Annotated in this window: 60 protein-coding genes and 1 tRNA gene (2 of these 61 cut by a window edge); 34 read left to right on the plus strand and 27 right to left on the minus strand. The window is 66.6% G+C overall.

What is annotated here, in order from left to right; genetic code table 11:
* The 12 genes from ACT6SE_RS16270 to ACT6SE_RS16325 form a co-directional block, all read left to right on the plus strand.
* Positions 1-191, plus strand: the final stretch of a protein-coding gene (locus ACT6SE_RS16270; protein ID WP_049419446.1) for a hypothetical protein. It extends 1657 nt beyond the left edge of the window; 191 of the gene's 1848 nt are visible here — the last part of the coding sequence; its start codon lies off the left edge, out of view; the stop codon is at positions 189-191.
* 1 nt (position 192) lies between these two features.
* Entirely contained in the window at positions 193-843 is a 651-nt protein-coding gene (locus ACT6SE_RS16275) for a hypothetical protein (RefSeq protein ID WP_053091715.1), read from the plus strand.
* A gap of 74 nt (positions 844-917) precedes the next feature.
* Positions 918-1484 (plus strand): phage baseplate assembly protein V, encoded by a 567-nt coding sequence (locus ACT6SE_RS16280; RefSeq protein WP_049419445.1) that lies wholly within the window; start codon positions 918-920, stop codon positions 1482-1484.
* Complete coding sequence (locus ACT6SE_RS16285) at positions 1481-1840, plus strand: GPW/gp25 family protein (protein ID WP_049405126.1); 360 nt, start codon at positions 1481-1483, stop codon at positions 1838-1840. Before ACT6SE_RS16280 ends, ACT6SE_RS16285 begins: the two co-directional genes overlap by 4 nt.
* A gap of 16 nt (positions 1841-1856) precedes the next feature.
* The gene (locus ACT6SE_RS16290; protein ID WP_049420453.1) at positions 1857-3026 is read left to right on the plus strand and encodes a phage tail sheath protein; all 1170 of its coding nucleotides are present in this window, start codon (positions 1857-1859) and stop codon (positions 3024-3026) included.
* Positions 3027-3049: 23 nt separating this feature from the next.
* On the plus strand, positions 3050-3559 hold the full coding sequence (locus tag ACT6SE_RS16295) for a phage major tail tube protein (protein ID WP_049419443.1): 510 nt from the start codon (positions 3050-3052) through the stop codon (positions 3557-3559).
* Positions 3560-3618: 59 nt separating this feature from the next.
* A complete protein-coding gene (locus ACT6SE_RS16300) occupies positions 3619-3945 on the plus strand; it encodes a phage tail assembly protein (protein ID WP_049419442.1) in 327 nt (108 codons plus the stop codon).
* Between the two features lie 8 nt (positions 3946-3953).
* Positions 3954-4070: a GpE family phage tail protein gene (locus ACT6SE_RS16305; protein ID WP_014648142.1), complete on the plus strand. Its 117-nt coding sequence runs from the start codon at positions 3954-3956 to the stop codon at positions 4068-4070.
* Positions 4071-4082: 12 nt separating this feature from the next.
* A complete protein-coding gene (locus tag ACT6SE_RS16310) occupies positions 4083-4220 on the plus strand; it encodes a hypothetical protein (protein ID WP_176746371.1) in 138 nt (45 codons plus the stop codon).
* Between the two features lie 22 nt (positions 4221-4242).
* A complete protein-coding gene (locus ACT6SE_RS16315; protein WP_444811029.1) occupies positions 4243-7107 on the plus strand; it encodes a phage tail tape measure protein in 2865 nt (954 codons plus the stop codon).
* Positions 7108-7118: 11 nt separating this feature from the next.
* Positions 7119-7517 (plus strand): phage tail protein, encoded by a 399-nt coding sequence (locus tag ACT6SE_RS16320; RefSeq protein ID WP_130767817.1) that lies wholly within the window; start codon positions 7119-7121, stop codon positions 7515-7517.
* Positions 7514-8533 (plus strand): phage late control D family protein, encoded by a 1020-nt coding sequence (locus tag ACT6SE_RS16325; RefSeq protein ID WP_130767816.1) that lies wholly within the window; start codon positions 7514-7516, stop codon positions 8531-8533. Before ACT6SE_RS16320 ends, ACT6SE_RS16325 begins: the two co-directional genes overlap by 4 nt.
* A gap of 396 nt (positions 8534-8929) precedes the next feature.
* Here ACT6SE_RS16325 and ACT6SE_RS16330 read toward each other — a convergent pair whose 3' ends face one another.
* Positions 8930-9361, minus strand: coding sequence for a helix-turn-helix domain-containing protein (locus ACT6SE_RS16330; protein WP_239510497.1), 432 nt, complete (start codon positions 9359-9361; stop codon positions 8930-8932).
* A 70-nt stretch (positions 9362-9431) separates the two neighbouring features.
* Between ACT6SE_RS16330 and ACT6SE_RS16335 the strand changes: the two genes are divergently transcribed.
* The 12 genes from ACT6SE_RS16335 to ACT6SE_RS16390 all read left to right on the plus strand — a co-directional run bounded on the left by ACT6SE_RS16335 (position 9432) and on the right by ACT6SE_RS16390 (position 16863).
* Positions 9432-9764 (plus strand): DNA-binding protein, encoded by a 333-nt coding sequence (locus tag ACT6SE_RS16335; RefSeq protein ID WP_130767815.1) that lies wholly within the window; start codon positions 9432-9434, stop codon positions 9762-9764.
* Positions 9761-10105, plus strand: a complete 345-nt coding sequence (locus ACT6SE_RS16340; protein WP_069116365.1) for an ogr/Delta-like zinc finger family protein — start codon at positions 9761-9763, stop codon at positions 10103-10105. Before ACT6SE_RS16335 ends, ACT6SE_RS16340 begins: the two co-directional genes overlap by 4 nt.
* Positions 10106-10176: 71 nt before the next feature.
* Positions 10177-10380, plus strand: a complete 204-nt coding sequence (locus tag ACT6SE_RS16345) for a hypothetical protein (RefSeq protein ID WP_245003214.1) — start codon at positions 10177-10179, stop codon at positions 10378-10380.
* A 320-nt stretch (positions 10381-10700) separates the two neighbouring features.
* Positions 10701-10943 carry a hypothetical protein gene (locus ACT6SE_RS16350; RefSeq protein ID WP_130767813.1) on the plus strand — a complete coding sequence of 81 codons (243 nt, stop codon included), beginning with the start codon at positions 10701-10703 and terminating at the stop codon, positions 10941-10943.
* Positions 10943-11251 carry a hypothetical protein gene (locus ACT6SE_RS16355; RefSeq protein ID WP_130767812.1) on the plus strand — a complete coding sequence of 103 codons (309 nt, stop codon included), beginning with the start codon at positions 10943-10945 and terminating at the stop codon, positions 11249-11251. The genes ACT6SE_RS16350 and ACT6SE_RS16355 overlap by 1 nt, the downstream gene beginning before the upstream one ends.
* Positions 11251-11511 (plus strand): hypothetical protein, encoded by a 261-nt coding sequence (locus tag ACT6SE_RS16360; RefSeq protein ID WP_444811030.1) that lies wholly within the window; start codon positions 11251-11253, stop codon positions 11509-11511. Before ACT6SE_RS16355 ends, ACT6SE_RS16360 begins: the two co-directional genes overlap by 1 nt.
* Before the next feature lie 109 nt (positions 11512-11620).
* Entirely contained in the window at positions 11621-14311 is a 2691-nt protein-coding gene (locus ACT6SE_RS16365) for a toprim domain-containing protein (RefSeq protein ID WP_444811031.1), read from the plus strand.
* Positions 14312-14395: 84 nt separating this feature from the next.
* Positions 14396-14821, plus strand: a complete 426-nt coding sequence (locus ACT6SE_RS16370) for a hypothetical protein (protein ID WP_130767809.1) — start codon at positions 14396-14398, stop codon at positions 14819-14821.
* Complete coding sequence (locus ACT6SE_RS16375; protein WP_130767808.1) at positions 14814-14999, plus strand: hypothetical protein; 186 nt, start codon at positions 14814-14816, stop codon at positions 14997-14999. The genes ACT6SE_RS16370 and ACT6SE_RS16375 overlap by 8 nt, the downstream gene beginning before the upstream one ends.
* A complete protein-coding gene (locus ACT6SE_RS16380) occupies positions 14992-15177 on the plus strand; it encodes a hypothetical protein (RefSeq protein WP_130767807.1) in 186 nt (61 codons plus the stop codon). Before ACT6SE_RS16375 ends, ACT6SE_RS16380 begins: the two co-directional genes overlap by 8 nt.
* 271 nt (positions 15178-15448) lie before the next feature.
* Positions 15449-15667 (plus strand): hypothetical protein, encoded by a 219-nt coding sequence (locus ACT6SE_RS16385; RefSeq protein ID WP_130767805.1) that lies wholly within the window; start codon positions 15449-15451, stop codon positions 15665-15667.
* Positions 15667-16863, plus strand: a complete 1197-nt coding sequence (locus tag ACT6SE_RS16390) for a site-specific integrase (RefSeq protein ID WP_130767804.1) — start codon at positions 15667-15669, stop codon at positions 16861-16863. Before ACT6SE_RS16385 ends, ACT6SE_RS16390 begins: the two co-directional genes overlap by 1 nt.
* Positions 16864-16930: 67 nt before the next feature.
* Here the strand turns inward: ACT6SE_RS16390 and ACT6SE_RS16395 are convergent.
* Positions 16931-17006: transfer RNA gene (locus tag ACT6SE_RS16395), tRNA-Lys, on the minus strand.
* A gap of 177 nt (positions 17007-17183) precedes the next feature.
* Between ACT6SE_RS16395 and ACT6SE_RS16400 the strand changes: the two genes are divergently transcribed.
* The gene (locus tag ACT6SE_RS16400) at positions 17184-18140 is read left to right on the plus strand and encodes a DUF2268 domain-containing putative Zn-dependent protease (protein ID WP_046432155.1); all 957 of its coding nucleotides are present in this window, start codon (positions 17184-17186) and stop codon (positions 18138-18140) included.
* 142 nt (positions 18141-18282) lie between these two features.
* Here ACT6SE_RS16400 and queC read toward each other — a convergent pair whose 3' ends face one another.
* The 18 genes from queC to aspS form a co-directional block, all read right to left on the minus strand.
* Positions 18283-18948 (minus strand): 7-cyano-7-deazaguanine synthase QueC, encoded by a 666-nt coding sequence (gene queC, locus ACT6SE_RS16405; protein ID WP_032958954.1) that lies wholly within the window; start codon positions 18946-18948, stop codon positions 18283-18285.
* 78 nt (positions 18949-19026) lie between these two features.
* Complete coding sequence (queE, locus tag ACT6SE_RS16410; RefSeq protein ID WP_046432157.1) at positions 19027-19728, minus strand: 7-carboxy-7-deazaguanine synthase QueE; 702 nt, start codon at positions 19726-19728, stop codon at positions 19027-19029.
* A 206-nt stretch (positions 19729-19934) separates the two neighbouring features.
* The gene (ybgF, locus tag ACT6SE_RS16415) at positions 19935-20753 is read right to left on the minus strand and encodes a tol-pal system protein YbgF (protein ID WP_014648157.1); all 819 of its coding nucleotides are present in this window, start codon (positions 20751-20753) and stop codon (positions 19935-19937) included.
* A 3-nt stretch (positions 20754-20756) separates the two neighbouring features.
* Entirely contained in the window at positions 20757-21275 is a 519-nt protein-coding gene (gene pal / locus ACT6SE_RS16420; protein WP_014648158.1) for a peptidoglycan-associated lipoprotein Pal, read from the minus strand.
* Positions 21276-21339: 64 nt separating this feature from the next.
* A complete protein-coding gene (gene tolB, locus ACT6SE_RS16425) occupies positions 21340-22659 on the minus strand; it encodes a Tol-Pal system beta propeller repeat protein TolB (protein ID WP_014038220.1) in 1320 nt (439 codons plus the stop codon).
* Positions 22660-22944: 285 nt separating this feature from the next.
* The gene (gene tolA / locus ACT6SE_RS16430) at positions 22945-24000 is read right to left on the minus strand and encodes a cell envelope integrity protein TolA (protein WP_046432159.1); all 1056 of its coding nucleotides are present in this window, start codon (positions 23998-24000) and stop codon (positions 22945-22947) included.
* Positions 23990-24418, minus strand: a complete 429-nt coding sequence (gene tolR / locus ACT6SE_RS16435) for a protein TolR (RefSeq protein ID WP_006438804.1) — start codon at positions 24416-24418, stop codon at positions 23990-23992. Before tolR ends, tolA begins: the two co-directional genes overlap by 11 nt.
* Before the next feature lie 24 nt (positions 24419-24442).
* Positions 24443-25222 (minus strand): protein TolQ, encoded by a 780-nt coding sequence (gene tolQ, locus ACT6SE_RS16440; protein ID WP_005410752.1) that lies wholly within the window; start codon positions 25220-25222, stop codon positions 24443-24445.
* A gap of 10 nt (positions 25223-25232) precedes the next feature.
* Positions 25233-25664 carry a tol-pal system-associated acyl-CoA thioesterase gene (gene ybgC, locus ACT6SE_RS16445; protein WP_014648160.1) on the minus strand — a complete coding sequence of 144 codons (432 nt, stop codon included), beginning with the start codon at positions 25662-25664 and terminating at the stop codon, positions 25233-25235.
* The gene (gene ruvB, locus ACT6SE_RS16450) at positions 25654-26694 is read right to left on the minus strand and encodes a Holliday junction branch migration DNA helicase RuvB (RefSeq protein ID WP_014648161.1); all 1041 of its coding nucleotides are present in this window, start codon (positions 26692-26694) and stop codon (positions 25654-25656) included. The genes ybgC and ruvB overlap by 11 nt, the downstream gene beginning before the upstream one ends.
* Before the next feature lie 136 nt (positions 26695-26830).
* Positions 26831-28750 (minus strand): potassium transporter Kup, encoded by a 1920-nt coding sequence (locus ACT6SE_RS16455; RefSeq protein WP_014648162.1) that lies wholly within the window; start codon positions 28748-28750, stop codon positions 26831-26833.
* A 49-nt stretch (positions 28751-28799) separates the two neighbouring features.
* The gene (gene ruvA / locus ACT6SE_RS16460; RefSeq protein WP_014648163.1) at positions 28800-29393 is read right to left on the minus strand and encodes a Holliday junction branch migration protein RuvA; all 594 of its coding nucleotides are present in this window, start codon (positions 29391-29393) and stop codon (positions 28800-28802) included.
* A gap of 13 nt (positions 29394-29406) precedes the next feature.
* Positions 29407-29928 (minus strand): crossover junction endodeoxyribonuclease RuvC, encoded by a 522-nt coding sequence (gene ruvC, locus ACT6SE_RS16465; protein ID WP_014648164.1) that lies wholly within the window; start codon positions 29926-29928, stop codon positions 29407-29409.
* Positions 29929-30033: 105 nt separating this feature from the next.
* Positions 30034-30765: a YebC/PmpR family DNA-binding transcriptional regulator gene (locus ACT6SE_RS16470; RefSeq protein ID WP_014648165.1), complete on the minus strand. Its 732-nt coding sequence runs from the start codon at positions 30763-30765 to the stop codon at positions 30034-30036.
* Between the two features lie 176 nt (positions 30766-30941).
* Positions 30942-31574 (minus strand): esterase/lipase family protein, encoded by a 633-nt coding sequence (locus ACT6SE_RS16475; protein ID WP_032958946.1) that lies wholly within the window; start codon positions 31572-31574, stop codon positions 30942-30944.
* 75 nt (positions 31575-31649) lie between these two features.
* Positions 31650-32171 carry a GNAT family N-acetyltransferase gene (locus ACT6SE_RS16480; RefSeq protein WP_014648167.1) on the minus strand — a complete coding sequence of 174 codons (522 nt, stop codon included), beginning with the start codon at positions 32169-32171 and terminating at the stop codon, positions 31650-31652.
* A gap of 31 nt (positions 32172-32202) precedes the next feature.
* The gene (locus ACT6SE_RS16485; RefSeq protein WP_014648168.1) at positions 32203-32526 is read right to left on the minus strand and encodes a hypothetical protein; all 324 of its coding nucleotides are present in this window, start codon (positions 32524-32526) and stop codon (positions 32203-32205) included.
* A 16-nt stretch (positions 32527-32542) separates the two neighbouring features.
* Entirely contained in the window at positions 32543-34294 is a 1752-nt protein-coding gene (gene aspS, locus ACT6SE_RS16490; RefSeq protein ID WP_046432163.1) for an aspartate--tRNA ligase, read from the minus strand.
* 157 nt (positions 34295-34451) lie between these two features.
* Between aspS and ACT6SE_RS16495 the strand changes: the two genes are divergently transcribed.
* Entirely contained in the window at positions 34452-35186 is a 735-nt protein-coding gene (locus ACT6SE_RS16495; protein ID WP_032958942.1) for a DUF3011 domain-containing protein, read from the plus strand.
* Positions 35187-35285: 99 nt separating this feature from the next.
* Here ACT6SE_RS16495 and ACT6SE_RS16500 read toward each other — a convergent pair whose 3' ends face one another.
* The 3 genes from ACT6SE_RS16500 to blaL2 form a co-directional block, all read right to left on the minus strand.
* Positions 35286-35927 carry a hypothetical protein gene (locus ACT6SE_RS16500; RefSeq protein WP_014648171.1) on the minus strand — a complete coding sequence of 214 codons (642 nt, stop codon included), beginning with the start codon at positions 35925-35927 and terminating at the stop codon, positions 35286-35288.
* A gap of 53 nt (positions 35928-35980) precedes the next feature.
* Positions 35981-37195 carry a cation:proton antiporter gene (locus ACT6SE_RS16505; protein ID WP_032958940.1) on the minus strand — a complete coding sequence of 405 codons (1215 nt, stop codon included), beginning with the start codon at positions 37193-37195 and terminating at the stop codon, positions 35981-35983.
* 85 nt (positions 37196-37280) lie between these two features.
* The gene (blaL2, locus tag ACT6SE_RS16510; protein ID WP_046432165.1) at positions 37281-38195 is read right to left on the minus strand and encodes a L2 family extended-spectrum class A beta-lactamase; all 915 of its coding nucleotides are present in this window, start codon (positions 38193-38195) and stop codon (positions 37281-37283) included.
* Between the two features lie 175 nt (positions 38196-38370).
* Here blaL2 and ampR point away from each other — a divergent pair, with 175 nt between their 5' ends.
* Positions 38371-39237 carry a LysR family transcriptional regulator AmpR gene (gene ampR, locus ACT6SE_RS16515; protein ID WP_046432167.1) on the plus strand — a complete coding sequence of 289 codons (867 nt, stop codon included), beginning with the start codon at positions 38371-38373 and terminating at the stop codon, positions 39235-39237.
* A 79-nt stretch (positions 39238-39316) separates the two neighbouring features.
* On the opposite strand, the gene ACT6SE_RS16520 is transcribed toward ampR, so the two are convergent.
* Positions 39317-41182: an ABC-F family ATP-binding cassette domain-containing protein gene (locus ACT6SE_RS16520; protein WP_014648175.1), complete on the minus strand. Its 1866-nt coding sequence runs from the start codon at positions 41180-41182 to the stop codon at positions 39317-39319.
* A 334-nt stretch (positions 41183-41516) separates the two neighbouring features.
* Here ACT6SE_RS16520 and ACT6SE_RS16525 point away from each other — a divergent pair, with 334 nt between their 5' ends.
* The 4 genes from ACT6SE_RS16525 to ybaL all read left to right on the plus strand — a co-directional run bounded on the left by ACT6SE_RS16525 (position 41517) and on the right by ybaL (position 47274).
* On the plus strand, positions 41517-43904 hold the full coding sequence (locus ACT6SE_RS16525; protein WP_046432169.1) for a TonB-dependent receptor plug domain-containing protein: 2388 nt from the start codon (positions 41517-41519) through the stop codon (positions 43902-43904).
* A 279-nt stretch (positions 43905-44183) separates the two neighbouring features.
* Entirely contained in the window at positions 44184-44492 is a 309-nt protein-coding gene (locus tag ACT6SE_RS16530; RefSeq protein ID WP_005418535.1) for a hypothetical protein, read from the plus strand.
* 9 nt (positions 44493-44501) lie between these two features.
* Positions 44502-45383 carry an XVIPCD domain-containing protein gene (locus ACT6SE_RS16535; protein WP_052728166.1) on the plus strand — a complete coding sequence of 294 codons (882 nt, stop codon included), beginning with the start codon at positions 44502-44504 and terminating at the stop codon, positions 45381-45383.
* A 193-nt stretch (positions 45384-45576) separates the two neighbouring features.
* On the plus strand, positions 45577-47274 hold the full coding sequence (gene ybaL, locus ACT6SE_RS16540; RefSeq protein WP_041863753.1) for a YbaL family putative K(+) efflux transporter: 1698 nt from the start codon (positions 45577-45579) through the stop codon (positions 47272-47274).
* Between the two features lie 425 nt (positions 47275-47699).
* Here ybaL and ACT6SE_RS16545 read toward each other — a convergent pair whose 3' ends face one another.
* Entirely contained in the window at positions 47700-48986 is a 1287-nt protein-coding gene (locus tag ACT6SE_RS16545) for an O-acetylhomoserine aminocarboxypropyltransferase/cysteine synthase family protein (RefSeq protein WP_046432171.1), read from the minus strand.
* 179 nt (positions 48987-49165) lie between these two features.
* Here ACT6SE_RS16545 and ACT6SE_RS16550 point away from each other — a divergent pair, with 179 nt between their 5' ends.
* The 3 genes from ACT6SE_RS16550 to ACT6SE_RS16560 all read left to right on the plus strand — a co-directional run bounded on the left by ACT6SE_RS16550 (position 49166) and on the right by ACT6SE_RS16560 (position 52130).
* Complete coding sequence (locus ACT6SE_RS16550; protein ID WP_014648178.1) at positions 49166-49903, plus strand: response regulator transcription factor; 738 nt, start codon at positions 49166-49168, stop codon at positions 49901-49903.
* Positions 49900-51189 (plus strand): ATP-binding protein, encoded by a 1290-nt coding sequence (locus ACT6SE_RS16555; protein WP_046432173.1) that lies wholly within the window; start codon positions 49900-49902, stop codon positions 51187-51189. The genes ACT6SE_RS16550 and ACT6SE_RS16555 overlap by 4 nt, the downstream gene beginning before the upstream one ends.
* A gap of 140 nt (positions 51190-51329) precedes the next feature.
* The gene (locus ACT6SE_RS16560; protein ID WP_046432175.1) at positions 51330-52130 is read left to right on the plus strand and encodes a MipA/OmpV family protein; all 801 of its coding nucleotides are present in this window, start codon (positions 51330-51332) and stop codon (positions 52128-52130) included.
* Between the two features lie 39 nt (positions 52131-52169).
* On the opposite strand, the gene ACT6SE_RS16565 is transcribed toward ACT6SE_RS16560, so the two are convergent.
* Positions 52170-52715, minus strand: coding sequence for a hypothetical protein (locus ACT6SE_RS16565; protein ID WP_230548451.1), 546 nt, complete (start codon positions 52713-52715; stop codon positions 52170-52172).
* A gap of 93 nt (positions 52716-52808) precedes the next feature.
* Positions 52809-54034: the end of an ATP-dependent chaperone ClpB gene (clpB, locus tag ACT6SE_RS16570; protein ID WP_012481080.1), read on the minus strand. 1360 nt of this gene lie beyond the right edge of the window; only the last 1226 of its 2586 coding nucleotides appear in the window; its start codon lies beyond the right edge, outside the window; its stop codon occupies positions 52809-52811.

Raw genomic sequence — 54034 nt, forward strand, 5'->3', positions numbered from 1 at the left:
TCGACGCAGAGCAGTTCGCCACCGTCATGCCGGAAGCTGTTGATGCTGAGAGCATCGAGTTCGGTGGCGAGCGAGTTGCATCCATGAAGCTGGATCAGGTGATGCCACCGGCATACCGAGCCATTGCTCAACTCGCCGACCTGGTGGACGAACTGCTCGCAGAAGTCGCCGCTCTCAAGGAGCGCTGCTGACATGGCGAGCGGATATCGAAGCGGCGGCGTGGACTTCGACGACCTGTTCGACGCCGATGTGATGGGCGATGGCCCGACTGCCAGCGGATACCGGCAGAGCGGGCAGCCTTTGCGCTATGCCCACATCCAGTACGGGCAGAAGCGCGGCGATGTGGGCTATCGCTCCGGCGGCGTCGACGTATCGAACCTGTGGGCTGCAAAGGGCACAGCAACCTACGTGCTGCCGTTTCACGGCAAGGGCTTCTCCGCGCACAACCAGTCCGACACCAACGCGCAGGGCAACAGCTCGGCGCAGGTGGAGCTGCGCATCAACGCCGATGGCGCCTACGAGGTCTGGGTGTCGACCAACGGCGGCGGCAATAACTCCAGCCGTGTGGCTGAGCGCGGGATGTGGCTGCGCAACGGCGGCGCTGGCGAGTACGACGTGCGCTTCGAGTTCGCAAACGCCGGCGCGGCGAACGTTGGCAGTACGGCGCCGGACTGGCGCAATGCCAGCGCTTCGCAGTCGTGCTCGGCCCAGGTCAGCGTGCCCAGCGCTTCGGGCCAGAATGTGCGCGCGGACGTGGAGTTCCACTGCCTCATGCGAAGGGCCGGCGGGAACGTCAGCCGTTCCATCATGGTGGCCAGCGTAGGCGCGGCCGGCTGGTGGTAACCGCAGCTTTGTAGCGCGTCGATCTACGCGTGCCATTACGTGCGCGCGCGAGAGGCACGGCACAACATGGGCGCATGGATAGCGCCCAGCCCCAACAGATCAACAACCTGCTGCGCCATGGCGTGGTGACGACGGTCGATCATGCGCGTGCGCTGTGTCGTGTCCGCACGGGCGAGGCCCATACCGACTACATCCCATGGCTGGCATCCGCCGCCGGCACGCTCGCGGTGTGGGCACCGCCGAGCGTCGGCGAGCAGGTGACGCTGGTGTGCAGCGACGGCGACCTGGCCAATGCGGTCGCCCTGCGCGGCCTGTACTGCGATCACTACCCCGCCCCGTCCGACAATGCGGATCTTGTCATGGTCAAGTTCAGTGATGGCGCTGTCATCAGCTACGACAGCGCGTCACATGCGCTCGCAGCCATCCTGCCCAGCGGTGGCATTGCCACGATCACCGCAGATGGTGGCGTGACGATCAACGGGCCGGTCACCATCAACGGCGATACCAGCATCACCGGCCAGGTCACCATCAACGGCAAGGCTGAGGCTTCCGAGGACGTTGTGGGCGGCGGCATCAGCCTCAAGCAGCATAAGCACGGCGCGGTGCAGCCGGGCAGCGGCACGTCGGGACCGCCGGCATGATCGGCATGGACGGTCAGGCAGGCAGTTTCAAGGACGACACCGCGCATCTGCGGCAGTCCATTGCCGACATTCTCACTACTCCCATCGGCTCGCGCATCCAGCGCCGCGACTACGGCTCGCTGCTGCCGGAGCTGATCGACCAGCCGTTCAACGAAGCCACGCGGTTGCGCCTGTATGGCGCTACTGCAACGGCGCTGATGCGTTGGGAGCCGCGCCTGCGCCTCAGCCGCATCACCCTCTCGCGTGGTCAGGAGCCAGGCACGTTCGTGCTGGATCTGGATGGCCAGCGCACGGTGCCCGCCGGCGCCTCCAGCACCACCCGTCTCTCTGTCCCGCTTCGCTTCCGCACCCCATAACCGCAGGAGTTCCCTCATGGCCACCGACTACCACCACGGCGTACGCGTCATCGAAATCAATGGCGGCGTGCGTCCGATTCGCACTGTTGCCACCGCTGTTGTCGGCGTCGTCTGCACCGCGCAGGACGCCGACGCCGCGCTGTTCCCCCTCGACCGACCGGTGCTGCTGACCGACGTGCTGGGCGCCGTCGGCAAGGCCGGCACCAGCGGCACGCTGCGCGCCACGCTGCAGGCCATTGCCGACCAGGCCAACGCCATTACCGTGGTGGTGCGCGTCGCCGAAGGTTCCGACGACAGCGCCACCACCGCCAACGTGATCGGCAAGAAGGACGGCGCCACCTTCACCGGCATGCAGGCGCTGCTGGTGGCTGAGGCGCAGGTAGGCGTGCGTCCGCGCATCCTGGGCGCACCCGGTCTGGACACCCAGCCGGTTTCGGCCGCGCTGGCGGTCATCGCCAAGAAGCTGCGCGCGATGGCCTACGTGAGCTGTGCCGCCAGTGCCTCGGTCAGCGAAGCCATCGCCTATCGCGAGCAGTTCAGCCAGCGCGAGCTGATGCTGATCTATCCCGACTTCGTCGCGTTCAACACTGCCGACGCCACCACCAGCATGGCGTTCGCGACCGCCCGCGCCCTGGGCCTGCGCGCGATGATCGATGAGCAGCAGGGTTGGCACAAATCGATCTCCAATGTGGCCGTCGCCGGCGTGACCGGCATCAGCCGCGACGTGCACTGGGATCTGCAAGATCCGGCGACCGACGCTGGCCTGCTGAACGCCGCCGACATCACCACCCTCATCAACTCCAACGGCTACAAGTTCTGGGGTTCGCGAACCTGCAGCGACGACCCGCTGTTCGCCTTCGAGACGGCCACGCGCACCGCGCAGATCCTGGCCGACACCATTGCAGAGGCGCAGATGGTCTACATCGACAAGCCCGAGCATCCGTCGCTCATCCGCGACATGCTGGAGAGCATCAATGCCAAATTCCGCGAGCTGGTGAACGCGGGCTACGTGCTGGGTGCATCGGCCTGGTACGACGAAGCCGCCAACGAGCCCAGCCAGCTGAAGGCCGGCCGGGTGACCATCGATTACGACTACACGCCGGTACCGCCGCTGGAGAACCTGGTACTGAACCAGCGCATCACCGACCGCTACTTCGCCGACTTCCCGGCCCGTATCAACGGCTGATGCCGTACTGAGGAACCATTCCCATGTCCATGCCCAGCAAGCTCAAGAATCTCAACCTGTTCAATGACGGCCTCAGCTACCTGGGCCAGGTCACCGAGGTCAAGCTGCCGACCTTGACCCGCAAGATGGAGGAATACCGCGCCGGCGGCATGCTCGGCCCCATCGATATCGACCTCGGCCAGGAAAAGATCGAACTGGAATGGAAGTGCGGCGGACTGATGCGCGACGTGCTGCGCCAGTACGGCGCCATCGCTCACAACGCCGTGCAGCTGCGCTTCGCTGGCGCATACCAGCGCGAAGATAGCGCCGACGTGGACGCGTTGGAGATCGTCGTCCGCGGCCGCCACAGCGAGATCGACCCCGGCACCGGCAAGGTCGGTGACGACACCGAGTTCAGCGTGAAGACCACCGCCAGCTACTACAAGCTGAGCATCAACGGCCGTACCGAGATCGAAATCGACATGGTCGGCATGGTGTTCATCGTCAACGGCGTGGACCAGCTGGCCGGCCAGCGACGCGCCATCGGCGCCTGACCCACATAACCGGGCTGCCTCAGCGGCCCGGCCCACCTCTGCCCTGAGAGACCCACGACATGACTGACAAAGCCACCCCCACCGCCGGCGCCGAAGCCATCGACGCCAACACGGTCACCCTCGACTACCCAATCCAGCGCGGCGAGCAGGTCATCGCCACCATCAAGCTGCGCAAGCCCAACGCCGGGGAGCTGCGCGGCATCAAGCTGGTGGACCTGCTGCAGATCGACGTGAGCGCGGTGGCCGCGCTGCTGCCGCGCATCACCGAGCCGACGCTGACCGCTGCCGACGTGAACAAGCTGGACCCTGCCGACCTGGTCGCCATCGGCACCCTCGCCGCTGGTTTTTTTGTGCCGAAGGCGCAGCGGGAATTCCTCAGCGCGTAGAGGATTTCATGGCCGATATCGCGGTGATTTTCCCATTCACCCTCACCGAGCTATCGGCCCTCTCGCTGTTTGAACTGATCGAATGGCGCGAGCGCGCCCGTGTAAGAAGTGGAGCCGAGCCGTGATACCTTTCGCCCATGGCCACCTTGATCGCCATCGCTGTTGCGCTGCTCCTGCTGGCTTCGGTCGGCGGGTTGTTGGTCTGGGCATTAAGCGCGCTCTGCCGCCTGCTGGCGGCGCTGGTGTCCTCACCGACCGACACGCCCTCGGCGTAGCCGGCGCAGCGGTTGTCGTCGCATGAGCGGCGGCAACCTTCGCCTGCAGGTGGTGCTGCAGGCTCTCGATCAGGCCACCGCTCCCTTCCGCAAAGTCATGGCCGGCAGCAAGGGGCTGGCTTCGGCCCTACAGGCGCAGCAAGCCACCCTCCGGCGCCTGAACAGCGCCCAGCGCGATGTGAGCGCCTACCGCCAGCAGCAGCAGGCGCTGCGCGGTACCGAGCAGAGCTACCAACAGGCGCAGGCGCGCGTGGCGGCGCTTGCCCGCCAGATGAGGGAGGCTGGCACCCCCACCCGCAAGCTGAGCCGCGAGTTCAGCCAGGCCAAGACGGCCGCCGCCCAGCTGAGCGCCCAGCAGAAACAGCAGCAGGTTGAGCTGCAGCGGCTGCGCTCGGGACTGGATCGGGCCGGCATCAGCACGCGCCAGCTCGGTGCGCATGAGCGCAGGCTGCGCACGGATATCGCCGCCGCCTCGCAGCAGATGGAGCAGCAGCGCGCTCGCCTGGCTGCGCTTGACGCAGCAAAGGCCCGTAGCCAGAAGATCCACAGCGCCGGCATGAATGCAGCAGCCCACGGTGCGGGTGTCGCACTGGCCGCGTTCGGCGCGCTGCGCGCCCAGGTCCTGCCCATCGCTCAGGCCATTGACTTCGAGTCGGCTATGGCCGACGTGAAGAAGGTAGTGGACTTCGACACGCCGGACGGCTTCGAGAAGATGGGCAACGATATTCAGGAGCTGTCGCGGCGCCTGCCAATGGTGCCCACCGACATCGCCAAGATCGTCGCCGCCGCCGGCCAGGCCGGCATCGCCAGCAACGAGCTGACCCGTTTCGCCGAGGACGCGGCGAAGATGGGTGTGGCGTTCGATACCACGGCCGAAGACGCCGGCCAGACGATGGCTACTTGGCGCACCGCGTTCCGCATGGGCCAGGATGACGTTGTCGTGCTGGCCGACAAGATCAACTACCTGGGCAACACCGGCCCGGCCAGCGTGCAGAAGATCAGCGAGGTGGTGAACCGTATCGGTGCCCTTGGCGAGGTCGCCGGCCTGGGTAGCGGCCCGCTGGCGGCGCTGGGCGCCACCGTCGCCGGCATGGGCATCGAGTCGGAGGTGTCTGCCACCGGCATCAAGAACATGCTGCTCACCCTGTCCTCGGGCGATGCTGCAACGAAGCGGCAGGTGGAGTCGTTCAAAAAGCTGGGCCTCAGCTCTGGCGATCTGGCCCAAGCCATGCAGAAGGACGCCGGCGGCGCCATTCTGGATGTATTGGAGAAGCTCAAGAAGCTGCCCAAGGCCGAGCAGGCCGCGACCATGACGCAGCTGTTTGGTCGCGAGTCCATCGGCGCGATCGCGCCGCTGCTGACCAACCTCGATTTGCTGAAGGAGAACTTTGGCAAGGTCGCCGATGAGCAGAAGTACGGCGGATCGATGAACGCCGAGTACGCCGCCCGTGTCGGCACGGCCGAGAATGGCCTGATCCTGCTCAAGAACAGCGCCATCGTGCTGTCCCAGCGCATCGGCAAGACCCTGTTGCCCACGGTGAAGGAACTGGCTGCGCGCGTGGCCAAGGTCGCCGACCGCATGGCCGAGTGGGTCAAGAACAACCCGCAGCTGGTGGCCACCATCGCCAAGCTGGCCATCGGCGGCACCGCGCTGGCTGCTGCGCTCGGCGGCTTGGTTGTCGCAGGTGGTGTCGGCGCGATGGCGCTGACGCAGATCCACAAGGCCGTGATGCTGCTCAGCGGCGGCGGTGGCCTGGGCAAGCTGGTGGGCCAGGTGCTTTCGCTCGGCGGGCGCGCGTTCCCGATGCTGTTCAACGTCGGCCGCATGCTGCTGCCACTGCTCGGCGGCATCAGCCTGCCGGTGCTGGCCATCGGCGCCGCCATCGGCGTGGTGGCAGCGCTGGTGTGGAAATACTGGGAGCCGATCAAGGCGTTCATGATCGGCACGTGGCAGGGCATCCTCGACGTGGTCAATCCGATCATGGCCGAGCTGGCCACCGCGCTGGAACCACTCGGCCCGGTGTGGGACATGGTCTCCTCGGCGATGAGCCAGGCGTGGGGCTGGGTGATGAAGCTGTTCGCCCCGTTCGAGGCCACCAGCGAGCAGCTGCAGGGCGCCACCGATGCCGGGCGCGGGTTCGGCCAGATCGTGGGCACCGTGCTGACCGTGAACCTGCGCATGGCGGTGAAGGCCATTGGCTGGCTGGTCAGCGCCTTTACCACCATCCTGCCGGTGGTCCAGAACGCTGTTGGCGGTGCGTGGACGTACCTGCAGGGCGCGTGGAATCTGATCGTGGGCCTGTTCACCGGCAACGGCGACAAGATCCGCTCGGGCCTGAGCGCGATGTGGGCAGGCGTGAATCAGATCCTGCTCGGCTGGCCGGCGCAGATGATGCAGGCCGGCATCGACATGGTGCAGGGCTTGGTCAACGGCATCGTGTCCAAAGGCAGCGCGGCCATGGATGCCGTCGCCGGCGTCGCCTCGGGCGTGGTGGGCAAGTTCAAGGGCATGCTCGGCATCCACAGCCCATCGCGGGTGTTCGCGCAGTTCGGTGACTTCACCATGCAGGGCCTGGCCGGGGGCCTCGACCGCAGCCAGGGCGAGCCGCTGTCGCAGGTGGCTACCCTGGGCGACCGGATGAAGCAGGCAGGCGCAGGAATCGCCCTGGGCGCCGCTGCGCTGCCCGTCATGGCCAGCGCCGGCCCGGTAGTGGCGCCGGGTGCCGCGCAGGCCGCCACGGGCGCCGCAGGCGGCAACAGCTACACGATCCAGATCACAGCGGCACCGGGCAGCGACGGCCAGGCCATCGCCGACCTGGTCCGCCAGACCATTGAAACCATCGAGCGCGAGCGGGCCAGCCGCCGTGGCTCCCGTCTGAGCGATTGAGGCCCACCGCCATGATGATGACCTACGGCACGTTTGTGTTTTCCCTGTCTACAGCGGCCTATGAGCAGCTGCAGCGGCAGATGACGTGGCGCCATGCCAGCAGCGACCGGCTGGGTGCACGCCCGGCTCGCCAGTACGTCGGCCCAGGCGACGACACCATCACCCTGCAGGGCACCATCGCCGCCGAGCTGGTGGACGATCTGCAGGTGCTCGACACACTGCGAGAGCTGGGCGACCAGGGCAAGCCACAGGCGCTGGTAGAGGGCAGTGGGCGCGTATATGGCGCCTATCTGCTGGTCAGCCTGAGCGAGACGCGAAAGGAGTTCTTTCCCGACGGCACGCCGCGCCTGATCGAGTTTCAGATGCAGTTGGAGCGCCAGGACGACGGCGCCACCGAGGCGGTCGCATGAGGGCGGCACCGTACCCGATCCCTGCATGGCGCGTGGTGCTGGACGGGCAGGATTTGACCGACCGTCTCGCGCCGCGACTGCTGGACCTGTCGCTGACGGAGAGCCGGGGCGACGAAGCCGACGAACTGAATCTGCGGTTGCACGACCATGATGGACGCGTGGCGCTACCGCGACGCGGCGTCACGCTGCAGGTGGCCATCGGCTGGCGTGAAAGCGGATTGTTCGACAAGGGCACGTTCGTGGTCGATGACGTGGAGCACAGCGGCGCTCCCGATATCGTCGCCATCCGGGCGCGCTCGGCGGATCTGACCGGAGCTGTCCGCAGCCGCCGCGAGCGCAGCTGGCATGACGCCACCCTGGGCGACATTCTCGGCACAATCGCCGCCGAGCATTCATTGCGCCCGTCCATTGCCACAAACCTTGCGTCCGTCCGCATCCCGCATCTCGACCAGGCCAACGAGAGCGATATCAATCTCCTGACGCGCTTGGGGAAGCGGTTTGATGCGGTGGCCACGGTGAAAGCCGGCGCGCTGATCTTCGCGCCCATCGGCGCCAGCAAGACAGCCAGCGGCCAGCCGCTTCCCGGTGTCCAGATCACTCGCGCATCCGGCGATCAACACCGCTACACCGTGGCTGACCGCGAGAAGTACACAGGCGTGCGCGCGTACTGGGGCGACCGCAAGGCCGCACGCCGCACCGGCGTCCTGGTGGGCACGTCAGAGAACGAGAAAAGGCTGCAGCCCACGTATGCCACTGCGGAGGAAGCGCGCCAGCATGCTGAGGCAGAGTTCAAACGGCTTGATCGCGGCACCGCCCAGCTCAGCTACCGCCTCGCACTCGGGCGCGCCGATATCTACCCAGAGCAAACCGTGACGGTGAGCGGCTTCAAACCGGAAATTGATGGCACCGATTGGCTGGTGTCCAAAGCTACCCACACCGTCGACGGCGGCGGCGGCTTTGTTACCGCGCTGGAGCTTGAGCGCGGCGGCGAATCCAGCGCAGAAGTCTCGGCTTGAAGTAACGCGTGAGCGCGCCTGCGGCGAAGAACATGGCGGCATGCGCGAGCGAAGATCCGCAGTCATCCGCAACCGCTGCCGCCGGGTAAGTGGCCTGCCAGATCGCAAGCGCGATCAATGCTGTCGACAACGGGCGCCCCGTCTCCGTGGGCGCCCGTTCGCGTTCGTCGGCTTGCGCGCTGTGGTGGTGCGCATGGGGACACTGCATATGCACATCGCCGGTAAACACCTGGCCAATCACGGCCCCCTCGAACACGGTGGGCCCGCCGCACACGCACACCACCTCGCCACGCTTCACATCACTGCTGCAACCCATAGTCCCTCACATCGAAAACCGCGCCCCACCGGCGCCCTGTACGGGCGAGTTAGCGGCCTGAATGCGATGTGGGGTGAGCCTCAGCGGGCGGCTTTCTTCGATCCTTTCGGAGCCTTGACAACGATCTTTTGCCCGCGCAGATCAACATCGCCGCTGATCTGCTGGCCGATGCTGGTGTTCTCGAAGGAGGTTCGAGGCGCGCTTGTGGTCGACGCCGGCGCCACGCCGCGCAGCGCGGCCATCACGGCGGCACGTGCCGAAGCCGACGCACTGCGCCACGCATCGAGCAGGTCGGCATCAGCCTCGGCCAGGCGCTCGCGCCTGCCCACCAGCACATAGGTCACATCGACGCCGAGTTCATCAGCGGCGACGAAGTAGGCCCCACCGGGCAGGTGGGCATCTTGCTCGAACAGGATCTGCGTGCGCTTGGCAACACCGCAGGCCAATCCCATGGCCTCCTGGGTCAGACCCAGCCGCTTCCGTTCTTCTTTCAGGCGAATACCTACAGACACGCAAATTCCCCCTTGACAGGTGCAGTTAACTTCACCACCATTTCACCCAGAAATACACAGGGGAAACGGAATGAACGCCAAACGACGGACTACCGCATCCAAGCTGCGCACTGCTGAGCAGGCGCGCCAGTGGCTTGTCGACAACGGCATGTCGGTTGCTGCCTTCGCAGAAGCCAACGGGTTGAGCCGCCATGCCGTGAACAACGCCTTGCGCATCGACAGCAAGTGCCGGATCGGCAAGACCCACGCAGCCGCTGTAGCCCTCGGCATGAAAGCCGCCCCTGATTCTCACACAGAATCGCCCAAATCCGCCCGGATTCGCACCACCAAGCCCGCGCGGGGTATGGCCTCGGCGGCGGCGAAGGCTGTCGCGACCGCAGCCAAGCGCAGGGCCAAGGCATGAGCGCCGTCATGGGCCAGCGCGCCATCTTCACCTGTGACGCATGCGGTACACCGTTGACGAAGCGCACCAGCGCCCTACAGCACCGCCATCTGCGTACCGACGCCTATGTGTGTCAAAACCCGGTATGCGGCGCTACCTACACCGGCCACTCTGAACTGACCAGCATTTCCAGCCCCAGCGGCATGCCGAACGCCCCGGCCTGCGAACTACCGCAGACACCCGGCTACGAGCGCGCCCTGCTGCTGCAACGCTGGAGACAGGACCGGGGCGAAATGCAGCTGGATTGGATCGACACCCCCCACGTCACACCACAGGACGGCGGCGAACAACCCGCCACCTGATCCACCTTTCCCCTTCCACGACCAACTGACCTGGCGCCGTACGGTGCCAGCAAGGGAGTGCTGCGCCCGTGATGCGCCACAAGACACAATTTGATGGATGGTCCTCGGCGATGCAGCCGAGTTTCGTCACCGCACCGGCTGGGATCGAGTACGTGCCATTCGCGCGGAAGCAGCGCGACGCTGCCGAGCTTCGCACCCTGGTCGAGGCCCACATCGCAGCGGGCGGCGCGTATGTCGTGCTGCCTTCGACGGCTGCTGCACAGGTGTCCGCATGAGCCTGTCCGCAGCTTCAACCAATCTGCACATTTCTACACAGATTTACTTGACTTCCCCACGGACGGGGAGCAGGATCTGCCGCACGGAGCCTAAGAACTCCAAGTCAGCGGTATCCGCGCCCGTCAGCATCGCGGTTTTTTTGCGCCTGCTTTTCGTGCGCGCCGACGCTTTCCTGCGTCGGGAGGGCGGCAGCTATACAACACCCGCAAGGGGAAAACTGCCCGCCGGTCTGACTCCGGTTCTTAGCCTCCCGACACCCTCGGTGCGACGCCTAAGAACGTCTCCCCGAGATTTCAATCTCAAGTCAGGAGACGTCACCGTGACCCACGGCGCCCCTTCCACGCCCGGCAACGCTGCCGCGCGTCAGATTTCGCTCGCCTTCGGCCTGATCGCCGACACCCTCGAATGGCCCAACGAAGACTATCAGGCGTTCATCGCCCGGCTGGTCGGTGTGGGCGTGTCCCCGCTCACCATCACCCTGGGCGACGTGCTGATGGCCTATACCGCACAGTGCGATGCCCGCAGGCACGGTCGCGGCGCTGACAGCCAGGGGGCGCACTGATGGCGCCGCCCAACAACGTGACCATCCCCGCCCCCTGCCTGCGCCCTGTCATCCTGCTGGAGACGCAGATTCCCGGCTTCGGCCTGCGTGCCTCGTTCGACCAGCACAAGATCCTGTTTCTGGCCCTGATACACATCGAGTCGGACACCGCAGCGACCTTCACCGCGCATCACTCTCGGAATGTGCTCAGGACCGCTACCGGGGGTATCCAGATCGGAACCGTCGTCTACCTGCTCGCCAAGGGCGAGACCGAGCGCTTTTTCCAGTGGCTGCGCACGGGCGAAGCCTACCCAGGCGGGGTGAACTGATGGCCGGCCGCAACGGGCACGTCCCACCTGCGCGCAATCCTGGGCCACCCGCAAGCGTAGATCGCGGTGCGCAGGTCATCGGCAGCGCCGACTACCTGCGACTGTGCCGCATCGCCGACGCAGCCGCGTTGCTGGCCAAGCTGCCGAGCGAGGCGGCAAAGATGCTGGAGATCGAGGCCGATCACACCTCCGCCGTCGCGCAGTACATGGCCGAAGACCTCGCCGCGATCATCGGCCGGTCCCGCCCCGCCGTTGAGTAATGCACCACTCCGCCCTCGGTAGCGCGCCAACGCCATCGGGGACGGTCAGGAGAGAACCATGCAACACCACCGCACCGCCGCTCACGCGGCGAACGAAGGCTGAGCCGTCATGCAAGAGGAAATCCGCCAACAGGTACTGTCGCGCATCCAGCGCGACTATGGCCTCAAGCACCGCAGCGGCACCGAGTACATGCGCGGGGGCAAGTGCCCCCACTGCGGCAAGAAGGAGCTTTACACCAGCTACCTCAAGCCGTGGGTGCTGCGCTGTGGCCGACAGGCCAAGTGCGGGCAAGAGGTGCGCGTGCGCGACCTCTACGATGACCTGTTCGACGACTACTCCAAGAGCAACCCGCAGACGCCACAGGCGCCGCATGCTGCCGCTGACGCCTACCTGGCCACCGGCCGCGGCTTCAACGTAAAGCCCCTGCGCGGCCTGTATACGCAGGAAAGCTACTACGACCGCACGAAGCGCGAGGGTACCGCCACGGTGCGGTTCCCGCTGGTCAAGGGCGGATGGTGGGAGCGGTTGATCGACCGCCCTCACCGCTTCGGCAAGCAGAAGGCCCGCTTTGCGCCGGGTGAGAGCTACGCGGGCGTGTGGTGGGGTGCTGCCGCACAGGATCAGCTGCGCACCGCCCGCGAGGTCTGGATCGTGGAGGGCATCTTCGACGCCATCGCGCTCCTGCAGCGCGGCATCTGCGCCGTTGCCGCCATGTCGAGCAACGCCTATCCCGAACTGTCCCTCAAGGAACTGAAGGCCGCACGTCCCAACGATCTGCCGGTGCTGGTGTGGGGTCTGGACAACGAGCCGGCCGCACGCGCCTACACCATCAAGCACGCTCGCCGGGCCGAGAAGCTGGGCTATCGCTGCATGGCCGCGCAGATCGAGCAGGTGGGCGAGAAGAAGACCGACTGGAACGATCTGCACCTGCGTGCGCAGGCGGCGGAGGACGGCGACGCACAGTGGCAGGCCGACCTCGACCAGGCGCGCCACAATGGCGCGGTGCTGATGGCCCGAACGGCCGTCGACAAGGGGTTGGTGATCTACCAGCGCGAGCAGAAGACCGAGTTCCACATCGAGTTCGCCTCGCGCCTGTTCTGGTTCGAGTTCGACGCGGTGCGCTTCGACAAGATGATGCGGGAGAAGAACCCCGACGACGAAGAAGGCACGCTCAGCGATGAGGCGGTGGCCAAGATCCAGCGCGCCTGCGCGTCGGTGCAGCAGATCGCCAACTGTTACCCCGAGGCGCTCTACTTCCAGCGCCACGAAGCGACCGACGAAAGCTGGTACTACTTCCGCGTTGACTTCCCGCACGACGCGCCATCGGTAAAGGGCACCTTCACCGGCGCCCAGGTGGCCAGTGCCACCGAGTTCAAGAAGCGCATCATCAGCCTTGCCCAGGGTGCTGTGTTCAGCGGTAGCGGCCAGCAGCTGGACCGGATGATGGAAGACCAGCTGTTCAACATCAAAAAGGTCGACACGGTCGACTTCGTCGGGTACAGCCCCGAGCATAAGGCATACATCTTCCCTGACCTGGCCGTGCGCGCCGGCGAGGTGACCCTCGCCAACGCCGAGGACTACTTCGAGTTCAACAAGCTGCGCATCAAGACCACGCAGCGGTCGATCCGCATGGACATCCAGCGCGATCACGAAAACTACTCCACCGACTGGCTTGCCTGGCTCTGGACGTGCTTTGGCACGCACGGGATCGTGGCCCTCACGTTCTGGTTCGGCTCGCTGTACGCCAATCAGATCCGCAGCAGTCACAAGTCGTTCCCGTTCTTGGAAGCCACGGGCGAGGCCGGCGCCGGCAAGACCACGCTGCTCAACTTCCTATGGAAGCTGCTCGCCCGCGCCGACCATGAAGGCTTTGACCCCGCCAAGTCCACGAAGGCCGGCCGCGCCCGCGCCATGGGGCAGATTTCCGGCATGCCCATTGTGCTGCTGGAAGCAGACCGCAGCGACAACGGGGACAAGGCGCACGCCAAATCGTTCGAGTGGGACGAACTGAAGGACTACTACGGCGGCGGCACCCTGGCCACGCGCGGTGTGCGCAACGGCGGCAACGAAACCTACGAGCCGCCGTTCCAGGGAACCATCGTCATCAGCCAGAACGCGCCTGTTGATGGTAGCGAAGCCATTCTCACGCGCATCGTGAAGCTGCATTTCAAGAAACCGACTGCGACGACCGAGAGCCGGCAGGCTGCGGACAATCTCAATGCGCTACCGGTTGAGAAGCTGAGCTACTTCCTGCTGGCAGCGCTCAAGGCGGAAACCGCCGTGATGGAGAAGTTCGCCGAGCGCGTTCGGTTCTACGAAGCCAGGTTGCGCGAGGAGAAAGAGCTGCGCGTCGAGCGCATCATCAAGAACCACGCGCAGATGCTTGCCCTGCTCGATGCGCTACGGCTGGTGGTCAACCTGCCGGAACACATGGTGCGCGAGACCCGAGACGCCCTGGTCAAGATGGCCACCGAACGTCAGGACGCCATAGGCGCCGATCACCGCATCGTCTCCGAGTTCTGGGATGCGTACGAGTACATCGAGATGCAGGCCAGTGGCGACAGGCGAACCGTGCTGAACCACTCGCGCGACGACACCCGCATCGCCATAAACCTCAACGAGTTCATTCAGAAGGCGGGCTACTACGGCCAGCAGGTGCCTGACATTGGCGACCTGCGCCGACTGCTGGTTGAGTCCAAGCGTCACAAGTTCGTGAGCGCCAACACCGCCGTCAACAGCGCGATTCGTTCCACCCCGATGCTCAGCAGCACCGTGAAGTGCTGGGTGTTCCAGAAGTAGACCCGCAGCAACAGCAAAGGCCCGGCGGGGAGTGCGCCAACACCGCCCCCAAGGCCATCCACCAACGAAGTTCAGGAGAGAACCATGCAACAGATGACAGGCCAAGCCATGACCACCCTCGCAAAGTCGCTGGATTCCAGCACCGGACCCGGAGCGGAGGCTATCACGGGTGTGCATAACTGTGTGAATGCTGTGGCAGACGGTGATTCCGACGCCAGCGCTACGGTCACCCTCCATATCACCCACAACCGCGTCATCGCCACGGCGATGCTGAACATGGGACCGGCCAAGATCGCGCAGTGCGTGTTCGAGCGCCGCAGGGGCAGCAGGAAGGGCTGGGAACTGGTGAAGGGAAACGACTTCAACGACGAGACCAGGTGGATTTCGCCCGAGCTTGCCGACCTGGCCAACCGCATTCCGTTCCCCTACGAAGTGGCCAATATGCTGCCCGGCAAGCGGGCAACCGCCGCTGCCGTGGCGCAGGCTGCGCAGGAGGTGGCCAATGGCTGATTTCGTTGCACTGCTGGCCATGTGCGTGCTGCTGCCGGGCGCTGGCGCCGCCATGCTCAAGATGTGGCAGACCCGCCCACCCCGCCGCCGGCACAGCGGCCTGGCCGTGGGCCAGATCCCGCAGGCGCTGCGCCGCCGTACTCCCATGGCTGTGCGCCGGGAGGTGGCCCATGGTTGATATCGACGCCGCCCGCCGATTCCTCGCCGCTGAGTTCGAGAGCGCTGGCCTTCCTCACGTCGCCGCCGACATCTTGGCCGGTACCAGCCCCTTCGCCCAGGGTGCGTACATCGTCGCCGTGGCGTCCGCGCTGGCCGCACCCTGTGTGGTTTGTGACGGCGCGCGGGAGGCCGCATGACACAGCGGCAGAAGACGCCACTGCGCCCCCTCCCCGCTTGCCCGGATAACCACCCGGCGCGGTACATCCACGATCTACGTCGCGAGGGCGCGGGCGGCGGCCATCTCATCGAATGCCGTTGCAGTACCACGGCGAAGCACCCAACGTTCGACCTGGCGTGGGCGCACTGGCACAAGCAACACGGCCTGCAGCCGACCGCCGCGGCAGTGGAGGAACCCTTGCCGAACAACGTGTTACAGATGAAATTGTTCGCCGCAGGCAGAGGTTGAGCATGGCGCAGATCCTCCACTTCACAGACTTGCAGCGGATCTGCGCTCCCGGCGGCCCACCCCCAAGGGCCGTCACCGTCCGCCGCTGGGCAGACAGGGAAGGCATCCGCTACAAATACGACCGCCGAGGCGGAATCTGGACCACCCTCGACGCGGTGAACGCCGCGCTGGGATTGATCGATCCGCAGCCCGAAGACGTAAGGGAAGAGGACAACATCTGATGACACGCGGCAGAAAAAGGAAGTTCAACCCGGCCATACCTGGGCACATCGAGCAGGACGCATTGCCGAAGGGGATCTACTGGCACGACGACCGCTGGTTCGTCTACGAAGATCACGCGGAGGGTGGCCGGCGCATAAAGCGTACGGTCGCCCACGCCAGCGCCCGTCTGTCCGATCTGCACGCCATCGTGGAAGAGATGCGCACAGGCGTAGGACGCGGCACGCTACGCTTTCTCTTCGACCGCTACCACGAATCGAGCGATTTCAAACGACTCGCCGCCGGCACCCGCAGGAACTACCTGGGCTACGCCGAGGTGTTGGCGAACTACGTTAGAAAGGATGGGACCCTGCTGGGATCTATCCAGGTCGAACGCATCACAACGCCTGTCGTGCAACGGCTGGTGGAGACATTTGCTGCAGGCCGCCCAGCGAATCGCACCCAGCCCGCCTTACCCGCGTACCCCAGCAAGGCCAATCATTTGCACCGTTACCTACGGCTCACCCTTTCGTGGGGTGTACGAATGGGCTACTGCAAGACCAACCCTGCCAAAGGCGTACGCCAGGCAAAAGAACGCGGCGACGCACGCATGCCGTCGCAGGAAGCGTTTCGCGCAGTGCTGGCGTTCGCGCGCGAACGGGGCGCGCTTCCCGCCAATGCCAAGGGCAGCTTTCCCGACTACCTGGCCCCGGTGATGATCCTGGCCTACAGCGTCCGCCTACGCGGCATCGAGGTCTGCACACTGACTGACGCGCACCGCCAGGTCGAGGGGGTACATAGCAATCGCCGCAAAGGGTCGCGTGACAACGTAACGGAATGGGATGAGGCGATGATCGAGGCGTGGGATCAGCTGCTGGCGCGGCGCCACCGCATCTGGAACCGGAAGGGCCGCGTGCGCCCTGTTCCGCTGCGCGCTAGCGACAGGTTCTTGCTGGTGGAGCGAGGTGGCGATCCCATCACCAAGTCTGCCCTCGACAGTGCCTGGCAACGCTTCATTACCGAGGCGATTCGCGTCGGGGTGATCTCCAAGAGCGAGCGCTTCGCACTGCACGGGCTTAAACACCGGGGCATCACGGACGGGGACAACAAGGCTGCAGGCGGCCACGTTACCGAAACGATGCGGCAGCGCTACGACCATGAACTGCCGGTCGTTCAACCGCCCGGCAGGAGGAACGCACTTGAGCGTGGAACCACTTAATTTTTCCGGCAATTTTTCCGGAGATACGAAAAAGGCGCCGCAAGGGCGCCTAAGTCGTTGATGCAATTGGTGGGCCGTGAAGGATTCGAACCTTCGACCAAAAGATTAAAAGTCTTCTGCTCTACCGACTGAGCTAACGGCCCGATGCATCGCCCGGCCTTTCGGCGGGGTCCGCATTCTACCCTACTTTGCCGGGTCGCGCGAAGTACAGGGGTGTTGCGTGTCCCGGTCAGCGGCCGGCACTACCCAGTCGGGTCAGCCCGCTTAAACCTTCCGGGCCTTCCACGCATCCCATCCATGTTCACCACCCGGAGCCACGGATGCGCCTCACCTGCTGTCTGATCGCCATCCTGCTGTTGCCCTGCACAGCAGTGGCCTCGACGTCCCAGGTCGTCACTGACGACATCGCCCGCTTCTGGGCCACCTATGACGCGGTGCGCGCCGAACCTGATGCCGAACGCCGCGTGGTGCTGGTCCAGCAACGCTACATCGATCCCGGCAGCCCCGGACTGCATGCACTGATGCAGGTCCGCAACTACACGGCCCGCGAATACGCCGAGGCCATGCAGTCATGGCCACGCTTCTGGACTTCGGTACGGCCGTTGACTGCGAACGCGCAGCAGGCCAGCGCCACGCTGGACCGGGACCTGGACGCGTTCCGCGCGCTCTACCCTGCACTGCGTCCGGCCACCATCACCTACGCGATGGGCGTGCTGCGTACCGGCGGCACCACGTTGGGCGACAAGGTGTTGATCGGGGCGGAGATGGCGCTGGGCGATGAGCGCGTGGACGTCAGCGAGCTGCCCGCGCCGATGCGCGGCCGCCTGCGGATCTTCTACGACAGCCGCCCCGGTGCGAACAACGCGCAGAACAACCTGCACGAGTACGTGCATACCCAGCAGCGCGAGACCACCGGCAGCCTGGCCCAGTACGCAGTGCGCGAGGGCGTGGCCGAATACGTGGCAGAGCGCATCAGCGGTCGCCGTCCGGCACTGCCGCTGTACGCCTATGGGCCCGCGCACGAGGCACAAATCCGCACGCGCTTCCTTGCCGAGATGCACGGTGACAGCCTGGACAACTGGCTGTACAACAGCGCGCGCAATCCGTTCGGGGTGAGTGATCTGGGCTACTACGCCGGATACCGCATCGCGCAGGAGTACATGCGCCAACAGACCGACGAGGGGGCCGCCATCGCGCGGATGATCGAACTGGACTACGCCGATCCGGACGCGGTGCGCGGCTTCATCGAGGCATCGGGATGGTTGCAGGCCCGGTAGGTCAAGGAGTGCGAACCAACGGTTCGCACCCACCGAGAGGGGGGCGGGCGCACCCACCGAGAGGGGGGGGCTTGCACCCACCAAGAAGGGGCGGTTCGCACCTGCAGTGAAGCCGGCCAGCGGCCGGCTCTACCAGACGCGGTCAGGCGTACAGCGTGGGGTCGGGCACGCCGGCCTCGGCAAAGCCCTGCGCGCGCAGGCGGCAGGCATCGCAATGACCGCAGGCGGCGCCGTGAGCGTCGGCGTTGTAGCAGGACACGGTCAGGCCGAAGTCCACGCCCAGGCGCACGCCTTCGCTGACGATCTGGCCCTTGCTGAGGAACTGCAGCGGTGCGTGCACCTTGATGCCCGCACCTTCCACGCCCGACTTGGTGGCCAGGTTGGCCAGCGCCTGGAACGCCGCCACGAACTCGGGGCGGCAGTCCGGGTAGCCGGAGTAATCCACGGCGTTGACGCCGCAGAAGATGTCGTTGGCGCCAAGCACTTCGGCCCAGCCCAGGGCCAGCGACAGCATGATGGTGTTGCGCGCCGGTACATAGGTGACCGGAATGCCGGCACCGCCGGCCTCCGGCACGTCGATGTCGTCGGTCAGTGCCGAGCCGCCGATGCTGCGCAGGTCCACGTCCACGGTCTTGTGCGCGACCACGCCCTGGGCCTTGGCCACGCGGGCGGCAGCGTCCAGTTCGGAGGTATGGCGCTGGCCATAGCGCACGCTCAGGGCATGCACGGCGAAGCCCTGTTCCTGGGCCATGGCGATGACGGCGGCTGAATCCATGCCGCCGGAGAGAAGCACGACTGCCTTCTTCATGGGAAAAACATCCGGTTGGGAGGGGAAAGCCAGCACGCTGTCCCGCGCCGGAGTTACATCAGGGAACGCTGCGCCTGCTCATCGGCCCGGCTCGTCGTTCCACAGGATTTTATGCAACTGCATCTGGAAGCGCACCGGCAGCCGGTCTTCGACAATCCAGTCGGCCAGCTGCCGCGCGGTGATCTCGCCCTTGCTGGGCGAGAAGAACACGGTGCAGCGCTGCACCAGGCCGTGCTCGGCGACCATCGCCTTGGCCCAGTCGTAGTCCTCGCGGTTGCAGATGACGAACTTGATCTGGTCGCGGGCGGTCAGCAGCGGCAGGTTTTCCAGGCGGTTGCGGGCCGCTTCGGCCGAACCCGGCGTCTTGATGTCGACGACGCGCGACACCCGCGGGTCCACCGCGCTGACGTCCAGCGCACCGGAGGTTTCCAGCGAGACGTCCATGCCGGCATCGCACAGCTTTTCCAACAGCACCAGGCAGCGCTTCTGCGCCAACGGCTCGCCACCGGTCACGCACACGTGGCGCACGCCCTGGGCCAGCACCTCGGCCACGATGTCGTCGATATCCCACCAGGTGCCGCCGTGGAAGGCATAGGCGGTGTCGCAGTACTGGCAACGCAGCGGGCAGCCGGTCAGGCGCACGAACACGGTTGGCCAGCCGGCGGTATCGGCTTCGCCCTGCAGCGAGGTGAAGATCTCGGTGATCTTCAGGCGTGGCAGGGGTGACTGCACGATCTCACTGGGCGTGGCGGCGGCGCTGGACGGAGTAACGGCGGTCATGGCGGGTACTTCTTGGTGGGACACGTGGCGGGTGGGCTACCGTGGCCGGTAACGAACGCAGCCGATCATGGCTCGGCTCTACGAAAACAACCGGGCAGACAGGGCCCGGCGCTGCCGGATCCGGGCGGGTTTGCCGAACCGGAAACGAAAGCAGCCGAGCGTGGGCTCGGCTCTACAGGGCACCTATTGTACGCCGGGTCAGCGGATCAGCGGATCTGCTTGCCGAGGCGGATGGACTGCAGACGGTCCTGCGCGGTGCGCGCGGCGTCCGAGCCGGGGTACTGCGCCACGACGGCCTCCAGCGTCTGCTGGGCTTGGTCGACCTTGCCCTCGCCATACTGCGAGAGGCCGACCTTGAGCAGGCCGCCGGCGGCCTTGTCGTGGGTCGGATAGCGCGAGAGCAGTTCGCGGAACTGGGTCTCGGCCATCGGGAAGTTGCGGGTGGCGTAGTAGCTCTCGCCCAGCCAGTACAGCGCGTTCGGCGCGTAGACGCCGTTCGGGTACAGCTGCAGGAAGCTCAGGAACAACTGCGCCGAATCATCGTACTTGCCGGCCTTCAGCGAATCGAAGGCGACGTTGTAGGAGGTGCGCTCGTCGCCGGTGGCGGCAAGACTGCCGGCATCACCGTGGACGGAAGGCGGCCGCTCGGAAGTGGCCGCCGCTGCGGGTTTTGCCGGGGCCGGTGCGGCCTTCGGCGCGCTCGCCGGAACGGGCGGCAGGGCCGGGGCGGCATTGCCCCCTTCCAACCGGTTCAGGCGGCTGTCCAGATCCAGGTACTGGTCCTGGGCGGACTGCTTGAGCTGGGCGTTGTCGTGCTGCAACTGCTCGATCGAGGCCTGCAGGCTGGTGACCTGCTGCCGCAGCTGATTGATCTGGTTCAACAGGTCCTGGTTGGCGCTGTTGTTGTACATCTGCTGCTCGAGCGCGCCGACACGGTCGGCCAGGCTCTGTCGCTGTGCATGCGCCGGTGCGGCAGCCACGAGGGCTGCCGCAACGACCAGCATCAGTTTGATGCCAGTGCGCATGGATTACTGCGCGGTGTAGACGATTTCGACGCGACGGTTCTGCGACCAGCAGGACTCGTTCGACTCGGTGCAGACCGGACGCTCTTCACCGTAGGACACGACGGTCAGCTGCGAAGCCGAGCCACCGTTGGCCTGCAGGGCCGAGTTGACGCCGTTGCCACGACGCTCACCCAGGGCCTGGTTGTACGCGCGCGAACCGCGTTCGTCGGTGTGGCCCTGCAGGGTGATGCGCGAGGACGGACGGTCACGCAGGTACTTGGCGTGGCAAGCCATGATGGCCTGGAATTCCGGCTTCACGTCTTCCTTGTCCAGGTCGAAGTAGACAACGCGCTGGCGCAGGCAAGCGTCGGTGTCCAGGTCGCCCGGGCCGTACAGGCCGGAGGTCGACGGACCGGTCGGGGTGGTGGTGGAGGTGCCGGTGTCGACCGGGGTTGCCGGCTCTTCCTTCACCTTCTTCGAGCAACCGGCCAGGACGGCCACAGACAGCAGGGAAACAAGCAGAACGCGGGTGGACTTGTTCATGGCGATACCTTTGTGGCTCCTAGGCCGATGAGGGGTTCAAGACAGCGAAAATATTAACACTCTTTTAGCGCTGGGTACGGTATGGGGACCATGCCGGTTCGCGCACATCTCCGTCAGCCAGAACCAACCGCTGGCGCACGCGCGCATCGGCGGAAACGGCGTACAGCACACCACGGCCACCCTCGCGGGCGGCGTACAACACCATGCTTGCGTTGGGCGCAAAGCTCGGAGATTCATCCAGCGAACCCGGGGACAGCGTGCTCCAGCGGGGCGAACCCAGCGAGCTGTCCATCATCGCGATCTTGTAGCTGTTGCCCGAGCCCTGCGCAACGGCGATCTTCTTGCCGTCGTAGGACACCGAGGGCTTGGCATTGTAGTTGCCCTGGAAGGTCACGCGCTCGGCACTGCCGCCACCGGCGCCGACCTTGTAGACCTGCGGGCGGCCGCCGCGGTCGGAGGTGAAGTACACCGCGCTGCCATCCGGCGCCCAGGTCGGCTCGGTGTCGATGGCGAAGTGGTTGGTCAGCTGGGTCAGCTGCTTGCTGCCCAGGTCCATCACGTAGATTTCCGGGTTGCCCGAACGCGACAGGGTCAGGGCCAGCTTGCGGCCATCGGGTGAGAACGCCGGGGCGCTGTTGATGCCGCGGAAGCTGGTGACCAGTTCGCGCGCACCGGTGCCGATGTTCTGGATGTAGATCGCCGAATTGCCACGCTCGAAGCTGACGTAGGCCAGCTTGCTGCCATCCGGGCTCCACGACGGCGACAGCAGCGGCTCGGCCGAACGCACGATGGTCTGCGGGTTGTAGCCGTCGGAGTCGGCCACCATCAGCGCATAGCGCATGGCATCGCCCTTGCCGCTGGCGGTCACGTAGGCGATGCGGGTCCAGAAGGCGCCGCGCACGCCGGTGATCTTCTCGTAGATGGCGTCGGCCATCTGGTGGGCGACGTCGCGCATGGCGTTGCCACGGGCGGTCATCGCCAGGCCCAGCAGGCGCTCGCCCTTCGGCACGTCGAACAGTTCGTACTCGACGCGGTAGGCACCGGCACCGGCATCGAGCACGCGGCCGACCACGATGTAGTTCTGCTTCAGCGCGCGCCAGGTGGCGAACTGGATGTCACCGCCACGCACGGGCTTCTCGACGATCTGCGCTTCCGGCAGCGTGCGGAACTGGCCCGAACGCTCCAGGTCGGCGCGGACCACGCCGGCGACGTCGGTCTGCGGAGCGGCCGACGAACCCTGGTAGGGCATCGGCACGATGGTGATCGGCAGGGCGGAGGCATTGCCGCCGATGATGTCGATATCCAGCCCCTTCTGCTGCGCGACGGCAGCAAAGGGCAGCAACAGGGCCGCAAACACGGCAAGCCAGCGAGGCATCTTTTTCATGGAGCGCTCAATAGGGGGAAACCGGAACGAGGGATAACAAAGCGGGAGTGAACCGCTTCGCAATCATGAACCAAGGGTACGTGAATTCCGGGTCAGTTCCAGCCCGTCCTCTCACGCACCGTTAACGTCGTGGCTAACATCGCACCTGCCTGCCCCGGTCACGCCGCCCCTCGGGGCGGTGTTCGACAGCAGCCTGCAGCCTGCCCGGCCGAAACCGAGCACGCCAGAGGCAAGCGCGACATCCGTGGGCAGGAGTGGCCCGAGGCCACCCCTGCCCTGCCCGCCTCAGCGATCCTGGGCGGTAAAGGTGAAGTTGAGCGTACGCGCGAACACCGACTCGAAGCCGCGGTACGGCAACGGCTGCGCATTGAGCACCGCGGCCTCGATCGAACGCTTGCCGGCCTCGTCATAGGGGCAGTTCGGGCTGACCTTGGCCTGCATCACCGTGCCGCCCGGAATCTGGGTGATGGTGATCTGGCAACGCTGGCCCAGCGGCACCGTATCCGGGCGCACCCACTGCGACAGCACCTTGGCCTGGATCGCTGCGGCGTACTTGGCTGAAAGATCGTCGCTGTTGCCACCACCACCGGCCGCCGGCTGGGAAGCGCCGCTGGAGCCGGCAGCGGCACTGCCTGCGGCATTGCGCGCGGCGGCGACCTCGCGCAGCTTCCGCTCGGCCAGCTTGGCTTCCTTCTCGGCCTGCTCGCGGCGGGCACGGATCTCGGCGATCTTCTTCTGCTTCTCGGCCTCGGCCTTGTCAGCCGCGACGCGCTCCTGCTCGGCCAGCTTCTTCTTCTCGTCCGCTTCCTGCTGCTTGGCCAGGCGCAGCTTCTGCTCCGCTTCTTCCTGGCGCTTGCGTTCGGTCAGGTCGATCTGCTCCTGGCGGCGCTTGGCTTCCTGTTCCTGCTTGGCCTTCTCCTGCGAGATGGCCAGTGCGCTCACCGCTTCCTGGTCCTTGGTGTCCGGCTGCGCAACACGCTCCTGCGCCTGTTGCTGCTGGGGCGTGGGCGCGTCCTGCGGGCGCGGCTCGGGAATCGGCTGCGGTGGCGGAATGGTGTCTTCCGGCACCGGGATCGGCTCGGCGACCGGCGGCGGCAGGTCCTCCAGCTTCTCCGACTGGCGCAGCGCCTGGCGTGCGGCGGACGCCTCGGAGGCGGACAGCGCCAGGCTGGCCTCGACCGAGGGGTCGCCAGCGGCGGCATCGGTGTTGCGCTGGGGCGACCACAGCCAGGCCACGATGAAGACCAGCGCGACCAGCAGGTGCACCAGCAACGCCAGCGCCAGGGGCAGACCCCAGCCGGGTTCGCGCTGATGCGGGGGTGGCAGGGCGTCAGCGTGCATCGGTGGCCAGGCCTACCTTGTCTACCTTGGCGCGCTTGATCACGTCCATCGCGGCAATGACCTTCTCATAGGCCACGGCGCGGTCGGCGGCGACGATCACGCGCACGCCCTTGTCCTGGGCGGCGATGCCGGCCAGGCGGCCTTCCAGTTCCTCGGCCGACACGGCGGCCGGCTCCTTGGCGTCGGGCAGCTTCAGGCTGAGCTGGCCGTCCTGGCGCACCGAGACGATCACCGGGTCCTGCTTGCTCTCCAGCGCCTTGGCGTTGGACTGCGGCAGGTCGACGTCGAAGCTCAGGGTGAGCAGCGGTGCGGTGACCATGAAGATGATCAGCAGCACCAGCATGACGTCGATGTAGGGAACGACGTTGATTTCCGATTTCAGCTTGCGGCGCTTGCGGCGACCGATGGCAGCGGACATGGCTTGGACTCCCGGGTCAGGCGCTTACTCGTCGCCAGCGCTCTGGCGCTGCAGGATGGAGCTGAACTCTTCGGCGAAGGTCTCGAACCGCACCGACATGCGCTCCACGCGGGTGGTGAAGCGGTTGTAGGCCCACACCGCCGGGATCGCCACGAACAGGCCGATGGCGGTGGCGAACAGTGCCTCGGAGATGCCCGGCGCGACGGCGGCGATACCGGCCTGGGCACCGCTGCTGATCATGTCGTGCATGGTCACCATGATGCCGAACACGGTACCGACCAGGCCCACGTACGGGGCAGTCGAGCCGATGTTGGCCAGCAGCTCCAGGTTGCGCTCGAGCTGGTCCACTTCGCGGGTATAGGTGGTGCGCATCGCGCGCTGCGCGCCTTCAAGCTGCGCACGGCCATCCAGCCGGCGCTTGTCGCGCAGGCGGGTGTACTCGCGGAAACCGGCTTCGAAGATGGCTTCCAGGCCGGTCACGCTGCGGCTGCGGTCGGTGGCTGCGCTGTACAGCTTGCCCAGGTCGGCGCCGGACCAGAAACGGTTCTCGAACTCGTCGGCTTCGCGGGTGGCCTGCTTGAACACGCGGGCCTTGCGGAAAATGATCACCCAGCTGACGAACGAGCCGACCAGCAGCAGCAGCACGATGATCTTCACCGGCAGGCTGGCCTTGGCCATCAGTTCGAGGTAGTTGATGCCGCCGCCGGTGGTGGCCTGGGCAAGGGTCTGTGTCGCGGCGTTGCTGACGTCGGCCGGCAGTGCCTCGGTGACCGTGGCCTGCAGGGCCAGGAGCGTTGCGATCATCCGTTGTTCCTCAATGTTCGGATTCGGGGTGGAGGTGGGGTTGCAGCACGGCAAGGACGGCATCGTCCATGCCACGCGGGCGGAAACTGGCCGCTTCCAGTGCGGCGATGCGGACCTGCGCGGACAGCAGCAGCTCGCCGTCGCGCAGGATCTGCTGGTCGAAGACCATGCTGGCCTTCTTCAGCTGGACCAGGCGGGCAGTCACCTGCAGGGTGTCATCCAGCCGTGCCGGCCTGATGAAATCCATCTGCATCGAGCGCACCGCGAAGACCATCCCGTGCTCGGCGCGCATGCGCTCCTGGCCGTAGCCGAGCGCACGCATCCATTCGGTCCGGGCCCGTTCCATGAAGGCCACGTAGCGGGCGTGGTAGACCACGCCACCTGCGTCGGTATCTTCCCAGTAAATGCGTGTCGGCCAACTGAATCGGGGCTCAACCGACATCGGGAACCTCCGCGAACAGGTCCTGCGGCGGGTTCTTCGGCTTCAGGCCCATGTGCCGGTAAGCCTTGTGGGTGGCCATGCGGCCGCGCGCGGTACGCACCAGGAAGCCCTGCTGGATCAGGTACGGCTCGACCACGTCTTCCAGCGTGCCGCGCTCTTCGGACAGCGCCGCGGCCAGCGATTCGATGCCGACCGGGCCGCCGTCGAAGTAGTCGACCAGGGTCTTGAGCAGGCGCCGGTCGAGCTCGTCGAAGCCCTCCGGATCGACCTTGAGCATCTTCATCGCCGCCTGCGCCACGGCCTCGTCGATGTGGCCGCCGGCCTTCACCTGCGCGTAGTCGCGCACGCGGCGCAGCAGGCGATTGGCGATACGCGGGGTGCCGCGCGCGCGGCGCGCGATCTCGCCGGCGCCATCGGCGGTGCAGTCGATGCCGAGGATGGTGGCCGAACGGCGCACGATCCGGGTCAGCTCTTCGACGCTGTAGAACTCCAGGCGCTGGACGATGCCGAAGCGGTCGCGCAGCGGCGCGGTCAGCAGGCCGGCGCGGGTGGTGGCGCCGATCAGGGTGAACGGCGGCAGGTCGATCTTGATCGAGCGGGCCGCCGGGCCCTCGCCGATCATGATGTCGATCTGGAAGTCTTCCATCGCCGGGTACAGCACTTCCTCGACCACCGGCGACAGGCGGTGGATCTCGTCCACGAACAGCACGTCGTGCGGCTGCAGGTTGGTCAGCAGTGCAGCGAGGTCGCCGGCCTTCTCGATCACCGGGCCGGAGGTCACCCGCAGGGCCACGCCCAGCTCGTTGGCGATGACGTGGCTGAGCGTGGTCTTGCCCAGGCCGGGCGGCCCGAAGATCAGCACATGGTCGAGCGCGTCGCCACGGGCCTTGGCCGCTTCGATGTAGATCTCCAGCTGCTCGCGCACCGGGGCCTGGCCGAGGTAGTCGGCCAAGCGCCTGGGGCGGATGCTGGCGTCGGCGGCGTCATCCTCGCGGGTGGCGCCGGCGCCGATGATGCGGTCGTCGGTCATGTGCTGATTATGCGGCAAAAGCGTATGGGGTCGGATCCGTTTCCCAGAGGAAAACGGCTCTGACCCCGAACCGGAACACCGGGAACATGGGGTCAGAGCCCTTTTCCTGCGGAAAAGGGATCCGACCCCGCGCGCGTCAGATCTCGACCTGGGCCCCGAGTTCGACCAGGCGGTTGCCCGGAATCCGGAAGAAGCCGGTGGCCGGGGCGGCGTTGCGATGCATCAGCGCGAACAGCTTGTCACGCCAGATCGGCATGCCGCGGTTGGCGGTGGCGACGATGGTCTCGCGGCTGGCGAAGAAGGTAGTGTCCATCGGATCAAAATAGATGCCACCGTGGTCGCACGAGCGCATCAGCGCCAGCGGCACGTCCGGGGTCTCCATGAAGCCGAAGCGCACGTAGACGCGGTAGAACTCGTCACCCACCGATTCGATCTTCAGCCGCTGCCCTTCCATCGCATACGGGATCGGCAGGGTTTCCACGTGCAGGAACACGTTGCGCTCGTGCAGCACCTTGTTGTGCTTGAGGTTGTGCATCAGCGCATGCGGCGCCACGGTCGGGTCGGCGGTGAGGAACACCGCGGTGCCCGGCACGCGCACCGGCGGGGCCAGCATCAGGCCCGGCAGGAAGGTATCCAGGCGGATGCCGTCCTTGCGGATCTCGTCGCGCAGCAGCTCGCGGCCACGGCGCCAGGTGCGCATCATGGTGAACAGGAAGATGCCCAGCACCACCGGGAACCAGGCGCCCTGCAGCAGCTTGGCGCCGTTGGCGATGACGAAGCCGAGGTCGATGATGAAGAACACCACGCACAGCGGCAGCAGCCAGCCACGCGACTTCGGCCACAACGTCCGCGCCACCACGGCCAGCAGCAGGGTGTCGATCAGCATCGTGGCCGACACCGAAATGCCGTACGCCACGGCCAGGTTGGACGAACTGCGGAACGCCAGCACCAGCCCGAACACCATCACCGCAATGCCCCAGTTGATGCCCGGGATGTAGATCTGGCCGATGGTGTCGTGCGAGGTGTGCTTGATGCGCATGCGCGGGATGTAGCCCAGCTGCATGGCCTGGCGCGAGACCGAGAATGCGCCGGTGATGACCGACTGCGAGGCGATCACCGCCGCCATGGTGGCCAGGATGATCATCGGGTACAGCGCCCACGACGGCACTGCCTCGAAGAACGGATTCTTCAGGGCCTCGGGGTGGTTGAGCACCAGTGCGCCCTGCCCCAGGTAGTTCAGCACCAGGCACGGCAGCACGAAGAAGTACCAGGCGTGGCGGATCGGGCGCAGCCCGAAGTGGCCCATGTCCGCATACAGCGCTTCGCCGCCGGTCACCGCCAGCACCACTGCACCGAGAATGAAGATGCCGTGCCAGCCGTGCTCCATGAAGAAGCGGATGCCCCACCAGGGGTTGAAGGCCTTCAGCACCTCGGGCGCATCGACGATGTTGTAGATGCCGATTGCCGCCAGCGACACGAACCAGATTGCCATGATCGGGCCGAACGCCTTGCCGATCTTCTCGGTACCGAAGCGTTGCGCGGCGAACACCGCCAGCAGCACCACCAGGGTGACCGGCACGATGAAGACATGAAGTCCGGGCGCGGCCACCTCCAGGCCTTCGACCGCACTGAGCACGGACATGGCCGGGGTGATCACGCCGTCGCCGAAGAACAGCGAGGCGCCGAAGATGCCGAGGATGCCCACCACATAAGCCGAGCGCGAGCCGTTGCGCAGCGTGCGTTGGGTCAACGCCATCAGCGCCATGATGCCGCCTTCGCCATCGTTGTCGGCGCGCATGATGATGGTGACGTACTTCAGGGTCACCACCAGGTTCAGCGCCCAGAACGCCAGCGACAGCACGCCCAGCACGGTGTCGTGGTCGCTGTTGAGCCCGTAGTGTGGCGAGAACGCTTCCTTCAGGGTGTACAGCGGGCTGGTACCGATATCGCCGAACACCACGCCGATCGCACCGATGACCAGCGCCAGTCCTCCAGCGGAGGGGGCGTGGCCATGGCCGCCGGGGGCGGCTGCGTGCGGGGTTTGACTGCTGGACATGGGACTCCTGGCGAAGCTCAGGCGGTAGGTTGGGGGAAAGGGACGCGGTTCAGCGCAGCGCGGACTGCAGCGCCTTGCGGATCACGGTGGCCACTTCGTCGCCTTCATTGAAGGCATCGCGGGCCATGCGGGCCGCTTCGGCCGGCTTGTAGCCCAGCTGCTGCAGGGCCACGGTGGCATCGGACAGCGGATCGGCCGGGGCCGGACCACTGCCGGTGGGCAGCGCGCCGCCGGCACCGAACTGGGCCGCGCGGTCACGCAGTTCCAGCACCATGCGTTCGGCGGTCTTCTTGCCGATACCCGGGATGCGGGTCAGCGCGGTGATGTCGCCGGCCTGGACCATGCGCGCGAATTCTTCGACGCTGACACCGGACAGCACGGCCAGCGCGATCTTCGCGCCGATGCCGCTGACCTTCTGCACGTCGCGGAACAGGCGCCGCTCGCCCTCGCGCAGGAAGCCGTACAGCGAGACGCTGTCTTCCTTCTGCGAGTAATGGGTGTACAGGGTGACCTCGCGGCCGAGCTCGGGTAGGTCGTAGAAGGTGCTCATCGGCGCCTCCAGTTCGTAGCCCACTCCGTTCACGTCCACCACCAGCCACGGCGGCGCCTTGTAGGCGACGATGCCGCGCAGTCGACCGATCATTGCGTGCAGCTCCTCATTTGCGGCCCCACGCCTGGCGGGCACTGAGCCCCAGGCGGTTGGCCGTCGCCCGTACGTGGGCATGGGTGATCGCCACCGCCAACGCGTCGGCCGCGTCGGCCTGCAGCTTGGTTTTCAGGTTGAGCATGAGCCCGACCATGTGTTGAACCTGTTGCTTTTCGGCGCCACCGCGCCCGACCACCGCGAGCTTGATCTCGCTGGCGGCGTATTCGTGCACCGGCAAGTCGCGCAGCACCACGGCCGAGATCGCCGCGCCGCGGGCCTGGCCCAGCTTCAGCGCCGAATCGGGATTGCGCGCCATGAACACCTTTTCGATGGCCACTTCATTGGGCTGGTACTCGCGGCACAGATCGGCCAGGCCCAGCACCAGCAGTTTCATGCGCTGCGGGAAGTCGTCGGCGCCCAGCAGCACCAGCGGCTGGTGGTGCACGTAACTGACGCGGCCGGCGGCGTCGACATCGATGATGCCGACCCCGGTCCGCTGCGAACCGGGGTCGATGCCGAGGATGCGGGTCATGCCGCGCTCCTGGCGGGGCGGAACGGGGGGCGCTGGCAGGCGTATGGGCTCATGACTGTCCGCGGTGACCGTTCAACGGCCCGCGCCCAGGCCGTCGAGGACGGCTCAGGCGTAGGCGTCGGCGCCGAGTTCGGCGTTGGAATACACGTCCTGCACGTCGTCCAGGTCTTCGAGCATGTCCAGCAGCTTCTTGACCTGCAGGGCGACCTCGCCTTCGACCTTGATGTCGTTGTCGGCGCGGAAGGTGATCTCGGCGTGGTCGGCGACATGCCCGGCGGCGACCATTGCGTCCTTGACTGCGTTGAACGCGTCAGGGCTGGTGACCACGTCGATCGAGCCGTCATCGGGGTAGACCACGATGTCGTCGGCGCCGGCCTCGATGGCTGCTTCGGTGATGGCTTCCTCGTCGGCACCCGGGGCGAAGCTGAGCACGCCCAGGCGCTTGAACATGAAGGCCACCGAGCCTTCGGTGCCCATGTTGCCGCCGCACTTGCTGAACGCATGGCGGACGTCGGCCACGGTGCGCACGCGGTTGTCGGTCAGGCAGTCGACGATCACGGCCACGCCACCCGGGGCATAGCCCTCGTAGCGGATTTCCTCGTAATCGACGCCTTCCAGTTCACCGGTGGCCTTCTTGATGGCGCGCTCGATCACGTCCTTGGACATGTTCACGGCCAGGCCCTTGTCCACCGCCACGCGCAGGCGCGGGTTGTTGTTGGGGTCGCCTCCACCGCCGCGCGCGGCAACGCCGATCTCGCGGATGATCTTGGTGAAAATCTTGCCGCGCTTCGCGTCGGACGCGTTCTTGCGGGCTTCGATGGAGGGGCCTCTACCCATGGGTGCTACCGTCTGGCTGCTTCAGGATCAAGGCGCGGATTCTACCTGATCGGGCGCTGCAACCGTGTCTAGGCCCGTATTGTTGTAGCGCCGGGCCAATGCTCGGCTCAATGGGCCCGACGGAATGCAGCCGAGCATGGGCTCGGCGCTACAAGGCGGCCCCGCCTCCCCTGCCCCTATGCCGCCGCCGCGTCGCGGCTGTGGTCGAAGTGGCCGTGGCGCAGGAAATGCGCGGTCTGCCGCGCGGCGTCGGGCGACACCACCAGGCCGCTGTGGCTGGTACGCACCACGCAATGGTCGGCCAGGCCCGGCAGGCGGGTCTCGGCCAGGGCCACGGTGCCGTCGGACGCATCGTCGATCGCGCCCAGCAGGCTGCCCAGCCCGTGCGGTACCGAACCGGCGATCAGGCCAACCTCGGCCTTGCCCTGCCAGTCCGGCAGGCCGTCCAGCAGCAGCTCGCTGCTGCGCCCCAGCGCCAGGCCCCAGCCATGATCGGACAACGAGCGCGCGGTACCACTGCCGCGCAGCGGCGAGCCCAGGCAGACCACGCGCTGCACTGGCAGCTGCGGATCGCGGCGCAGCGCCTCCAGTGCCAGCAGTCCGCCCAGGCTGTGACCGACCAGCGACAACGGCCCGGCGTCGGCCAGACGTTCCAGCAACTGCGGCACTGCCACATCGGGGCCACCGAACACCGAGGGATAGCCGAACGCGTGTACCTGGAAACCACGCGCGCGCAGGCGCCAGGCCAGTGGCCCGACCCAGGCACGGGCATTCCAGATGCCATGCAGCAGCAATACGGGGGGAGTCATGCAAACAGCCTGGCGGTCAGCGGGGCAGGAACGTGAGGTGATTGAACACGCGCGCGCGGCAAGCGGCGGTGAACGTCAGGCCGCGCGCGGCGCGCGGCGCAGGATGAATTCGAGGTCCTGGGTGTCGCCGACAGGGAACAGGTACTCGCCGGCCTTCTCGAAGCCGTAGCGGGCGTAGAAGCGCTGCGCGCCGAAGTTCTCCGACCACACGCCCAGCCACAACGTGCGCGGGCCTTCGTGTTCCAGCCAGGCCAGCGCGGTTTCCAGCAGGCGGCTGCCCCAGCCGCAGCTCTGCTGCGTCTTGACCAGGTACAGGCGCTTGAGTTCGCCGTCACCGGGTTTCACATCCGGATGCGGCAGGCCACAGGGGCCGGCGGCGGCATGGCCGACCGCCTCCCCATCCAGTTCCAGCAGCCACACCGCGTAATCGGGGTGGGACAGGATCACGCGCTGGCGCTCGACCGTGTAGGCCTCCTCGAGGAAGGCCTGCAGGTCCTGCGGCGGGTACAGATGGCCGAAGGTTTCAGTGAACGTGCGTGCGGCCAGCGCCGACAGGGTCGGCGCGTCGTCCACAGTGGCGCGGCGGATCGAATACATGCAGGAAGTTGACGTCAGGGCGAAGCGCGGGTCAAGCCTTTCCAGGCGATTCCGCTTCTTCTTCCTCGTCCTCTTCCTCGTATTCCTCTTCGTCCTCGTCCTCTTCTTCCTCGCCTTCCTCGTCCTCGTCGTACTCTTCTTCCTCTTCGTCGTCCTCGTAGTCCTCGACGCCGAAGTCTTCACCGTCCCAACGGCCTTCGCCGTCGGCGACGAAGGTCAGGGCCATCGCGGCCGGATTGGTACCGACGCGGACCAGCCACCCCCCGAACACGCGTGCACGCTCGGTGACCAGGGTGGCCTCGGAGCCTTCATTGCCCAGCTTTTCCCACTCCAGCGAAAACGCAAACTCGGTCATTGCCTGGATCTCCTGATCAGTTGGTCTTGGGGCGAACCTGGATGTGCACTTCGGCCAGCTGCGCGTCGACGATCGGCGACGGCGCGTCGGTCATCAGATCCTGTGCACCGGTGGTCTTCGGGAACGGGATGACGTCGCGGATCGACTCGGTTCCGGCCATCAGCGCGGCGATGCGGTCGATGCCGAAGGCGATGCCACCGTGCGGCGGCGCGCCGTAGTTCAGCGCGTCGAGCAGGAAGCCGAACTTGGCGCGGGCCTCTTCGGCGCCGATGCCCAGCAGCTCGAACACCGCGCTCTGCATGTCCGGACGGTGGATACGGATCGAACCGCCGCCGATTTCATTGCCGTTGAGCACCATGTCGTAACCGCGCGAGACGGCGGTACGGGCATTGGCGCGCAGGTCGGCGATGTCGTCCACGGCCGGTGCGGTGAAGGGGTGATGCAGGGCGACGTAGCGCTGTTCTTCCTCGTCCCACTCGAACATCGGGAAGTCGGTGACCCACAGCGGTGCCCAGCCGTCGGCGACCAGGCCAAAGTCCTTGCCGGCCTTCAGGCGCAGCGCGCCCATGAAGTCGGAGACCTTGTTGTAGCCACCGGCACCGAAGAACACGATATCGCCGTTGCCGGCACCGACATGGGCCACCAGCGCCGCGAAGCGCTCTTCGCTGAAGAACTTCTGGATCGGCGAGCTGACTTCGCCGTTGTCGGCGATCTTGATGTAGGCCAGGCCCTTGGCGCCGTACTTGGCGGCATGCGCGGCGTACTCGTCGATCTGCTTGCGGCTCAGCGACGCGCCGCCCGGGATGCGCAGCGCGGCGACGCGGCCTTCGGCATCGTTGGCCGGGCCGGTGAACACCGGGAACTCGCTGTCCTTGACCAGTTCAGCCACGTCGACCAGTTCCAGCGCGATGCGCAGATCCGGCTTGTCCGAACCATAGCGACGCATCGCCTCGGCCCAGGTCATGCGCGGGAAGCTGGCATCCAGCTCGACATCGACCACTTCCTTGAAGATGGCGCGGATCATGTCCTCGACGAAGTCCTGCACATCGCGTTCGCGGACGAAGGCGAACTCCATGTCCAGCTGGGTGAATTCCAGCTGGCGGTCGGCACGCAGGGCCTCGTCGCGGAAGCAGCGCGCGATCTGGTAGTAGCGGTCGAACCCGGCCACCATCAGGATCTGCTTGAACAGCTGCGGGCTCTGCGGCAGGGCGTAGAACTCGCCCGGATGCATGCGCGCCGGCACCAGGAAGTCGCGCGCGCCTTCCGGAGTGGCCTTGGTCAGGATCGGGGTCTCGATGTCCTGGAAGCCCTTTTCGTCCAGGTGGCGGCGCAGCGCCTGCACCAGCTTGATGCGGGTGCGCTGCATGCGCTGCATTTCGGGGCGGCGCAGGTCCAGGTAGCGGTACTTCAGGCGGGTTTCCTCGCCCGGGTTCTCGTGGGCGTGGAACGGCAGCGGGGCGGCCTTGTTCAGCACGGTGATGGCGGTGGCGATCACTTCCACCTTGCCGGTGCGCATCTTGTCGTTCACCGCGTGGCGGGCGCGCACGACGCCCTCCACCTGCAGCACGTCCTCATAGCCCAGCGACGCGGCCACGGCGAACACGTCGGCGTTGTCGACCTCCACGGTCACCTGCACGATGCCTTCATGATCGCGGAGATCGATGAAGCAGACGCCGCCCTGGTTACGGGCCACGTCGGTCCAGCCGGCGAGGGTGACAGTCTGGCCAATCAGGGTCTCGTCGACCAGGCCGCAGAAGTGGGTACGCATGGGGGAAGCTCCGCTGGAGAACGCCGGCACCGGATGGGGGCCGGAAAGCCTCGTATTCTGCGGCCGAGGCCCCGGCCGGGGCAAATCCGGGCAGTCACGCCGGCTTGATCGCCCCGGTCCCTATAGTCGGGCACCTGCCACCGTATGGGATGCCGCCATGAAATCGTTGTCCCTGGCCAGCCTGGCCGTGACCCTGAGCACTCTGGCCGTGCTCGCCCTGCCCTCTGCTCCGGCCGCTGCGCAGGACGGGGTGATCCGCTGCGAAAGCCAGAACAACCGTGAACGTGTCTGCAGCACCGGCTGGCGCAATGCGCAGCTGGTCCGCCAGCTGTCCGGCAGCGCCTGCGACGAGGGCCGCACCTGGGGCAGCCGCAATGGCAGCATCTGGGTCAGCAATGGCTGCCGCGCCGAGTTCGTTGAAGCCCGCGGCGGCTGGGGCGGTGGCAATGGCGGTGGCTGGGGCGGCAACAACGGCCGTCCCGGCGAAACCATCCGCTGCGAGAGCCAGAGCAACCGTGAGCGCAGCTGCCCGGTCGGCTGGCGCAACGCCCGCCTGGTCCGCCAGCTGTCCGGCAGCCCCTGCGACGAAGGACGCACCTGGGGCGTGCGCAACGGCGCGGTCTGGGTCAGCAACGGCTGCCGCGCCGAGTTCGCCGAGGCCCGCGGCTGGGGCGGCGGCGGTGGCTGGGGCGGCGGCAACAGCAATTATTCGATCACCTGCAGCAGCAACAACAACCGCACGCAGAACTGCGACTGGGATGAGCGCCAGGGCCGGCCGGTGCTGCAGCAGCAGCTGTCCGGCAGTGCCTGCCAGGAAGGCCGCAGCTGGGGCTATGCACGCGGCCAGGTGTGGGTGAGCAACGGCTGCCGTGCACGCTTCAGCGCGCGCTGAGCCCCGGGGTCGGATCCCTGGCCGACGGCCAGGGCTCTGACCCGTGGGTTCATGCAGTGACCGGGTCGGACCCTCCGCAGGAGGGATCCGACCCGAAGATCAGGGTGCCGGCGCCTTCTCGTCGCCCCACGGTGCGGGCGGCAGTTCGACCGGCTTGCTCAGGTCGAACTTCACGCGGAAACGGCGGCCTTCCGGGCGCGTCAGTTCGTAGACGAAAGTCTGGTCGGGGTCGATCTCCATCGCCCAGGTGTTGTGCGTGGAGGCCAGCATGTCGGCACGACGGAACATCGCCACCGAATCGGAGTCGGCTGGGAACCGCTGGCGCTCGGCGGTGCCCGGTGGCGTGCTGTCGCCGCCATAGAGGGTGATCGCGTCGGGGCTACCGTCTTCGTGGCGATGATCGTGTTTCAGGCGCAGGCCGTTTTCGGTGCGGGTCAGCACCCAGGTGCGCGAATGGTCATCCCCCACATGGAAGGGAATCCGAAGTTCATGGGCGGGGTCGGCACAGCCGCGCACATGCATGACCAGGCGCTGGCCGGCGAACGGGTCCTTGCCGGTCGGTGCCGGCGTGTCCTCCACCACCCGGCCCTCATAGGCCTGGCCGCAATGCGCGGCGATGGCAGCCATGAAGGCATCGGCCGGTGCGGTCGCCAGATCATGCGCGACCGTATCGGAACGCTGCGAGCAGGCAGCGAGGCTGAGCAGGAGGGCGGAAGCGGTGACAACGGCAGGCAGTTTCATGCCCCAACCCTAACGGCCATGGCCGACGGGCGCAAACCGCGCGCGGCAACCGGTCAGCGTTCGGCGATGTGAGGTTCCGGCCGCGTCTCGGTGGCCGCTACCGGCGCGGACTCGCCCTCGCCCGCCGGCTCCTGCTCCACCGGATCGACGTCGAAGGGTGTGCGGAACACCAGCGACGGCAACAGTGTGGTCAGTGCGGCGTACAGCAGCAGCGCGCCGAACAGCACCGCCGGAATCTGGAAACGCTCGCGCATGATCGCCGCCAGCACCAGGGTGAAGATCAGGGTCGGGGCCAGCGCCAGCGAGACGCGCAGGCTGCTGCGGAAGCTCTCGCCGAACATCACCCGGCGCTGCAGCCAGACCACGCCGATGCGCAGCGGCAGCACCACCAGGGTGATCACGATGCCCAGCCCCAGCGCCTCGAAACTGAGGGCTTCGCTGGGCACCTTGGTGCCGGCATTGAAGAAATAGAATGGCACGAAGAACGAGGCGAACAGGCGCAGCGCGTGCAGGTTCTCGTGCGAGGCCAGCAGCGGCATGCGCTGGTGCAGCAGGCGCGCGACCAGGCCGGCGATGAACGCGCCCACGAGGTAATACACGCCCAGCAGATAGGTGATGTACGCCGCCACCATGCCGACCATCACCAGCAGCGAGAACTCCGAGCCCGGCGCGTGCGGCGCCACCCAGCGGCCCAGCGCGATGAACAGCAGCGGCAGGCCGATCATCATCGCCAGCAGGGCCAGGCTGGACAGCGCCATGTGGCCCGGGTCGCCGGCCTGCAGCACGATGAACAACGCCGCCAGCGCCAGCAGTTCGCCGGCGATGGCCTTGCTGGTGACCCAGAACCTCTCGTCCTCGCTCAGGCCCAGCCGCGACAGCGAATCCATGATGAAGCCGGTGGAGGGCGTCAGCAGCGCCAGCGCCAGCAGCCCAGCGGCCTGCCATGGCAGCCCCGCATAGCGCCAGGCCAGCCAGCCCACGCCGAACAGCGTGCCGGTACGGATCACCAGGTGCGCCAGCAGCGGCCACATGCCACGCCGCAGCGCCTGCAGATCCACTTCCAGGCCCGCGAACAGGAACAGCGAGGAAATGCCCAGCGTGGCCAGCAGGCCGATCACCGCGTCGTGTGCCTGGTCGCCCAGCCAGAGCATGCCGATGATGCCGAACAGCAGGCAGGTCAACGGCGCCGGCAGGCTGAAGCGCTGCAGTGCGCGCGGGATCACCAGCAGCGCGAAGATCAGCAGCAGGTAGATCAACTCATGGCTCATCGGGGTCTTCCGTGGGGTTCGAACGCGCGCAGGATGCGCGTGCCCGACCGATCCGGCAAGCCATTTCCCAATGACCCCGGTTACCTCATCCGATCATCGCATCGGCCAGCGCCCCCACCCGTGCAAGCACTGCTGCGCGCTGGTCGTCATCGACCGATGCGCCCTGCAGATAGGCGGTGACCACCCACGCCGCGCCGCCCGCATGCGGCCACAGCACGGCGATGTCGTTGCGCGTGTCATCACCGTTGCTGCCGGTCTTGTCCCCCACCCGCCAGCGCTTGCCCAGCCCGGCGCGCAGGCAGGCATCGCCGGTCTGGTTGTCGATGAGCCAATCGGCGAACTGCCGGCGCGATGCAGGCTGCAGGCCATTGCCCACCGCGAAGCGGGCCAGGCTGGTGGCCATCGCGGCCGGGCTGGTGGTATCGCGCGGGTCTCCCTTCGCGAACAGATTCACGTCCGGCTCGTTGCGGTCATTGCGGGTAATGCTGTCGCCCTGCCCGCGCAGGAATGCCGTCAGCGCCGACGGCCCGCCCACCACCTCCAGCAGCAGGTTGGCCGCCGTGTTGTCGCTGGTGGTCAGCGTGCCCCGGCACAGGTCGCGCACGGTCAGATCCTTGCCCACGTGGCGGCGCGCCACCGGAGCGTAGGACAGCAGATCCTTCCCGGCGATGGGCACACGGGTGTCGAGCGAAACGCGGCCTGCATCGGCAAGGCTCAGCACATGGGCGACCAGCATCGACTTGAACGTGCTGCACATCGGGAAGCGCTCATCCTGCCGATGCCCGCCGATGCGACGGCCGTTGCCGGTGTTCAGCACGGTGACACCCAGGCGGCCACCGCTGGCTTTCTCCAGCGCGGCGAAATCGGCGGCGCCGGCAATGGCGGCGTTCGCGGCGGGTATGCCAGACGAGGCGGAAACCGGTTGCGCCAGCGCCGGGGCAAGCAGCGAGGACGCAACGGCAGCACCACTGAACTGCAGGAATCGGCGACGGGCGAGCATAGGGGTTCTCCTGGTGACCGCTCGATTATTGGCGCCTCCCCTGCAGCCGACCAGCGCGAAAAATCAAGGCAAGCCATAAGTTGAACTCATGCCTGACGCGATCAAATGTTTGAGATTTACGAAATTCCTCATTGAACGGGTAGGATCAGCCATCCCCCTGGCTCACGGCTCTCCGATGCTGCACCCCACCCTGCCACTGAACGCGCTGCGTGCGTTCGAGGCGGCCGCCCGCCACCAGAACTTCACCCGAGCCGCGCTGGAGCTGTGCGTCAGCCAGGCCGCACTGAGCCACCAGATCCGGGGCCTGGAAGACCGGCTCGGCATCCGCCTGTTCCATCGCCTGCCGCGCGGCGTGGCGCTCACCGATGAAGGGGCAGCGCTGTACCCGGTGCTCAACGAAGCGTTCGAGCGCATTTCCGCCAGCATCGCGCGCTATACCGGTGGCCCGGCACGCGAGGTGCTGACGCTGGGCGTGGTCGGTACCTTCGCCACCGGCTGGCTGCTGCCACGGCTGGCGGCGTTCGAAGCCGCGCACCCGGACATCGAGCTGCGCCTGCAGACCCACAACAACCGTATCGACCTGGCCGGCGAAGGGCTGGACCTGGCGATCCGCTTCGGCGATGGCGACTGGCAGGGCCAGGCCTGCACGGCAATCCTCGATGCGCCCTTCGCACCGCTGTGCGCCCCCGCATTGGCGCGGCGGCTGAAGCAACCGCGCGACCTCGCCACACTGCCGTTGTTGCGTTCCTACCGCAGCGACGAATGGCCGCGCTGGTTGCAGGCGGCCGGGGTGAGCGGCGTGGAAGCCCGCGGGCCGGTGTTCGATTCCTCACTGACGGTGGCGATGGCCGCCGCCGGGGGCGCCGGTGTGGCCTTGCTGCCCTTGCGCATGTTCGAGCAGGAACTGGCCGAAGGCCGCCTGCTGCAGCCCTTCGGCACCACCTTGGAGCTGGGCCGCTACTGGCTGACGCGGCTGCGCTCGCGCGCCGAGCGCGAACCGGCCAAGCGCTTCCGCGAGTGGCTGCAGGCGCAGGGCACGTAACAAAAAAGGGGACGGAGGGGATTAAGTCGTTTGTGGCACAAACGACTTAATCCCCTCCGTCCACTTTTTTTTTGCGTGATCAGGACTCCAGCAGCTCCATCCACGCCGCTTCGGCCTTCTCCAGCTGCGCGGCGGTGGTTTCGCGGTCGCGGCCGATCACCGCCATGCGGGTGGCATCGGCATAGTTGGCCGGGTCGGCCAGCTGGCGGTCGAGCTCGGCCAGCGCGCCCTCCAGTTCGGCCACCTTGGCCTCGGCAGCCGCCAGCTTGTGTGGGTTCACCGGCTTCTTCTGCACCACCTGCGCCACCGGTGCGGTCTTGACCACCACCGGCTCTTCCACCTGCTCCATGCGCGCCTTGGTGCCCTGCGCCTGCGGGCGGGTGCGCAGCCACGCGGCATACGCGTCCAGGTCGCCATCGAACGGTTCGACCACACCATCGGCCACGCGCCAATAGGTATCGCAGACCAGGCCGATCAGGTGGCGGTCATGCGAGACCATCACGATCGCGCCTTCGAAGGTGGCCAGCGCTTCGGCCAGTGCTTCGCGCATTTCCAGGTCAAGGTGGTTGGTCGGTTCGTCCAGCAGCAGCACGTTCGGCTGCTGCCAGGCGATCAGCGCCAGCGCCAGGCGGGCGCGTTCGCCACCGGAGAACCCATCGACCGGCTCGAATGCACGGTCGCCCGGGAAGTTCCACTTGCCGAGGAAATCGCGGAACGACTGGTTCGGTGCGTCCGGGGCGATCTCGCGGAAGTGCTCCATCGGCGACTGGCCTTCGTGCAGCGACTCCACCGTGTGCTGGGCGAAGTAGCCGATCTTCAGGTCCGGATGCGCCATGCGCTCGCCAACGATCGGCGCCAGCTCGCCCACCAGGGTCTTCACCAGGGTGGTCTTACCGGCACCGTTCGGGCCGAGCAGGCCGATGCGCTGGCCCGCTTCCAGGCCGAAGCCGACGTTATGCAGGATCACCGCGTCCTTGCCGTAGCCGGCCTCGACGTGGTTCAGGCGGATCAGCGAGAACGGCAGCTTCGCCGGCGGCGCGAACTCGATGCGGAACTCACGCTCGGCGCGCACCGCTTCGGTGCCGGCCAGCTTGGCCAGGCGCTTCATGCGGCTCTGCGCCTGCGCGGCCTTGCTGGCCTGCGCCTTGAAGCGGTCGATGAAGCTCTGCAGGTGGGCGCGCTCGGCCTGTTCCTTTTCATGCGCGATCTGCTGCTGGCGCAGCTGTTCGGCGCGCTGGCGCTCGAAATCGGTGTAGCCGCCCGGGTAGAGCTTGGCGCCGCCGCCATGCAGGTGCAGGGTGTGGGTGGCCACGTTGTCGAGGAACTCGCGGTCATGCGAGATCAGCAGCAGGGTGCCCGGGTACTTCAGCAGCCACTGTTCCAGCCAGTACACCGCGTCCAGATCCAGGTGGTTGGTCGGTTCGTCGAGCAGCAGCAGGTCGCTGGGCATCATCAGCGCGCGGGCCAGATTCAGGCGCACGCGCCAGCCGCCGGAGAACGAGGACACCGCACGGTGGTGCGTCTCGGCAGGGAAGCCGAGGCCGTGCAGCAGCTTGCCGGCACGCGCTTCGGCGTCGTAGGCCCCCATCTCGGCCATCTTGGTGTGCGCGTTGGCCACCGCCTCCCAGTCTTCGCGCGCGGTCGCCTCGGCCTCTTCGGCCAGCACCGCGGCCACCTCGGTATCGCCGCCCAGCACGAAGCTCAGCGCCGGATCCGGCAGCGACGGGGTTTCCTGGGCCACGCTGGCGATGCGCACCTTGCCGGGCAGGTCGACGTCACCCTTGTCGGCCTCCAGCTCGCCCTTCACCGCCGCGAACAGGCTGGACTTGCCAGCACCGTTGCGGCCGACCACACCTACCCGGTAACCGGCGTGCAGGGTCAGGTCGACATTGGACAACAGCAGCCGCTCGCCGCGGCGCAAGGCGAAATTACGAAGGGAGATCATCGGGGGAGGGGTCCATATAACCGGATGGAATGTGCTGGTGAGCACTGTTCCTGCGACGCAATTCTAGCGTTAACGAATACTTGACGCGTCCCGGGATGCGCAGTGGCCGACGTTCCTCTCTCCCACGTCCCCGCCGCGCGCGTCCCGGGGTCCCTTCCTGCCAGCGCTGATCCGGGCTAAATGGTTGCTGCTGCAACGTTTTTTCTGACGCCTGGCATTTGACAGGCACTGAATATCCCGTTAATTGCTGTATTGCGCACCGCAACAACCGCCGTCCGCCTCACGCTCGTGATGTCGATTCCGGTGCCGCCCCCGCCAACCGGAGCCCATCCCGATGACCCGCAAGACCCGCCTGATCGCCGCCGCCGTCGCTGTCGCACTCGGTGGCTCTCCGTTCGTCGCCGCTGCACAGCAGGCCGGCACCGCCGCCAACACCCTGGACACGGTGATCGTCACCGGCACCCGCGTGGCCGACCGCACGGTCGCCGAATCGCAGTCGCCGATCGACATCATCACCCCCGAAGTGCTGCAGTCCACCGGTACCAGTGAACTGGCCACCGCACTGTCGCGCGCCCTGCCCTCGCTGAACTTCCCGCGCCCGGCGCTGACCGACGGCACCAGCGGCGTGCGCCCGGCGCAGCTGCGCGGCCTGTCGCCGGACCAGGTGCTGGTGCTGGTCAACGGCAAGCGCCGCCACACCTCGGCGCTGATCAACGTCAACGGCAGCATCGGCCGTGGTTCGTCGGCGGTGGACATCAACGCGATCCCGATCGCCGCCATCGAGCGCGTGGAAGTGCTGCGCGACGGCGCGTCGGCGCAGTACGGCTCGGATGCCATCGCCGGCGTCATCAACATCGTGCTCAAGGGCAGCGGCAGTGGCGGCAGCCTGGCAGTGGACTACGGCCAGTACTCGGCCGGCGACGGCAACAAGTACCAGCTGTCCGGCGACACCGGCGTCGAGTTCGGCAACGGCCGTGGCCGCGTGCATGTGGCCGGCCAGATCAGCCAGCAGGACGAGAGCAACCGCGCCGGCCCGTACCGCGGTACCACCCCGAATACCGGCAACTTCCCCAGCATCGGCCAGAAGACCTTCATCGTCGGCGACCCGCGCGTGGATGCCACCGCTGCGTCGGCCAACGCCAGCTTCGATTTCAGCGACCACGTGACCGGCTACGCCAGCGCGTTGCTCAGCAACCGCGACATCACCTCGTTCGCGTTCTACCGTTCGCGCAACCACAGCGGGCAGAGCGCGCTGCTGGCGCAGACCTACCCGGACGGCTACGTGCCGGAGATCAACCAGTATTCCAAGGACCGCTCGCTGGTGGCCGGGGTCAAGGGCAACACCGACAACGGCTGGACCTGGGACCTGAGCCTGAACCACGGCGAGAACACCCTGGACTTCCACACCCGCAACAGCATCAACTACAGCCTGGGTGCGACCAGCCCGCGCTCGTTCTACGACGGCACGCTGAAGTACCAGCAGGACATCTTCAATGCCGACCTGACCAAGTCGCTGGACTGGGGCCTGGCCTACCCGGTCACGCTGTCCTTCGGCGGTGAGTACCGCAAGGAGAAGTGGGACCAGAACCCGGGCGAACTGAACTCGTACACGGGCAGTGGCGCGCAGGGCTTCGGCGGCTTCACCCCGACCAATGAAGTGCATGCCGACCGCCACAACTACGCGGTCTATGCCGGCCTGGAAGCGGACCTGACCGACAAGTTCTCGGCCGGCATCACCGGCCGCTACGAAGACTATTCGGACTTCGGCGACCGCTTCTCGGGCAAGCTGTCGGCGCGCTACGCGTTCACCGACAAGGTGGCGCTGCGGGCCACCGCCTCCAGTGGTTTCCGCGCGCCCTCACTGGCGCAGCAGGGCTACCAAGCGGTGACCAGCCAGTTCCTCAATGGCGTATTCGTCGAGCGCGGCACCTTCCCGACCACCAGCCAGGCCGCGCAGGCGCTGGGCGCCTCGCCGCTGAAGGCCGAGACCTCCACCTCCTACAGCCTGGGCCTGGTGCTGCAGCCGGTCGACCGCCTGTACATCACCGTCGATGCCTACCAGATCGACATCGATGACCGCATCGCGCTGTCGTCGAGCATCACCACCAATGCCGCGACCAGCGCGCTGCTGGGCACCCTGGGCCTGCCGCAGGTGACCGCGTTCTCCTACTTCACCAACGGCCTGGATACGCGCACCCGCGGTGTCGACTTCGTCTCCAGCTACACGGTACCGTTCAGCGCCAGCAGCCTGGAGCTGACCGCGGCATACAGCTACAACGACACCGAAGTGCGCCGCGTTGGCGGCACCCCGCCGGTGTTCGGCACGCTGGGCCTGACCCAGTCGCTGATCGGCCGTGATGAGATCGGTCGCATCGAGGACAGCTACCCGCGCGACAAGGCGATCCTGAGCGGCACCTGGCGTTCGGACCACTGGGAGCTGGGCCTGGCCGCCACCCGCTACGGCAAATTCACCGTGCGCAACTCGGCCACCGCGCTGCGTGACCAGACCTACGGCGACGCCTGGGTGGTGGATGCCTCGGCCAGCTACAAGCCCAGCAGCAACTGGACCCTGACCGTGGGTGCCGACAACCTGCTGGACAAGTACCCGGACCGCACCGAAGACCTGCAGAACTCCACCTTCGGCATGCTGCCGTACAGCAACTACTCGCCGTTCGGCTTCAACGGCGCGTATGTGTACGGGCGGATCAAGTACACCTGGTAAGGGGTAATGGGTGCGCCGGGCCCTGCCCGGCGCTGCTCCACACACCCGCCCGCGGCCTCGGGGCAGGCGCGGCCCTGACCGTATACCGTTGCCAGCTCCTGCACCCGGTTTCCAGGCTGTGCGCTGTTGCACGCGCCTCATAGGTCGTCCCGTGCATAATCAGCGGACCAACGAAGGAGCCGCTCCGTGACGAGAGCCTGCATCACTCGCCGCCATGTGTACGCTGCGCTCGCGTGGGTTGCGCTGGCGGCCCCCCTGTCAGGGTGTTCAGGAGATCACGTGAAACCCAGCTATTCCAAATCGAGCCTTGAGCCGGTCGTCGTCACCCAGCTCTCCGCGTCGAAGCTCCAGGTCCAGTTCAATGAACCGATGGAAAGCATGTATTACGCGGCAGGGATGAGCTATGTCGTGGAAGGGGACACCATGAAAGTCGTTGTTGATCGCTGCCCCATATCCGGCCAATGCACAACCATGCTGCGGCGCGACGTGAAGCCCGGACCTGCTGGCCCGGCCCGTCAGGAAATTCCCTTGATGGCGCCGCGCGTGGTGATGCTGTACGCCGATGGCGAAACACAGATTTTTCCGTAAGGGCATCCCATGAGCGACAAGGTCGTCCTCGGCATCCATAGTCACGTAGACCCCAATACACAGGGGTCGTTCAATCAGTTCGTGGACGGCCACGCCTGGATCTCGGTGACGCGAAACGGCCATACGACGTTCCATGGCCTGTGGCCAGACAACCATCCACTCGTTGAGGACAATGGCCCAGGTTCGGACATCCGCGAAGGCATGGAAGCCCGGGCCACACCTTCGGCCTCACGCTATTACGAATTGACTCCCGAGCAGGTCAAGCGACTTGACCAGGCCTTGGGCGAAAATGTCACCTGGTCATATGGCAATACCTGCGCATCGTGGGCGACCAGTACCGTGAACAAGGTTACCGGGCAGTCCCTGGATGCAGGCGAACTGCTGTTCACCGATACACCGCGGCAGCTGATCGAGTCCATTCGTAAGGCAGAGCGCGTGCGGCCCACCAGTCCTTCGCAGCCGCAACCGGCAACCGAACGGCCGGAAACCAGCATCCCATCGCTGAGCGATGCCTCGGCATCACTTCACCAGCAGGCACTCGCCGGCGTCCACGCGCTGGACGCATCGCTGGGTCGCGCATCTGATGAAGCCAGCCAACGCATGGCGGCCAGCCTCACCCAACTTGCCCGGGCACAAGGTCTGGAACGGATCGACCATGTGGTATTGGGCTTGCCGGCTGGTCAGCCCCCAAGGCCGGAGAACATCTTCGTCATTCAAGGAGCCTTGGATGACCCGGGCCATCTGCGTGCCCACATCAACATTGAAACGGCCCTTCAGCCACCCGTTGCGGAGTCGCTGCGGCAGATTCATCAGTTGGACAAGCAGCTGGCCGCCTCGCCGCAGCAGGCGGAGCCTGCCCTGGAAGAGACCCAGCGCCGGCAGATGGTGTGATCATCGACGGCTACGCCTGGAGCCCCCCATAGGTAGGCACCATTCGGCCCGTCAGGGCCTGCCATCTCTCAACAAGGCTTGATATCTCGCCCGTACAAGCCGCCCACGCAACGATCCGATACGCTGGCCAGGTTTGCCGTATGTGACCGCATCGGTGAAAATCGGGGCATCCCCCGATTTCCTGCGAGTGCCGATGCACCATGACACCGACCTGATCAACATCGTTGCCGTTGGCCTGGGGCTCGCCTTCATCTTCGGCGCGCTGGCCAACAAGCTCCGCTTGTCTCCCCTGGTCGGTTACCTGGTTGCTGGCATCTGCGTAGGCCCGTTCACTCCCGGCTTCGTCGCCGACCAGGCGCTGGCCAACCAGCTGGCCGAACTGGGCGTGATGCTGCTGATGTTCGGTGTCGGCCTGCACTTCTCGCTGAAGGACCTGATGGCGGTCAAGGCGATCGCCATCCCCGGCGCCATCGGCCAGATCGCGGTGGCCACCCTGCTCGGCTGGGGCGTGGCCTCGCTGATGGGCTGGCCGGCCATCCATGGCGTCATCTTCGGTTTCTCGCTGGCCACCGCCAGTACCGTGGTGCTGCTGCGGGCGATGGAGGAACGCCGCCTGCTGGAAACGATGCGCGGCAAGATCGCGGTCGGCTGGCTGATCGTGGAAGACCTGGCCTGTGTGCTGGCGCTGGTGATGATGCCGGTGATGGCCGGTGTGTTCGGTCCTGACGCGGCCAAGGAATCGCACTCGCTCGGCAGCGTGCTGGCCGACATCGGCTGGACCTTCGTGCAGCTGGGCCTGTTCGTGGCGGTGATGCTGGTGGTCGGTCGGCGGGTCATCCCGTGGATCCTCGAGCGCATCGCCGGTACCGGTTCGCGTGAGCTGTTCACCCTGTCGGTGCTGGCGATCGCGCTGGGCGTGGCGTTCGGCTCGGCGATGCTGTTCGGCGTCTCGTTCGCGCTGGGCGCGTTCTTCGCCGGCATGCTGCTCAACGAATCGGAGCTGAGCCACAAGGCCGCGCATGATTCGTTGCCGCTGCGCGATGCGTTCGCGGTGCTGTTCTTTGTGTCGGTCGGCATGCTGTTCGACCCCAACATCCTCGTCCAGCATCCGTGGCAGGTGCTGGCCACCGTCGCCATCATCATGTTCGGCAAGTCGGCGGCGGCATTCTTCATCGTGCGTGCGTTCGGCCACCCGACCAGCACCGCGCTGACCATCTCGGCCAGCCTGGCGCAGATCGGCGAGTTCGCCTTCATCATCGCCGGCCTCGGCGTGGCGCTGCAGATCCTGCCGAAGGAAGGCCAGTCGCTGGTGCTGGCCGGCGCGCTGGTGTCGATCATGCTCAACCCGCTGGTGTTCGGCCTGCTGGACCGTTGGCAGGCCAAGCAGGAGCAGTCTCCGCAGGTACCCGAGCCGCCCGAAGCGATCGGCCCGTCGCGCGACCTGCATGACCACGCCATCGTGATCGGTTACGGCCGCGTCGGCAGCGAACTGGCGCAGGTGCTGCGCGACCGTGGCGTGCCGGTGCTGGTGATCGATGACAACAAGGAACACGTCGAGCAGGCACATGCCAAGGGCCTGGCGGCGATCCGCGGCAGTGCCGCCGCCGACCGGGTGCTGGCCGAGGCCCATCCGGAGCGCGCCAAGATCGCGGTGCTGGCGATTCCGCAGCCGCTGGAAGCCGGTGAGGCGCTGGCCAAGCTGCGGGCGATCAATCCGGACCTGACCCTGCTGGCGCGCGCACACAGCGATGCCGAGGTGAAGCATCTGCTGGAGCACGGCGCCGATGGCACGGTGATGGCCGAGCGCGAGCTGGCGTATTCGCTGGCGGAGATGATCATGTCCACGCCGCCGTACCGGAATCTGGGGCAGCACAGCATTCCGGTGGTGTGAGGAGTGTGCGTGCGGCAGGGCTTGCAGCCCTGCACCTGCCGAAACAACGGCAACGGCAAAAGCGGGCATAGCGTGGGATGGTGGGGTGGGTCCGATTGCGGGAGACGCCGTAAACCCTTCCATGGGGGCTTGGCCGCGGCATCCATGCCGCGGACACTCCCGCAACTGGACCCAACCCCGCCTTCGACAGTTCCCCGCTGCTGTTGGTAGGTGTCGACCTTGGTCGACACGGCGGCGCGCGGGGTCAGATCCGTTTTCCGCAGGAAAACGGATCTGACCCCGGAAACAAAAAAATCCCCGGTCGACCCGCATCGACCGGGGATCTGGATCGCCACGTTGCCATGCCTTGGAGAGGCAGTTCCACCGTAACCCATCGCGGTGCCGGCGGTGATCGCCTGTGGCGATGACGACCAAGCGCGCAGCTATCAGGCGCCGGCCAGGGCCTGTTCCAGGTCCGCGCGCAGGTCGCCGATGTGCTCGATGCCGATCGACAGCCGCACGGTGTCCTCGCTGACACCGGCCTTGGCAAGCTCCGCTGCATCCAGCTGGCGATGCGTGGTCGAAGCCGGATGGGTGGCCAGTGACTTCGCATCCCCCAGGTTGACCAGGCGGGTGAACAGCTTCAGCGCATCGAGGAAGCGGGCGCCGGCCTCGCGCCCACCGGGCAGACCGAAGGTCAGTACGCCCGAGCCGTGTCCACCCAGATAGCGCTGCGCGGCGGCATGCTCGGGGTCGTCGGCCAGTCCGGCGTAGCGCACCCAGGCTACCCTGGCATGCGCCTTCAGGAACTGCGCAACGGCCAGCGCATTGGCATTGATGCGTTCCATGCGCAGGGCCAGGGTCTCGATGCCCTGCAGGATCAGGAACGCGTTGAACGGCGACAACGCAGCGCCCGTATTGCGCAGCGGCACCACCCGCGCGCGGCCGATGTAGGCCGCTGGCCCCAGGGCTTCGGTATAGACCACGCCGTGGTAACTGGGGTCGGGCTGGTTGAGCCGTGCGAAGCGTTGGGGCTGTGCGGTCCAGTCGAAGCGGCCGGAATCGATGATCGCGCCGCCCAGGCTGTTGCCGTGTCCCCCGAGGTATTTGGTCAGCGAATGCACCACGATGTCGGCGCCGTGCTCGAACGGGCGCAGCAGGAACGGCGTGGCCACGGTGTTGTCGACGATCAGCGGCACCCCGGCGGCATGCGCGACCTCGGCGATGGCGGCGATGTCGGTGACATTGCCGCGCGGGTTGCCGATGGATTCGACGAACACCGCCTTGGTGCGGTCGTCGATCAGCGCGGCGAACGCGGCCGGGTCGGCCGGATCGGCAAAGCGCGCCTGGATGCCGTACTGCGGCAGCGTGTGCGCCAGCAGGTTGAGGCTGCCACCGTAGAGCGCACTGGAGGCGACGATGTTGTCGCCGGCCTCGGCGATGGTCTGGATGGCATAGGTGATCGCGGCCTGCCCCGAGGCCAGCGCCAGCGCGCCGATGCCGCCTTCCAGCGCGGCCAGGCGCTGCTCCAGCACGTCGGTGGTGGGGTTCATGATGCGCGTGTAGATGTTGCCCGGAACCTTCAGGTCGAACAGGTCGGCGCCGTGCTGGGTGTCATCGAAGGCATACGCCACGGTCTGGTAGATCGGCACCGCCACCGCGCGGGTGGTCGGGTCGGGACGGTAACCGCCGTGCACGGCCAGGGTTTCCAGTTGCCACTGCGGGTCGCTCATTGCACCAGGCTCCATCCGGGAAACCGCCACCATAGGCCAGCCGGGGCCGCCCGCTGAAAGCCGCTGGCGATGACGTCCGTACCCGCGGTTATCAGGTTGGCCGCGATTCAGGCAGTCGTCATGGGGCGTTGCTAGGCTGCGCCGCCGGGCGCTCCTGCCTGGGAACGGAGGCCCCACGCATGCAGCCATCCCCCTGGACTCCCCCTGCCAGCAGTTCGCCCACGTCGGTCCTGCTGGTGGAGGACGACCGTCGCCTGGCCGAACTGGTCAGCGACTATCTCCACGAACATGGCTTCGCCGTGCAGCACGTGGCACGCGGCGACCTCGCCAGCGCCGCCTGCCGCCAGCATGCACCGGAACTGGTGGTGCTGGACCTGATGCTGCCCGGCCTGGGGGGCATCGATGTGTGCCGGCAGATCCGCAGCTTCTCCGATGTGCCGATCCTGATGTTGACCGCCTGTGAGGACGACATCGAGCAGGTGCTGGGCCTGGAATCGGGTGCCGATGACTATGTGCACAAGCCGATCGAGCCACGCCTGCTGCTGGCCCGCCTGCGCGCCCTGCTGCGCCGCCGCCACGGCAGCAGCAACACCGGCACGCCCAGCCGGCTGATGCATGGTGAGCTGCTGATCGATCGCATGCAGCGCGAGGTGCACCTGCACGGCCAGCCGGTCGAGCTGGGCACCACGGAATTCGAGATCCTGTGGCTGCTGGCCAGCCAGCCGGGGCAGATCCTGTCGCGCGACCAGATCCTGCAGGCGGTGCGCGGCATCGGCTTCGACGGTCTGGACCGCAGCGTCGACGTCTGCATCGGCAAGCTGCGCCGCAAGCTCGGCGACGATGCGCGCGAACCGCGGCGGATCAAGACCGTGTGGGGGCGCGGCTACCAGTTCAATCCTGCGGCCTGGTCGGAATGAAGCGGCTGTTCCTGTGGCTGTGGTTCATCACCGGCGCCTGCTTCCTGGTGTCGGTGTTCTTTCTCAACCACATCCTGGATGGCATCTACACGCCCGTGCAGGATCGCGTGTTCGTGCAGCAGGTGCGCGGGCAGGTGTACGCCCTGCGCAGTGGCCTGGCCGGCCTGGACGCCATCCAGCAGCGTGAGCGCCTGCAACAGTGGCAGCCACACTACGGCATCGCCCTGACCCTGCTCGACAAACCTCCCGCGCTCGACGCGCAGGAACAGGAGGCCGTGAAGGCCGATGGCTTCATCGTGCGCGATCAGTACCAGCAGGTGCTGCTGCCCATCGACGGCATCGGTGGCCGCTGGCTGCACCTGCGCCTTCCCGGCGCGGTGCAGATGACGACGTACATGACCATCGCCGCCTACCTCAGCATCCTGCTGCTGGTGGGCGCCAGCCTGTATGCCTGGGTGCGCCTGCTCTGGCGCGACCTGGAAGCACTGCGCCGGCACGCCGACCGCATCGGTTCCGGCGACCTGCAGGCACGTGCGCAGGTTTCGCCTCGCTCGCAGATCCGGGTCATCGTCGAACACTCCAACCGCATGGCGGCACGCGTGGCCGAACTGGTGCAGCGCCAGCGCGACCTGACCCATGCCATTTCGCACGAACTGCGCACGCCCATCGCGCGCGTGGCCTTCGGCCTGGACCTGATGCAGGACAGCGATGACCGCGAACGCCGCGAACGGCTGGCGCAGGGCCTGCACGGCGACCTGGCCGAGCTCAACCGGCTGGTCAGCGAACTGCTGGCCTACGAACGGCTGGAGCATCCCAGCGAGGGCGAACCGATGCAGCGCATCGAAGCCAACGACTGGCTGCAGGCCTGCCTGGCCGATGCCCGCCGCGATGCCGAACGTGCCGGCATTGTCCTGCGCGTGCAGCCCAGCGCGTTGCCGCGAGTGGATGCCGAGCCACGCCTGTTGCAGCTGGCGCTGAGCAACCTGGTCGGCAATGCGCTGCGCCACGCGCGTTCGCAGGTGGAGGTCTCGCTGGTCGGTATCAGCGGCCGCGCCTGCCTGCGCGTGGACGATGACGGCCCGGGCATCGCCGAAGCCGATCGGGAAAAGGTGATGCGCCCGTTCACCCGCCTGGACGACAGCCGCAGCCGCGATACCGGCGGCTTCGGCCTGGGCCTGGCCATTGTCGGCCGCATTGCAGCCCGCCACGGCGGCGAGCTGCGCATCAGTCGCGCCACGCTGGGCGGCGCGCGCCTGGAAATGCACTGGCCGCTGGCTGCCAGCTGAACGCCCAAGGGCGCGATTACAGTTGATTACAACTCCCGCACAACTGCGGACGGATCGGTGGCCGGCATATCGCCACGCTGGCAACCCTGCAGCACTCGCCGGATGCGCGCGCTGCTTTCCTCCCATTGCCGAGAGTTTCCATGTCCCAGCTTCGCCGTTCCCCCGCCCTGCTCTGCCTGGCCGTGTTGCCGCTGTTCGCCGCCCCGATCGCCCACGCCAAGGATGACCACTGGACCTTCGAGCTCGCCGCCGGTGGCGGCGTGGCACCGCGCTACAGCGGCAGCGAGGAGTATCGTGCGACGCCGTCGCTGTCCTTTGATGTCACCTCGCCGGGGGGATGGTTTCTGGGCACCAGTGGCATCGGCTGGGGCACCTCCCTCGGCGAGCACACGCGCGTGCGTGCCTATGTCGGCGCCAGCGGCATCCGCAAGGACAAGGACTCGCTGCTGGGCGGTTCGGACTTCCTGCGCGGCATGGGTGATATCGATACCCGTCCCCTGGTCGGCGTCTCGGCTGGTTATACGCTGGGCGAAGCCGTGCTGAGCGGCTCCTGGCAGTTCACCCGCAAGGACGAGGACAAGGCCGAGAACGGCCTGGCCACCCAGCAGATCCATCTGAACCTGAGCATGCCGCTGTTCGACCTGGCCGGTGGCGTGGTCAGCGGCAGTGTTTCCACCGACTACGGCAACCGCGGCTACATGCAGACCTGGTACGGCGTCAGCCCGGAACAGGCCAAACGCACGGGCTTCGCCGAGCACAGGCCGAAGGCCGGCCTGGTCAGTGCCGGTGTCGGCCTGAAGTGGAGCCACCGCGTGGGCCGCAACGGCAACTGGTACATCTCGGCCGAAGGCACGCGCCTGCTCGGCGATGCGGCCAACAGCCCGATCGTGCAGAAGGCAAACCAGTTCGGGCTGATGAGCGGTTACACCCACCGCTTCTGATGCATGAAGGGCGCCGCTGGGCGCCCTTTCCCTCTGCGGTCAGCGGCAGGCCGGTGCGTCGCTGCTGCCGCACAACCCGACCTCGCGCAGCCAGCCGATCCACTGCACGACGTCTTCCTTCTCCGGCTCGGAGCGGAACGACTTCTGCACGGTGTGGAAGCCCTGCCTGCCCTGCACGCCCTTGATCCAGGTGAACTCCGGCTTGCCTGTCCCCGGATTCCGCGGGCAGCTGAGCATCAGCAGGGCGAAGGGCCGTCCCCCTTCTTCACCTTCGCGGATCCAGTGGCTCTGCGCCGCCGGACAGGCGATGCGCCACCCCGCCTCGATGATGCCGAGGAACTCACGCGGACTCACATGGCCACTGTTCGGCGCATCGTTGACGGTGACCATGTCGGTCCAGTCGTGCACGGTCTGGCCCTGTGGCACGTACTCGGTGATGCGGTTGCCTTGCGCGTCGGTGCTCTGGTGGGCCTGCTGGTAGCCCTTCATCGGCGGCAGCTGGACCTGTTCGGCGGCCGCGGCGTGTCCACAAACAGCAGCCAACGCCAGCGTCATGCAGAGTGAAGCCCTGCGGGCAACGTCCATGCGGTTCTCCTCATCCTTGCGAAAGTGAAACAGGACCATCGTGCGCTGCCAAGGCTCGGATGGCGCCCCAGCCATGGCCGGGGCGCCACCGGTTCAAGCCTTGGCGAACACCAGGCGACCACCGTCGTTGCCGACTTCGATGGTATCGCCGTTGACGAAGGCGCCGGACAGGATCTGCTGCGCCAGCGGGTTTTCCAGCTGCGACTGGATCGCACGCTTCAACGGGCGCGCGCCGTACACCGGATCGAAGCCGACGTTGCCGAGCAGGTCGAACGCCGCATCGGAGACCGCCAGCTTCAACCCGCGCTCGGCCAGCCGCTTCTCAAGCCCGCGCATCTGGATGCGCGCGATCTGCTTGATCTGCTGCTTGTCCAGCGGGTGGAACACCACGATGTCGTCCAGGCGGTTGATGAACTCCGGACGGAAGTGCGCCTGCACCACGCCCATCACCGCTGCCTTCATCTGCGTGTAGGCCTCCGGGCTGTCGTCGGCGCTCATGTCCTGGATCTGGTGCGAGCCCAGGTTCGAGGTCATCACGATGACGGTATTGCGGAAGTCCACGGTGCGGCCCTGGCCATCGGTCAGGCGGCCATCGTCCAGCACCTGCAGCAGGATGTTGAACACATCCGGATGCGCCTTCTCCACTTCGTCCAGCAGGATCAGCGAATACGGGCGACGACGCACCGCCTCGGTCAGGTAGCCGCCTTCCTCGTAGCCGACATAGCCCGGGGGCGCACCGATCAGGCGGGCGACGCTGTGCTTCTCCATGAACTCGCTCATGTCGATGCGGATCATCGCGTCGGCACTGTCGAACAGGAATTCGGCCAGCGACTTGCACAGTTCGGTCTTGCCGACGCCGGTCGGGCCGAGGAACAGGAACGAGCCGGCCGGACGGTTCGGATCGGACAGGCCTGCACGCGAACGGCGCACGGCATCGGAGACGACCTTGATCGCTTCCTCCTGGCCGACCACACGGTTGTGCAGCACTTCTTCCATGCGCAGCAGCTTGTCGCGCTCGCCTTCGAGCATCTTGTTGACCGGAATGCCGGTCCAGCGCGACACGACCTCGGCGATCTCCTCGTCGGTGACCCGGTCCTGCACCAGCTTGAAGTCCTTGTGCTCGGCTTCCTGGGCCGCGGCCAGCTGCTTTTCCAGCTGCGGCAACAGGCCGTACTGGATCTCGCTCATCTTGGCGAAATCCTGGCGGCGCTGCGCGGCTTCCAGTTCCAGCTTGGCCTGCTCGACCTGCTCCTTGATCTTGGTGGCGCCCTGCAGCGCAGCCTTCTCCGACTTCCAGATTTCATTGAGGTCGGAGAACT

This window comes from Stenotrophomonas sp. LC732, from assembly GCF_052446685.1.
GTDB lineage: Bacteria > Pseudomonadota > Gammaproteobacteria > Xanthomonadales > Xanthomonadaceae > Stenotrophomonas > Stenotrophomonas muris.

What these genes read in the sequence shown, in the direction of transcription:
- ACT6SE_RS16360 (WP_444811030.1), top strand. Translation starts at nt 11,251, where the DNA reads ATGGCCGGCCGCAACGGGCACGTCCCACCTGCGCGCAATCCTGGGCCA.
- pal (WP_014648158.1), bottom strand. Translation starts at nt 21,275, where the DNA reads ATGAACAAGTCCACCCGCGTTCTGCTTGTTTCCCTGCTGTCTGTGGCC.
- ACT6SE_RS16310 (WP_176746371.1), top strand. Translation starts at nt 4,083, where the DNA reads ATGGCCACCTTGATCGCCATCGCTGTTGCGCTGCTCCTGCTGGCTTCG.
- ruvC (WP_014648164.1), bottom strand. Translation starts at nt 29,928, where the DNA reads ATGACCCGCATCCTCGGCATCGACCCCGGTTCGCAGCGGACCGGGGTC.
- tolB (WP_014038220.1), bottom strand. Translation starts at nt 22,659, where the DNA reads ATGAAAAAGATGCCTCGCTGGCTTGCCGTGTTTGCGGCCCTGTTGCTG.
- ACT6SE_RS16355 (WP_130767812.1), top strand. Translation starts at nt 10,943, where the DNA reads ATGGCGCCGCCCAACAACGTGACCATCCCCGCCCCCTGCCTGCGCCCT.
- ACT6SE_RS16555 (WP_046432173.1), top strand. Translation starts at nt 49,900, where the DNA reads ATGAAGCGGCTGTTCCTGTGGCTGTGGTTCATCACCGGCGCCTGCTTC.
- ACT6SE_RS16520 (WP_014648175.1), bottom strand. Translation starts at nt 41,182, where the DNA reads ATGATCTCCCTTCGTAATTTCGCCTTGCGCCGCGGCGAGCGGCTGCTG.
- ACT6SE_RS16550 (WP_014648178.1), top strand. Translation starts at nt 49,166, where the DNA reads ATGCAGCCATCCCCCTGGACTCCCCCTGCCAGCAGTTCGCCCACGTCG.
- ACT6SE_RS16380 (WP_130767807.1), top strand. Translation starts at nt 14,992, where the DNA reads ATGGTTGATATCGACGCCGCCCGCCGATTCCTCGCCGCTGAGTTCGAG.
- ACT6SE_RS16545 (WP_046432171.1), bottom strand. Translation starts at nt 48,986, where the DNA reads ATGAGCGACCCGCAGTGGCAACTGGAAACCCTGGCCGTGCACGGCGGT.
- ACT6SE_RS16390 (WP_130767804.1), top strand. Translation starts at nt 15,667, where the DNA reads ATGACACGCGGCAGAAAAAGGAAGTTCAACCCGGCCATACCTGGGCAC.
- ACT6SE_RS16560 (WP_046432175.1), top strand. Translation starts at nt 51,330, where the DNA reads ATGTCCCAGCTTCGCCGTTCCCCCGCCCTGCTCTGCCTGGCCGTGTTG.
- ACT6SE_RS16375 (WP_130767808.1), top strand. Translation starts at nt 14,814, where the DNA reads ATGGCTGATTTCGTTGCACTGCTGGCCATGTGCGTGCTGCTGCCGGGC.
- ybaL (WP_041863753.1), top strand. Translation starts at nt 45,577, where the DNA reads ATGCACCATGACACCGACCTGATCAACATCGTTGCCGTTGGCCTGGGG.
- ACT6SE_RS16285 (WP_049405126.1), top strand. Translation starts at nt 1,481, where the DNA reads ATGATCGGCATGGACGGTCAGGCAGGCAGTTTCAAGGACGACACCGCG.
- ybgC (WP_014648160.1), bottom strand. Translation starts at nt 25,664, where the DNA reads ATGTCGGTTGAGCCCCGATTCAGTTGGCCGACACGCATTTACTGGGAA.
- aspS (WP_046432163.1), bottom strand. Translation starts at nt 34,294, where the DNA reads ATGCGTACCCACTTCTGCGGCCTGGTCGACGAGACCCTGATTGGCCAG.
- ACT6SE_RS16370 (WP_130767809.1), top strand. Translation starts at nt 14,396, where the DNA reads ATGCAACAGATGACAGGCCAAGCCATGACCACCCTCGCAAAGTCGCTG.
- ACT6SE_RS16535 (WP_052728166.1), top strand. Translation starts at nt 44,502, where the DNA reads ATGAGCGACAAGGTCGTCCTCGGCATCCATAGTCACGTAGACCCCAAT.
- ACT6SE_RS16335 (WP_130767815.1), top strand. Translation starts at nt 9,432, where the DNA reads ATGAACGCCAAACGACGGACTACCGCATCCAAGCTGCGCACTGCTGAG.
- ACT6SE_RS16290 (WP_049420453.1), top strand. Translation starts at nt 1,857, where the DNA reads ATGGCCACCGACTACCACCACGGCGTACGCGTCATCGAAATCAATGGC.
- ampR (WP_046432167.1), top strand. Translation starts at nt 38,371, where the DNA reads ATGCTGCACCCCACCCTGCCACTGAACGCGCTGCGTGCGTTCGAGGCG.
- ACT6SE_RS16400 (WP_046432155.1), top strand. Translation starts at nt 17,184, where the DNA reads ATGCGCCTCACCTGCTGTCTGATCGCCATCCTGCTGTTGCCCTGCACA.
- ACT6SE_RS16340 (WP_069116365.1), top strand. Translation starts at nt 9,761, where the DNA reads ATGAGCGCCGTCATGGGCCAGCGCGCCATCTTCACCTGTGACGCATGC.
- ACT6SE_RS16275 (WP_053091715.1), top strand. Translation starts at nt 193, where the DNA reads ATGGCGAGCGGATATCGAAGCGGCGGCGTGGACTTCGACGACCTGTTC.
- ACT6SE_RS16320 (WP_130767817.1), top strand. Translation starts at nt 7,119, where the DNA reads ATGATGATGACCTACGGCACGTTTGTGTTTTCCCTGTCTACAGCGGCC.
- ACT6SE_RS16280 (WP_049419445.1), top strand. Translation starts at nt 918, where the DNA reads ATGGATAGCGCCCAGCCCCAACAGATCAACAACCTGCTGCGCCATGGC.
- blaL2 (WP_046432165.1), bottom strand. Translation starts at nt 38,195, where the DNA reads ATGCTCGCCCGTCGCCGATTCCTGCAGTTCAGTGGTGCTGCCGTTGCG.
- ACT6SE_RS16485 (WP_014648168.1), bottom strand. Translation starts at nt 32,526, where the DNA reads ATGACCGAGTTTGCGTTTTCGCTGGAGTGGGAAAAGCTGGGCAATGAA.
- tolR (WP_006438804.1), bottom strand. Translation starts at nt 24,418, where the DNA reads ATGTCCGCTGCCATCGGTCGCCGCAAGCGCCGCAAGCTGAAATCGGAA.
- ACT6SE_RS16495 (WP_032958942.1), top strand. Translation starts at nt 34,452, where the DNA reads ATGAAATCGTTGTCCCTGGCCAGCCTGGCCGTGACCCTGAGCACTCTG.
- ybgF (WP_014648157.1), bottom strand. Translation starts at nt 20,753, where the DNA reads ATGCGCACTGGCATCAAACTGATGCTGGTCGTTGCGGCAGCCCTCGTG.
- tolQ (WP_005410752.1), bottom strand. Translation starts at nt 25,222, where the DNA reads ATGATCGCAACGCTCCTGGCCCTGCAGGCCACGGTCACCGAGGCACTG.
- ACT6SE_RS16295 (WP_049419443.1), top strand. Translation starts at nt 3,050, where the DNA reads ATGTCCATGCCCAGCAAGCTCAAGAATCTCAACCTGTTCAATGACGGC.
- ACT6SE_RS16480 (WP_014648167.1), bottom strand. Translation starts at nt 32,171, where the DNA reads ATGTATTCGATCCGCCGCGCCACTGTGGACGACGCGCCGACCCTGTCG.
- ACT6SE_RS16345 (WP_245003214.1), top strand. Translation starts at nt 10,177, where the DNA reads ATGCGCCACAAGACACAATTTGATGGATGGTCCTCGGCGATGCAGCCG.
- ACT6SE_RS16315 (WP_444811029.1), top strand. Translation starts at nt 4,243, where the DNA reads ATGAGCGGCGGCAACCTTCGCCTGCAGGTGGTGCTGCAGGCTCTCGAT.
- queC (WP_032958954.1), bottom strand. Translation starts at nt 18,948, where the DNA reads ATGAAGAAGGCAGTCGTGCTTCTCTCCGGCGGCATGGATTCAGCCGCC.
- ACT6SE_RS16385 (WP_130767805.1), top strand. Translation starts at nt 15,449, where the DNA reads ATGGCGCAGATCCTCCACTTCACAGACTTGCAGCGGATCTGCGCTCCC.
- ACT6SE_RS16470 (WP_014648165.1), bottom strand. Translation starts at nt 30,765, where the DNA reads ATGGGTAGAGGCCCCTCCATCGAAGCCCGCAAGAACGCGTCCGACGCG.
- tolA (WP_046432159.1), bottom strand. Translation starts at nt 24,000, where the DNA reads ATGCACGCTGACGCCCTGCCACCCCCGCATCAGCGCGAACCCGGCTGG.
- ACT6SE_RS16565 (WP_230548451.1), bottom strand. Translation starts at nt 52,715, where the DNA reads ATGGACGTTGCCCGCAGGGCTTCACTCTGCATGACGCTGGCGTTGGCT.
- ACT6SE_RS16455 (WP_014648162.1), bottom strand. Translation starts at nt 28,750, where the DNA reads ATGTCCAGCAGTCAAACCCCGCACGCAGCCGCCCCCGGCGGCCATGGC.
- ACT6SE_RS16475 (WP_032958946.1), bottom strand. Translation starts at nt 31,574, where the DNA reads ATGACTCCCCCCGTATTGCTGCTGCATGGCATCTGGAATGCCCGTGCC.
- ACT6SE_RS16365 (WP_444811031.1), top strand. Translation starts at nt 11,621, where the DNA reads ATGCAAGAGGAAATCCGCCAACAGGTACTGTCGCGCATCCAGCGCGAC.
- ACT6SE_RS16300 (WP_049419442.1), top strand. Translation starts at nt 3,619, where the DNA reads ATGACTGACAAAGCCACCCCCACCGCCGGCGCCGAAGCCATCGACGCC.
- ACT6SE_RS16525 (WP_046432169.1), top strand. Translation starts at nt 41,517, where the DNA reads ATGACCCGCAAGACCCGCCTGATCGCCGCCGCCGTCGCTGTCGCACTC.
- ACT6SE_RS16500 (WP_014648171.1), bottom strand. Translation starts at nt 35,927, where the DNA reads ATGAAACTGCCTGCCGTTGTCACCGCTTCCGCCCTCCTGCTCAGCCTC.
- ruvB (WP_014648161.1), bottom strand. Translation starts at nt 26,694, where the DNA reads ATGACCGACGACCGCATCATCGGCGCCGGCGCCACCCGCGAGGATGAC.
- ACT6SE_RS16505 (WP_032958940.1), bottom strand. Translation starts at nt 37,195, where the DNA reads ATGAGCCATGAGTTGATCTACCTGCTGCTGATCTTCGCGCTGCTGGTG.
- ruvA (WP_014648163.1), bottom strand. Translation starts at nt 29,393, where the DNA reads ATGATCGGTCGACTGCGCGGCATCGTCGCCTACAAGGCGCCGCCGTGG.
- queE (WP_046432157.1), bottom strand. Translation starts at nt 19,728, where the DNA reads ATGACCGCCGTTACTCCGTCCAGCGCCGCCGCCACGCCCAGTGAGATC.
- ACT6SE_RS16325 (WP_130767816.1), top strand. Translation starts at nt 7,514, where the DNA reads ATGAGGGCGGCACCGTACCCGATCCCTGCATGGCGCGTGGTGCTGGAC.
- ACT6SE_RS16305 (WP_014648142.1), top strand. Translation starts at nt 3,954, where the DNA reads ATGGCCGATATCGCGGTGATTTTCCCATTCACCCTCACCGAGCTATCG.